Source organism: Sediminibacterium goheungense (genome assembly GCF_004361915.1).
Classification (GTDB): Bacteria; Bacteroidota; Bacteroidia; order Chitinophagales; family Chitinophagaceae; genus Sediminibacterium; species Sediminibacterium goheungense.
Genome location: NZ_SNWP01000013.1, coordinates 173,014 through 229,775 on the forward strand (window position 1 = coordinate 173,014; position 56,762 = coordinate 229,775).

Annotated in this window: 64 protein-coding genes (2 of these 64 only partly in view); 12 read left to right on the forward strand and 52 right to left on the reverse strand. The window is 40.9% G+C overall.

The features are described 5' to 3' along the window. Positions 1 to 169, forward strand: the end of a protein-coding gene (locus tag BC659_RS14530; protein ID WP_133475541.1) for a sodium:solute symporter. The gene continues 1,280 nt to the left of window position 1, outside the view; only the last 169 of its 1,449 coding nucleotides appear in the window; its start codon lies off the left edge, out of view; it ends in the stop codon at positions 167 to 169. A 17-nt stretch (positions 170 to 186) separates the two neighbouring features. Here the strand turns inward: BC659_RS14530 and BC659_RS14535 are convergent, their stop codons facing one another. From BC659_RS14535 to BC659_RS14545, 3 genes are read right to left on the reverse strand one after another with little or no spacing between them, the layout of a single operon-like run. Beyond that, on the reverse strand, positions 187 to 540 hold the full coding sequence (locus BC659_RS14535; RefSeq protein WP_133475542.1) for a hypothetical protein: 354 nt from the start codon (positions 538 to 540) through the stop codon (positions 187 to 189). A 10-nt stretch (positions 541 to 550) separates the two neighbouring features. Further along, positions 551 to 796: a hypothetical protein gene (locus tag BC659_RS14540; protein ID WP_133475543.1), complete on the reverse strand. Its 246-nt coding sequence runs from the start codon at positions 794 to 796 to the stop codon at positions 551 to 553. Positions 797 to 807: 11 nt separating this feature from the next. Continuing rightward, positions 808 to 2,244, reverse strand: coding sequence for an NADP-dependent isocitrate dehydrogenase (locus tag BC659_RS14545; RefSeq protein ID WP_133475544.1), 1,437 nt, complete (start codon positions 2,242 to 2,244; stop codon positions 808 to 810). Between the two features lie 92 nt (positions 2,245 to 2,336). Here BC659_RS14545 and BC659_RS14550 point away from each other — a divergent pair, with 92 nt between their 5' ends. Then, positions 2,337 to 3,254: a LysR family transcriptional regulator gene (locus BC659_RS14550; protein WP_133475545.1), complete on the forward strand. Its 918-nt coding sequence runs from the start codon at positions 2,337 to 2,339 to the stop codon at positions 3,252 to 3,254. 54 nt (positions 3,255 to 3,308) lie between these two features. Here the strand turns inward: BC659_RS14550 and BC659_RS14555 are convergent, their stop codons facing one another. Beyond that, a complete protein-coding gene (locus BC659_RS14555; RefSeq protein WP_133475546.1) occupies positions 3,309 to 3,587 on the reverse strand; it encodes a hypothetical protein in 279 nt (92 codons plus the stop codon). Positions 3,588 to 3,837: 250 nt separating this feature from the next. On the opposite strand from BC659_RS14555, the gene BC659_RS14560 reads away from it, so the two are divergent. The 4 genes from BC659_RS14560 to BC659_RS14575 all read left to right on the forward strand — a co-directional run bounded on the left by BC659_RS14560 (position 3,838) and on the right by BC659_RS14575 (position 8,053). Further along, complete coding sequence (locus BC659_RS14560; protein WP_133475547.1) at positions 3,838 to 4,491, forward strand: O-methyltransferase; 654 nt, start codon at positions 3,838 to 3,840, stop codon at positions 4,489 to 4,491. After that, positions 4,488 to 5,666 carry a glucosaminidase domain-containing protein gene (locus tag BC659_RS14565; RefSeq protein ID WP_133475548.1) on the forward strand — a complete coding sequence of 393 codons (1,179 nt, stop codon included), beginning with the start codon at positions 4,488 to 4,490 and terminating at the stop codon, positions 5,664 to 5,666. The genes BC659_RS14560 and BC659_RS14565 overlap by 4 nt, the downstream gene beginning before the upstream one ends. A 6-nt stretch (positions 5,667 to 5,672) precedes the next feature. Continuing rightward, the gene (hpt, locus tag BC659_RS14570) at positions 5,673 to 6,215 is read left to right on the forward strand and encodes a hypoxanthine phosphoribosyltransferase (protein WP_133475549.1); all 543 of its coding nucleotides are present in this window, start codon (positions 5,673 to 5,675) and stop codon (positions 6,213 to 6,215) included. 74 nt (positions 6,216 to 6,289) lie between these two features. Next, complete coding sequence (locus tag BC659_RS14575) at positions 6,290 to 8,053, forward strand: vWA domain-containing protein (protein ID WP_133475550.1); 1,764 nt, start codon at positions 6,290 to 6,292, stop codon at positions 8,051 to 8,053. Between the two features lie 89 nt (positions 8,054 to 8,142). On the opposite strand, the gene dnaJ is transcribed toward BC659_RS14575, so the two are convergent. Further along, complete coding sequence (gene dnaJ, locus BC659_RS14580) at positions 8,143 to 9,306, reverse strand: molecular chaperone DnaJ (RefSeq protein ID WP_133475551.1); 1,164 nt, start codon at positions 9,304 to 9,306, stop codon at positions 8,143 to 8,145. Positions 9,307 to 9,384: 78 nt separating this feature from the next. Continuing rightward, positions 9,385 to 9,954 (reverse strand): nucleotide exchange factor GrpE, encoded by a 570-nt coding sequence (locus BC659_RS14585; protein ID WP_133475552.1) that lies wholly within the window; start codon positions 9,952 to 9,954, stop codon positions 9,385 to 9,387. A 184-nt stretch (positions 9,955 to 10,138) separates the two neighbouring features. Between BC659_RS14585 and BC659_RS14590 the strand changes: the two genes are divergently transcribed. Next, a complete protein-coding gene (locus tag BC659_RS14590; RefSeq protein ID WP_133475553.1) occupies positions 10,139 to 11,314 on the forward strand; it encodes a class I SAM-dependent rRNA methyltransferase in 1,176 nt (391 codons plus the stop codon). Between the two features lie 277 nt (positions 11,315 to 11,591). Here BC659_RS14590 and BC659_RS14595 read toward each other — a convergent pair whose 3' ends face one another. The 10 genes from BC659_RS14595 to rpsA all read right to left on the reverse strand — a co-directional run bounded on the left by BC659_RS14595 (position 11,592) and on the right by rpsA (position 20,364). After that, positions 11,592 to 11,954: a T9SS type A sorting domain-containing protein gene (locus BC659_RS14595; protein ID WP_133475554.1), complete on the reverse strand. Its 363-nt coding sequence runs from the start codon at positions 11,952 to 11,954 to the stop codon at positions 11,592 to 11,594. Between the two features lie 388 nt (positions 11,955 to 12,342). Next, complete coding sequence (locus BC659_RS14600) at positions 12,343 to 12,813, reverse strand: redoxin domain-containing protein (RefSeq protein ID WP_133475555.1); 471 nt, start codon at positions 12,811 to 12,813, stop codon at positions 12,343 to 12,345. Positions 12,814 to 12,872: 59 nt separating this feature from the next. Beyond that, positions 12,873 to 13,529, reverse strand: coding sequence for a 3-oxoacid CoA-transferase subunit B (locus BC659_RS14605; RefSeq protein ID WP_133475556.1), 657 nt, complete (start codon positions 13,527 to 13,529; stop codon positions 12,873 to 12,875). Positions 13,530 to 13,624: 95 nt separating this feature from the next. Beyond that, positions 13,625 to 14,329, reverse strand: coding sequence for a CoA transferase subunit A (locus BC659_RS14610; protein ID WP_133475557.1), 705 nt, complete (start codon positions 14,327 to 14,329; stop codon positions 13,625 to 13,627). 10 nt (positions 14,330 to 14,339) lie between these two features. Next, positions 14,340 to 14,726, reverse strand: coding sequence for a DUF4296 domain-containing protein (locus BC659_RS14615; protein WP_133475558.1), 387 nt, complete (start codon positions 14,724 to 14,726; stop codon positions 14,340 to 14,342). Continuing rightward, positions 14,723 to 15,643 carry a type IX secretion system protein PorD gene (porD, locus tag BC659_RS14620; protein WP_133475559.1) on the reverse strand — a complete coding sequence of 307 codons (921 nt, stop codon included), beginning with the start codon at positions 15,641 to 15,643 and terminating at the stop codon, positions 14,723 to 14,725. Before porD ends, BC659_RS14615 begins: the two co-directional genes overlap by 4 nt. Further along, positions 15,636 to 16,832, reverse strand: a complete 1,197-nt coding sequence (coaBC, locus tag BC659_RS14625; RefSeq protein WP_133475560.1) for a bifunctional phosphopantothenoylcysteine decarboxylase/phosphopantothenate--cysteine ligase CoaBC — start codon at positions 16,830 to 16,832, stop codon at positions 15,636 to 15,638. The genes porD and coaBC overlap by 8 nt, the downstream gene beginning before the upstream one ends. A gap of 230 nt (positions 16,833 to 17,062) precedes the next feature. Then, entirely contained in the window at positions 17,063 to 17,407 is a 345-nt protein-coding gene (locus tag BC659_RS14630; protein ID WP_133475561.1) for a DNA-directed RNA polymerase subunit omega, read from the reverse strand. Beyond that, complete coding sequence (locus BC659_RS14635) at positions 17,376 to 18,200, reverse strand: outer membrane protein assembly factor BamD (RefSeq protein ID WP_133475562.1); 825 nt, start codon at positions 18,198 to 18,200, stop codon at positions 17,376 to 17,378. Before BC659_RS14635 ends, BC659_RS14630 begins: the two co-directional genes overlap by 32 nt. Before the next feature lie 250 nt (positions 18,201 to 18,450). Next, the gene (gene rpsA, locus BC659_RS14640; protein WP_133475563.1) at positions 18,451 to 20,364 is read right to left on the reverse strand and encodes a 30S ribosomal protein S1; all 1,914 of its coding nucleotides are present in this window, start codon (positions 20,362 to 20,364) and stop codon (positions 18,451 to 18,453) included. A 237-nt stretch (positions 20,365 to 20,601) separates the two neighbouring features. Here rpsA and BC659_RS14645 point away from each other — a divergent pair, with 237 nt between their 5' ends. From BC659_RS14645 to BC659_RS14665, 3 genes are all read left to right on the forward strand, one after another. Beyond that, positions 20,602 to 21,312 (forward strand): endonuclease/exonuclease/phosphatase family protein, encoded by a 711-nt coding sequence (locus BC659_RS14645; RefSeq protein WP_133475564.1) that lies wholly within the window; start codon positions 20,602 to 20,604, stop codon positions 21,310 to 21,312. Positions 21,313 to 21,992: 680 nt separating this feature from the next. Continuing rightward, complete coding sequence (locus tag BC659_RS14655) at positions 21,993 to 22,433, forward strand: DUF6326 family protein (RefSeq protein ID WP_133475565.1); 441 nt, start codon at positions 21,993 to 21,995, stop codon at positions 22,431 to 22,433. A gap of 517 nt (positions 22,434 to 22,950) precedes the next feature. Then, positions 22,951 to 23,325, forward strand: a complete 375-nt coding sequence (locus tag BC659_RS14665) for a hypothetical protein (protein WP_133475566.1) — start codon at positions 22,951 to 22,953, stop codon at positions 23,323 to 23,325. A gap of 31 nt (positions 23,326 to 23,356) precedes the next feature. Here BC659_RS14665 and BC659_RS14670 read toward each other — a convergent pair whose 3' ends face one another. The 3 genes from BC659_RS14670 to BC659_RS14680 form a co-directional block, all read right to left on the reverse strand. Continuing rightward, the gene (locus BC659_RS14670; RefSeq protein ID WP_133475567.1) at positions 23,357 to 24,454 is read right to left on the reverse strand and encodes an alpha/beta fold hydrolase; all 1,098 of its coding nucleotides are present in this window, start codon (positions 24,452 to 24,454) and stop codon (positions 23,357 to 23,359) included. Positions 24,455 to 24,511: 57 nt separating this feature from the next. Then, complete coding sequence (locus BC659_RS14675) at positions 24,512 to 24,940, reverse strand: CBS domain-containing protein (protein ID WP_133475568.1); 429 nt, start codon at positions 24,938 to 24,940, stop codon at positions 24,512 to 24,514. A 159-nt stretch (positions 24,941 to 25,099) separates the two neighbouring features. Beyond that, positions 25,100 to 27,679 carry a zinc-dependent metalloprotease gene (locus BC659_RS14680; RefSeq protein WP_133475569.1) on the reverse strand — a complete coding sequence of 860 codons (2,580 nt, stop codon included), beginning with the start codon at positions 27,677 to 27,679 and terminating at the stop codon, positions 25,100 to 25,102. Positions 27,680 to 27,868: 189 nt separating this feature from the next. On the opposite strand from BC659_RS14680, the gene BC659_RS14685 reads away from it, so the two are divergent. Continuing rightward, a complete protein-coding gene (locus BC659_RS14685) occupies positions 27,869 to 29,131 on the forward strand; it encodes a thioredoxin family protein (protein ID WP_133475570.1) in 1,263 nt (420 codons plus the stop codon). A 4-nt stretch (positions 29,132 to 29,135) separates the two neighbouring features. On the opposite strand, the gene BC659_RS14690 is transcribed toward BC659_RS14685, so the two are convergent. The 25 genes from BC659_RS14690 to rpsJ all read right to left on the reverse strand — a co-directional run bounded on the left by BC659_RS14690 (position 29,136) and on the right by rpsJ (position 45,618). After that, complete coding sequence (locus BC659_RS14690; protein WP_133475571.1) at positions 29,136 to 30,962, reverse strand: M61 family metallopeptidase; 1,827 nt, start codon at positions 30,960 to 30,962, stop codon at positions 29,136 to 29,138. 79 nt (positions 30,963 to 31,041) lie between these two features. After that, positions 31,042 to 32,274: a BaiN/RdsA family NAD(P)/FAD-dependent oxidoreductase gene (locus tag BC659_RS14695; RefSeq protein ID WP_133475572.1), complete on the reverse strand. Its 1,233-nt coding sequence runs from the start codon at positions 32,272 to 32,274 to the stop codon at positions 31,042 to 31,044. A gap of 53 nt (positions 32,275 to 32,327) precedes the next feature. Beyond that, complete coding sequence (gene map, locus BC659_RS14700) at positions 32,328 to 33,134, reverse strand: type I methionyl aminopeptidase (RefSeq protein ID WP_133475573.1); 807 nt, start codon at positions 33,132 to 33,134, stop codon at positions 32,328 to 32,330. Between the two features lie 125 nt (positions 33,135 to 33,259). Further along, entirely contained in the window at positions 33,260 to 34,609 is a 1,350-nt protein-coding gene (gene secY, locus BC659_RS14705) for a preprotein translocase subunit SecY (protein WP_133475574.1), read from the reverse strand. Positions 34,610 to 34,686: 77 nt separating this feature from the next. Beyond that, positions 34,687 to 35,136 carry a 50S ribosomal protein L15 gene (gene rplO / locus BC659_RS14710; protein WP_133475575.1) on the reverse strand — a complete coding sequence of 150 codons (450 nt, stop codon included), beginning with the start codon at positions 35,134 to 35,136 and terminating at the stop codon, positions 34,687 to 34,689. 170 nt (positions 35,137 to 35,306) lie between these two features. Then, on the reverse strand, positions 35,307 to 35,489 hold the full coding sequence (rpmD, locus tag BC659_RS14715; RefSeq protein ID WP_133475576.1) for a 50S ribosomal protein L30: 183 nt from the start codon (positions 35,487 to 35,489) through the stop codon (positions 35,307 to 35,309). Positions 35,490 to 35,566: 77 nt separating this feature from the next. Next, positions 35,567 to 36,088 (reverse strand): 30S ribosomal protein S5, encoded by a 522-nt coding sequence (gene rpsE / locus BC659_RS14720; RefSeq protein WP_133475577.1) that lies wholly within the window; start codon positions 36,086 to 36,088, stop codon positions 35,567 to 35,569. Positions 36,089 to 36,116: 28 nt separating this feature from the next. Next, the gene (gene rplR / locus BC659_RS14725; protein WP_133475578.1) at positions 36,117 to 36,467 is read right to left on the reverse strand and encodes a 50S ribosomal protein L18; all 351 of its coding nucleotides are present in this window, start codon (positions 36,465 to 36,467) and stop codon (positions 36,117 to 36,119) included. Between the two features lie 100 nt (positions 36,468 to 36,567). Further along, positions 36,568 to 37,122, reverse strand: coding sequence for a 50S ribosomal protein L6 (gene rplF, locus BC659_RS14730; protein ID WP_133475579.1), 555 nt, complete (start codon positions 37,120 to 37,122; stop codon positions 36,568 to 36,570). Positions 37,123 to 37,215: 93 nt separating this feature from the next. Next, positions 37,216 to 37,614 (reverse strand): 30S ribosomal protein S8, encoded by a 399-nt coding sequence (rpsH, locus tag BC659_RS14735; RefSeq protein ID WP_133475580.1) that lies wholly within the window; start codon positions 37,612 to 37,614, stop codon positions 37,216 to 37,218. A gap of 66 nt (positions 37,615 to 37,680) precedes the next feature. Beyond that, a complete protein-coding gene (rpsN, locus tag BC659_RS14740; protein WP_026770706.1) occupies positions 37,681 to 37,950 on the reverse strand; it encodes a 30S ribosomal protein S14 in 270 nt (89 codons plus the stop codon). A 68-nt stretch (positions 37,951 to 38,018) separates the two neighbouring features. Continuing rightward, on the reverse strand, positions 38,019 to 38,594 hold the full coding sequence (rplE, locus tag BC659_RS14745) for a 50S ribosomal protein L5 (protein WP_133475581.1): 576 nt from the start codon (positions 38,592 to 38,594) through the stop codon (positions 38,019 to 38,021). Next, positions 38,594 to 38,932 (reverse strand): 50S ribosomal protein L24, encoded by a 339-nt coding sequence (gene rplX, locus BC659_RS14750; RefSeq protein ID WP_133475582.1) that lies wholly within the window; start codon positions 38,930 to 38,932, stop codon positions 38,594 to 38,596. The genes rplE and rplX overlap by 1 nt, the downstream gene beginning before the upstream one ends. A 101-nt stretch (positions 38,933 to 39,033) precedes the next feature. Further along, positions 39,034 to 39,402: a 50S ribosomal protein L14 gene (gene rplN / locus BC659_RS14755; protein ID WP_133475583.1), complete on the reverse strand. Its 369-nt coding sequence runs from the start codon at positions 39,400 to 39,402 to the stop codon at positions 39,034 to 39,036. 117 nt (positions 39,403 to 39,519) lie between these two features. Next, positions 39,520 to 39,780 carry a 30S ribosomal protein S17 gene (rpsQ, locus tag BC659_RS14760; protein WP_133475584.1) on the reverse strand — a complete coding sequence of 87 codons (261 nt, stop codon included), beginning with the start codon at positions 39,778 to 39,780 and terminating at the stop codon, positions 39,520 to 39,522. A 98-nt stretch (positions 39,781 to 39,878) separates the two neighbouring features. Beyond that, the gene (gene rpmC, locus BC659_RS14765) at positions 39,879 to 40,091 is read right to left on the reverse strand and encodes a 50S ribosomal protein L29 (RefSeq protein ID WP_133475585.1); all 213 of its coding nucleotides are present in this window, start codon (positions 40,089 to 40,091) and stop codon (positions 39,879 to 39,881) included. 121 nt (positions 40,092 to 40,212) lie between these two features. Continuing rightward, positions 40,213 to 40,632, reverse strand: a complete 420-nt coding sequence (gene rplP, locus BC659_RS14770) for a 50S ribosomal protein L16 (RefSeq protein WP_133475586.1) — start codon at positions 40,630 to 40,632, stop codon at positions 40,213 to 40,215. 133 nt (positions 40,633 to 40,765) lie between these two features. After that, on the reverse strand, positions 40,766 to 41,560 hold the full coding sequence (gene rpsC / locus BC659_RS14775) for a 30S ribosomal protein S3 (RefSeq protein ID WP_133475587.1): 795 nt from the start codon (positions 41,558 to 41,560) through the stop codon (positions 40,766 to 40,768). Between the two features lie 15 nt (positions 41,561 to 41,575). Beyond that, positions 41,576 to 41,920 (reverse strand): 50S ribosomal protein L22, encoded by a 345-nt coding sequence (rplV, locus tag BC659_RS14780; RefSeq protein ID WP_133475588.1) that lies wholly within the window; start codon positions 41,918 to 41,920, stop codon positions 41,576 to 41,578. Positions 41,921 to 41,991: 71 nt separating this feature from the next. Further along, positions 41,992 to 42,261, reverse strand: coding sequence for a 30S ribosomal protein S19 (rpsS, locus tag BC659_RS14785; RefSeq protein ID WP_133475589.1), 270 nt, complete (start codon positions 42,259 to 42,261; stop codon positions 41,992 to 41,994). Positions 42,262 to 42,373: 112 nt separating this feature from the next. Beyond that, a complete protein-coding gene (gene rplB, locus BC659_RS14790) occupies positions 42,374 to 43,213 on the reverse strand; it encodes a 50S ribosomal protein L2 (protein WP_133475590.1) in 840 nt (279 codons plus the stop codon). 124 nt (positions 43,214 to 43,337) lie between these two features. Next, entirely contained in the window at positions 43,338 to 43,637 is a 300-nt protein-coding gene (gene rplW / locus BC659_RS14795; RefSeq protein ID WP_133475591.1) for a 50S ribosomal protein L23, read from the reverse strand. A gap of 29 nt (positions 43,638 to 43,666) precedes the next feature. Then, on the reverse strand, positions 43,667 to 44,299 hold the full coding sequence (rplD, locus tag BC659_RS14800; protein ID WP_133475592.1) for a 50S ribosomal protein L4: 633 nt from the start codon (positions 44,297 to 44,299) through the stop codon (positions 43,667 to 43,669). A gap of 21 nt (positions 44,300 to 44,320) precedes the next feature. Further along, complete coding sequence (rplC, locus tag BC659_RS14805) at positions 44,321 to 44,938, reverse strand: 50S ribosomal protein L3 (RefSeq protein ID WP_133475593.1); 618 nt, start codon at positions 44,936 to 44,938, stop codon at positions 44,321 to 44,323. 374 nt (positions 44,939 to 45,312) lie between these two features. Further along, positions 45,313 to 45,618 (reverse strand): 30S ribosomal protein S10, encoded by a 306-nt coding sequence (gene rpsJ / locus BC659_RS14810; RefSeq protein WP_026770720.1) that lies wholly within the window; start codon positions 45,616 to 45,618, stop codon positions 45,313 to 45,315. Between the two features lie 302 nt (positions 45,619 to 45,920). On the opposite strand from rpsJ, the gene BC659_RS14815 reads away from it, so the two are divergent. Beyond that, positions 45,921 to 48,401 carry an O-antigen ligase family protein gene (locus BC659_RS14815; protein ID WP_133475594.1) on the forward strand — a complete coding sequence of 827 codons (2,481 nt, stop codon included), beginning with the start codon at positions 45,921 to 45,923 and terminating at the stop codon, positions 48,399 to 48,401. Positions 48,402 to 48,586: 185 nt separating this feature from the next. On the opposite strand, the gene fusA is transcribed toward BC659_RS14815, so the two are convergent. The 8 genes from fusA to BC659_RS16885 form a co-directional block, all read right to left on the reverse strand. Continuing rightward, a complete protein-coding gene (fusA, locus tag BC659_RS14820; protein WP_133475595.1) occupies positions 48,587 to 50,737 on the reverse strand; it encodes an elongation factor G in 2,151 nt (716 codons plus the stop codon). 228 nt (positions 50,738 to 50,965) lie between these two features. After that, complete coding sequence (locus tag BC659_RS14825) at positions 50,966 to 51,652, reverse strand: FKBP-type peptidyl-prolyl cis-trans isomerase (protein ID WP_162847445.1); 687 nt, start codon at positions 51,650 to 51,652, stop codon at positions 50,966 to 50,968. 73 nt (positions 51,653 to 51,725) lie between these two features. Then, positions 51,726 to 52,448: an FKBP-type peptidyl-prolyl cis-trans isomerase gene (locus BC659_RS14830; protein WP_133475597.1), complete on the reverse strand. Its 723-nt coding sequence runs from the start codon at positions 52,446 to 52,448 to the stop codon at positions 51,726 to 51,728. 85 nt (positions 52,449 to 52,533) lie between these two features. Continuing rightward, positions 52,534 to 53,286: a hypothetical protein gene (locus BC659_RS14835; RefSeq protein ID WP_133475598.1), complete on the reverse strand. Its 753-nt coding sequence runs from the start codon at positions 53,284 to 53,286 to the stop codon at positions 52,534 to 52,536. Positions 53,287 to 53,488: 202 nt separating this feature from the next. Beyond that, entirely contained in the window at positions 53,489 to 54,253 is a 765-nt protein-coding gene (locus BC659_RS14840; RefSeq protein ID WP_133475599.1) for a hypothetical protein, read from the reverse strand. 64 nt (positions 54,254 to 54,317) lie between these two features. Beyond that, positions 54,318 to 55,043 carry a hypothetical protein gene (locus tag BC659_RS14845; protein ID WP_133475600.1) on the reverse strand — a complete coding sequence of 242 codons (726 nt, stop codon included), beginning with the start codon at positions 55,041 to 55,043 and terminating at the stop codon, positions 54,318 to 54,320. A 178-nt stretch (positions 55,044 to 55,221) separates the two neighbouring features. Next, a complete protein-coding gene (locus tag BC659_RS14850; RefSeq protein WP_133475601.1) occupies positions 55,222 to 55,944 on the reverse strand; it encodes a hypothetical protein in 723 nt (240 codons plus the stop codon). 296 nt (positions 55,945 to 56,240) lie between these two features. After that, positions 56,241 to 56,762 carry part of the coding region annotated (locus BC659_RS16885; RefSeq protein WP_162847446.1) for a beta strand repeat-containing protein on the reverse strand (this coding region is incomplete at its 5' end). 3,641 nt of the annotated region lie beyond the right edge of the window, so 522 of the 4,163 annotated nt are shown.

The following is a 56,762-nucleotide window of genomic DNA, read 5'->3' on the forward strand; positions in this document are numbered from 1 at the left end:
CAAGCTCGTACCATTTGTATGTATTGCTTCCCCGTTATTGTGCCTGCTCGTAGATAAATTTCAAAAACAACTGTTTGGTTCTTTTGAAATTGGCTTAGAGCTATTGATCATTAACGGCCTCATTACTTTCCTGGGGTTATTACTGATCTCACGGAGAAGCAATACATAGTAAGTTTTATACAATCACTACCATAACTGTACGATTTCCTGGCTTGCTGTTTGTTCTGCGGGAGTGGGTAATGCCTCTACCGGGACTTCCATTTTCTCTCCTTTTTTGATGTTTACCAGTGATTCGATTTCCAGTTTATATCCTTCAGACGCAGCTTCTTCCAGCAGACGCAGTACCTGTTTGCGACTCTCATATAATTCTTCGAGCCTTTTAGTAGATACCGGATCCGGTTTTCCAAAGCGTTCCTCTGCACTGAAATTTCGCATACAGTGAAAGTTGATCTTGTGGTTAAGCAGCGTAAGTAACACTTCTTTTGCTTCATCAGGCGTAAAAACACCATTGATCAGCGTAACATTTTCATTTGTATTCATGCTATTTTTTTTAAGCTATTACAATTCCTGATTCAATATTTACAGCCTGTTCATTTGATAAAATCCGGCTTTTAAACTCATGCAATTCCCTCTGCAATTCTTTGATACGGTTTTCCCGCATTTTGATATCTTCTTCTTTTTCAGCGTCTCTGATTTTATCCTCATGATACTTGATTTTGATATTCACCATTTGTGAAACCAAATCAAATGCTTCTGTTTTACTGAACCTGCCTTTAATAAGCTGTAGTTGTAACATAATGTTGATTTTTATTGTCCCTGCCCGAGTGAATAAGCTTGTTTTCCGTTAAACGTGTAGAGGTTTTCTGTTTTAATGGTATCGATGCCATGTGCTTCTGCCTTATCCAGCAATTCAATAATCTGTTGTTTGGTAACACCCGAACCATTACTTGGCTTAAAGCGGCAACGCCAATGATCGGTACAGAAAGTTTCCTCAAAACCTTCCGGCCATACTTTAATACCACGGTTGGTAATCATCGATAATTCCACACCCAAAACATCCACTTCTTTCAGTTTCGTGGCCAGTTCATCTGCTTTGTAGCCATCCCAGTGAACAAAAAGGTCAACACCGACCAGTTCCTTTTTAGAAGCTTTTCTGCGTGTATACTTAGGTAAGTTCAACACCGCCTGTTCATTATACTGTACCGCTTTAAGCTGTACCGGTTTTTGTCCGAGATTGGCAATCACCGCCTGTGCAAATTCTTTGGTACCGACCTGCTGCTTACTTACTCCCTCTTTGTAGATATCGTAAGTATGTATACCGTCTTCAATTGTTTTCAGCCAGGCATTCTGCACTTTTTCGGCTACTCCTGACTGTCCGATATGGTTCAGCATCATGATAGCGCCCTGTAAAAGACCTGATGGGTTGGCCAGATTCTGGCCAGCTCTTCTGGGGGCCGAGCCATGAATGGCTTCAAACATGGCACATGATTCACCGATATTGGCCGAACCTGCCAGACCTACCGATCCGGTAATCTGCGCTGCCACATCCGATAATACATCTCCGTATAAATTGGGCATTACGATTACATCAAAATATTCCGGTGTATCGGCCATTTTTGCCGCTCCTATATCAATGATCCAGTGCTCATTCTCAATTTCAGGATATTCTTTTGCAATCTCATCGAACACCTGATGAAACAAACCATCTGTCTGTTTCATGATATTATCTTTGGTAAAACAGGTTACTTTTTTACGTCCATACTGCTTTGCATATTCAAAAGCGTAACGTACAATTTTTTCGCAGCCGGGCCTGCTGATCAGTTTTAAACACTGCACCACTTCGTCGGTCTGCTGGTGCTCAATACCCGCGTACAAGTCTTCTTCATTCTCACGAATGATTACAATATCCATTTTCGGATGTTTTGTTTTCACATAAGGATGAAGGCTTATACAGGGACGTACATTGGAATAGAGACCCAAAAACTTACGGGTGGTTACATTCAGACTCTTGTAGCCACCGCCCTGAGGTGTGGTGATCGGCGCTTTCAGGAATATCTTGTTTTTACGGATCGTATCCCAGGATTCTTTGGCAATACCTGCATTATTACCTGCCAGATATACTTTTTCGCCCACTTCAATTTCGTCGATTTCAATCTGAGCGCCAGCTGCCATGATAATGTCGAGGGTAGCGTCCATAATCTCCGGACCGATGCCATCTCCTTTCGCAATGGTAATTCTTGTCATACTGTATTGATTTTTGTTTGGTGATGCAAAAATGCTTGTAGCTAACCATATATTTTTATTTATCTTTACTATAATATCCATAAATATTATTTATGAATTATACTTTAAACCAGTTACAGATTTTCCTGAAAGTGTCGCAAACACAGAGCGTAACAAAAGCGGCAGAAGAATTATACCTCACGCAACCAGCCGTTTCCATTCAACTAAAAAATTTTCAGGACCAGTTCGACATACCCCTTACTGAAGTGGTGGGAAGAAAGTTGTACATCACCGAATTTGGACAGGAAATTGCCATGGCTGCCGAAGCCATATTGAATGAAGTGAATGCCATCAATTATAAAACACAGGCTTACAGAGGGCAACTATCGGGCAGACTTAAACTTTCAGTAGTATCGACAGGTAAATATGTGATGCCCTATTTCCTCACCGGTTTTATGAAACAACATCCAGGTGTGGACCTTATGATGGATGTAACGAATAAAGCCAAAGTAATCGAGAGCCTCGACAGAAATGAAGTTGATTTCTCTCTGGTATCGATCATACCTGATACATCACAGGTGAACCGGATTGAGCTGCTACCTAATAAACTCTATCTGGTTGGCACGCGTGGCGCCAGAATAACAGCACAGGGATCTGTGAAAAAAATATTTGAAGAACTGCCACTGATTTTCCGTGAAAACGGTTCCGGCACCCGACAAACCATGGAAAAATTCATCGAGAAACACCACCTCACTTTTCGCAAGAAAATGGAGCTTACTTCCAATGAAGCCGTGAAACAGGCCGTACTGGCAGGTTTGGGCTACTCAATCATGCCCCTGATCGGTATTAAAAATGAGTTGAAAAACGGTGATATGAAAATCATACCGGTAAAAGGGTTGCCTATTAAAACAGCCTGGCAACTGATCTGGTTAAAAGGCAAAAAACTGTCGCCGGTAGCAACTGCTTTTCTCGAGTATATAAACAAAGAGAAAGCTGCCATTTCCAAGCAGTTTTTTCCGCAGGTTGATTAGAAAATCCGGAAAATATACCGTACCCCAACCACTCAGGGGCAGGGGCATCGGCAACTATACTTTTTCTTTTTTCACCTCAGACCATACAAATTCCTCAATCTCATCAAAAAGACTGCGGGCTCTGTCTTTCACCTTCGACAGGGCTTCATATTTATTTGTAAGACTCAATGCCAGTTGGTACATTTCTTCAGTAGCTGTCTGGTCAACCATTTCAGCAAAGCTTTTGGGTCGCTCACTTTCTTCCAGTGAACGGATATAACACAAGACTTCCACTACTTCAAAATGTGTTTTTTGCCATGAATCAAATCCATTCGGAAAATCCGGTACTGACATGTTGTACATATTTTAGTTAGGAGAATATCATCTTCAAACTACTCATTTTCCCTGAAAGAAAAAAGCAAAGAAGTAACGAAAAAAGTTTTGACTGTTCAGAAAGAAATAACCGACGGCTATACTTTTCAGCGATGGTTCCACTCCTGATGTTATAAGGTAAAATTTCCCAATGGAATGCCCGTTTTCAATTTTAACAGCCTGTCCCCCTTCCCTTTCAAGCCCTTCAAAGAGGTTTTCGTATCTTTACAGGATGAATACCCCCCTGATTATTTCCCCCGGAGCAGAGGCTTATGCACAGTCCTTTACAGCTCCGGAAGCGGGTCTTTTACAGGAGATTGCCAGATTTACCCAGACAGCACACCCACACGCACACATGCTCAGTGGACAGGTACAGGGTAAATTTTTATCATTTATAAGCACTATTCAGCGCCCCAGATACGTTTTAGAGATAGGTACTTTTACGGGCTACAGCGCATTATGCCTTGCAGATGGCCTTAGCCCCGAAGGAGAACTGCATACCATTGAATGCCGGGAAGAAGACGCCACAACAGCAAGGAACTATTTTAGCAAAAGCAAAAGAAATCATCAGATACATTTGCACATCGGCAATGCAGCAGAAATAATACCCACATTATCACACCAGTGGGACCTGGTTTTTATGGACGCTGACAAAACGGGTTATATCGGATATTATGAACAGATTGTTCCGAAACTGAGTAAGAATGGCATCATTCTGGCAGACAATGTATTGTTTCATGGACAGGTAATGGAAGACCCGATTACGGGTAAAAATGCTAAAGCCATACATGCATTCAATGAACATGTAAAAAAAGACCCAAGAACAGAACAAGTATTATTAACCATCAGGGATGGTTTATTAATGATTAAAAAGAGAGCAGAATGAAGAAATGGATATTACTAATACTGGTTTATGTTTCTGTGCAAACAGCAGGCTTTGCGCAGAACCTTTCTGTAAAAGAAAAAACAGAAGCCTATATCAATAGTTATAAAGAAATCGCCATTGAAGAAATGCTGCGTACAGGCGTACCTGCCTCCATTAAACTGGCACAGGGTATTTTGGAATCGCAGTTTGGAGAGAGCCCACTGGCCAAAAATGCCAACAACCATTTTGGTATTAAATGCAAGACAGAATGGACGGGTGAAAAAACTTATCAGGATGATGATGCCAAAGGAGAATGTTTCAGAGTATACCCATCTGCTGAACAATCATACCGTGACCATTCTGATTTTTTAAAAACCAGACCCCACTACTCTTTTTTATTTAAACTGGAGCCTACTGATATTACCGGATGGGCCTATGGGCTTAAAAGAGCAGGTTATGCAACCAGTTCTACTTATCCGGAAAAATTGTTACGGGTTATTGAAGACTATAAACTGCATCAATATACCATGTTGGCACTGGCCATTAAGGAAAACAGAAATGCACCGGTTCCGGTTACCACATCACCGCCCATTACAACCACTACAGCTGTGAAAGCCGAAGTACTTAATAAGGAGGAAGAAGCAGGAAACAAGCAAAATAAGACACAAGAAATAGTAAAAGTGAGGGAGGAAGAAGTAAAAACAGCTCCAATACAGGCTGTAAAAGAAGAAATGGCTGATAAGTCCGAAGACACCGTTGTTCCTGAAAAGAAAGCTGAACCGACACCGGAAAAAAAACCATCGCCTTATCCTGAAGGTGTTTTTACCATCAATCATACAAAAGCTATTTATGCAAGAGAAGGCACTTCCCTGCTGGCACTGGCGCACAGATATGATATCAGCCTGAGTAAATTATTCGACTTTAACGAATTACCCGAGAGCGATATCCTGGATGCGGATCATTTGTTATTTATAGAAAAAAAGCAAAAAAGAGGAGCTTCCGATCTGCATGAAGTAACAGCCGGTGAAACCCTGCATGAAATAAGCCAGAAAGAAGGTATCCGTTTGGAAAGTCTGCTGGAATATAATAAACTCAAAAAAGACAGCCAGCTTTCTGCCGGACAAAAACTCTACCTTCGCTCACCTGCCGAAATCAAGAATGGAGTAGTGAAAGCCAAAACAAAAAACACAAAATGATTTAACATGAATGTGATCAAGGTTCACGATAAAGAATTTGTTCCCTATTTACCGGAAGACCTGATTCGTGAAAAGGTGAAAGAACTGGCCCAGCAGCTCGACAAAGATTATGCAGGTAAAAAACCTTTGTTCATAGCCATCCTCAATGGCTCATTTATGTTTGCCGCAGACCTTTTTAAAGAACTCAGCATAGAAGCAGAAATCTGCTTTATTAAACTGGCTTCTTATAAAGGAACGAAATCTACTGGTCAGGTTATTACAGCTATCGGACTTGATATGGAAATCAACAACCGCCACGTCATCATCCTTGAAGACATTATTGATACTGGTAAAACCATGAGTGAATTTTTACCACAACTGATCAACCAGCAACCCTTGTCACTCAAAGTAGCCGTTTTGTTACACAAGCCTGATGCTATGAAATATCCCATCCAGATGGATTACTGCTGTTTTACCATCCCCAATCGTTTTGTACTGGGTTACGGACTGGATTATGATGGTTTTGGCAGGAATATCAAAGAGATCTACCAGCTTAAAACCGAAGCATAACAAGGCTTTAACAGCCCAGCACATACCAGTCTCAGCCTATTTATCGTTATCTTGTAGCTGAAACCCCTAACCAAATGAAGAAAGGCATTTGGATATTATTTTGCTGTCTTTTATGCTACCTATTCACCTCTGCGCAATATTATATACGTGGAGAGGTAAGAAATGAACATGGGGTATTGCTGGAAGGTGTTAAAATCAGACTGAAATCTAAACCACAGCAGGTTTTTACAACCGGCAATACTGGTGCTTTTGGCATTTCACTCACAAAAATTACAGATTCTCTTTCGCTTGAACTGGATGGTTATGAAAAGACCTGTTTGCCGGCAGACAGCAGACAATTTAACCGGCTATTACTGAAAACACTTCCCGGCACTTTAAAACTATACAAAAACAACAGAGCCTCCATTGTTTCCAATGCCAGAAACAATTTGTTTCTACCTGCTCCCAATCAGGGTGAAAGTTATAGTAGCTTAATAGAAAATGATTTTATTCATGCGACTGAGTTTCCTGAAACGGGTTTCTCCCTGAATATAGACAATGCTGCATACAGTAATATCAGGCGCTTTATTACCAACCAGATGTTTGTTCCCGAAGATGCTGTACGAATTGAAGAAATGCTGAATTATTTCAGCCTGCCAATCATCAGAAAAAGTAAATCGGTTCATTATTCTGACTCATTCAACTTCAGTTATCAACATACCAGTAATCCCTGGAAAGCTGGGCACCAGTTATTGTTTCTGCAAATAGAAGCACCAGCTTTATCTTTAGATAAAGTTCCTCCTTCTAACCTTGTATTCCTGATTGATGTATCCGGCTCAATGGATAAACCCAATCGATTGCCCCTACTCCAGTCTGCCTTTAAAATGCTGGTAAATACACTCAGAGACTGTGATACCATCACCATTGCTACTTATGGAGGCGGTGTGGGCATCGTTCTTCCGCCAACCGGTGGTGCGCATAAACAAAGTATTAAAAATGTAATCGACTCATTGTCTGCCGGGGGCGATACACCTGGTGCCGGGGCCATTCAGCTTGCTTATCAGCTGGCAAAAGATAAATTTATACCGGGCGGTAATAACAGGGTTATTCTTGCTACTGACGGGGATTTTAATGTAGGGCAGTCCTCTGAAAAAGAGCTGGAAGAATTGATCCTGCGTTATCAGCAAACAGGTATTTATTTAACCTGTTTGGGTGTAGGTATGGGCAATTATAAAGACAGTAAACTCGAATCCTTATCAAAAAAAGGAAATGGCAATTTTGCCTATTTGGACCAGATCAGGGAAGCGGAGAAAGTTTTGGTAAAGGAATTCACCAAAACCATTTTTTCGGTAGCGGATGATGCCGCTATCACGGTGAGCTTTAATCCTGCTACTGTTGCTGAATACAGACTGATTGGTTTTGACAATAAGAAATCTGCACTGGACGACAGTAACAGTGTATTAGAAGGTGGCGAAATCGGCAGTGGTCATACAATTACTGCGATATTTGAAATCAATCCGGCTAAAGACAGTGTAAGTGCTGTTCAGCAACCCTTGGCAGTACTGGATCTCCGGTATAAAAAACCCGGAAGTAATGATATACTGCATCAGACATTTCATTGCGAATACCAGGGCCTTCCGATTCAAAGCGCAGACAGCATGTATCGTTTTGCGGCATCTGTTGCCATGTTTGGTTCTGTACTCCGCAAATCGAAATTTACCAGAGACTACCAATTTGAAGACGTCCTTACACTTGCCAGATCGGGTATTAGAAAGAATGATGTACTACAAAACGAATTCGGGAAATTGGTAGAACAGGCAATGTTTCTATACAATCCATCAAAGAAAAAAAGAAAGTAAGCCCTGCCTACCCTTTCATTGCCAGAGTGATCTTAGAAAACGCACAGCAGAGAAATGAGGACGCAGGGCTTACGCAGAGATTGACGCTATTAACTAAAAGCTTCTTTTACTCGTTCGAAGAAACTCTTATCACTTTTATTGGGATTGGGTTTGAAATTAGCACTCTCATTCATTTTCTCCAACATACGTTTTTCTTCGTCGCTGATGTTCTGGGGAGTCCATACATTCACATAAATCAACTGATCACCTTTGCTATATCCCTGTACTTCAGGAAACCCTTTTCCTTTGAGTCTGAATATTTTTCCGCTCTGTGTACCGGCAGGTATTTTAATTTTTGCACGGCCATCAATCGTGGGTACTTCTACCTGTGTTCCAAATACAGCATCCGGAAATGACAGATGAAGGTCATAGGCCACATTCAATCCATCTCGTTGTAACTCAGGATGCGCTTCCTCCTCAATCTGGATAATCAGATCTCCGGCAAAACCACCACGTTCACCGGCATTCCCTTTTCCACTCATGCTCAGCTGCATGCCTTCCTGTACGCCGGCTGGTATATCAATACTAATGGTTTCTTCACCATATACTCTTCCTTCACCTTTACAACTACCACATTTTGCAGTTACAGTAGACCCTTCACCATTACAGGTTGGACAGGTACTCACGGTCTGCATTTGTCCGAGAAAGGTATTCGTTACTCTTCTTACCTGACCCGTACCTCCACAAGTTCCACAGTTCTGTACACTGTTTTTATCTTTTGCACCGTTGCCTCCACAGGTATTACACAATACATGCTTTTTTACCTTTACATTCTTGGTAACACCTTTTGCAATCTCTTCAAAATTCAGCTTGAGTTTGATACGAAGATTACTTCCTCTTTGTCCGCGTGTACGGCCGCTTCCACCGCCGTTGCTTCTTCTGCCACCACCAAAGAAACTACCAAACATATCATCGCCGAAAATATCGCCGAACTGACTGAAGATATCATCCATATTGCTGTAGCCACCGCCACCACCACCTGTGCCCGGACCAAAAGCAGCATGACCATAACGGTCGTATTTGGCTTTTTTATCTGCATCACTGAGCACTTCATACGCTTCAGCAGCTTCCTTAAATTTCTCTTCCGCTTCTTTATCGCCGGGATTGCGATCCGGATGAAACTGCATAGCTACTTTGCGATAAGCTTTTTTAATCTCATCGGCAGAAGCAGACTTACTCACGCCCAATATTTCGTAAAAATCTCTTTTAGCCATCTTTATAAATTTGATGATCTCAGATGGCAGATATCAGATTTATTTTTATATCTGATATCTGCCGTCTGACATCTGACATTATTTTCCAACCACCACTTTTGCGAAGCGGATAATTTTATCGTTGAGGTAATAACCTTTCATTACTTCATCTATCACTTTCCCTTTGAGTTCTTCCTTGGGTGCTGGTATTTCAGTAATGGCTTCATGTTTTTCCACGTCGAAGTCGGCATGGATGCTTTCCATCGCTTTTACACCTTTTGATTGAAGGCTGGAGCGAAGTTTATTAAAGACCAGTTGAATTCCTTCTTTCTGCAAAGCAATATCATCACTACCCTGCAATTGTTTTTCTGCACGATCACAGTCATCCAGCACATCCAGTAAGGATACAATTACATCTTTACCGGCTGTTTGTATCAGTTCAATACGCTCTTTAGCAGTTCTACGTCTGAAATTATCGAACTCGGCCATGAGGCGGAGGTATTTATCTTTCTGCTCCTGTAATTCGGACTGCAGTTTCTCTAACTGGTTATCTTCAGCCACGGGTTCATTCAGGTGTGAGGTACCCGCTGCATTTTCATCTGCATTGATATCAATACCCTGATTCAGTTCTTCATTTACGTTTGATGTAGTAGTTGCCTGCTCTTCCATAATTATTTTACTTAATACTTGATACTGCTATATCTGTCAAAAATTTTGCCGATGCAAAGAAACGGGAAAAAATGGCAGTTTCAGAAGCGAAAAAGCCCTGCCTGTCAGTTGAAATACAGCCATTTCCGGCTTTCCACGCCTCTTTAACAGCAGGGCTCTGCGGGCTTTGAGTTATCTTCGCGCCATGACAAACGTGTATCTCAGGAAAAAGATAGCCCCAAGGATTGCCAATGGCCATCCCTGGATCTTTGGAAATGAAGTAGAAAGGGTATCCGGCCCAGTTGAAGCCGGTGATATTGTGGACGTATTTTTTGCAGATGGAAAGCTGGCAGGAAGGGGTTATGTAAATCCAAAATCCCAGATCATGGTACGCCTGCTTACCCGCAAGCAGGAAGAAATCAACGACCAGTTCTTTTTCAACAGAATTGCAGGAGCATGGAGCTATCGCCAGAATTTAGGTTATACAGAAAACTGCCGTCTCATTTTTGGAGAAGCCGATTATATGCCAGCATTGATCATCGATAAATTCAATGACTATTTCGTTTTACAAACCCTTTCACTGGGTATGGACAAATGGAAACCTGCCATTGTAAAAGCCCTTGAAACCATTTTTTCGCCCAAAGGCATTTATGAACGCAACGATGTGCCTGTTCGCGAACTGGAAGGATTGACCCAGCATAAAGGATTTTTATCGGCACCTTTTGATACCAATATCATCATTAATGAAAACGGACTCAGGTTTCATGTGGATATTGAAAATGGCCAGAAAACAGGCTATTTTCTTGACCAGCAGGATAACCGTCGCGCCATTCAGCATATTGTAAAAGATGCAGAGGTATTAGGTGCTTTTACCTATACCGGTACTTTCGAAATACATGCCGCCTATTATGGTGCGAAATCTGTTTTAGGTTTAGATATTTCTGAAAATGCGGTTGCACAGGCCAACCGAAATGCAGCACTCAATGGTCTTGAAAATATCTGCCGCTTTGAGGCCATGAATGCCTTTGATGTGCTCAAACAATGGGGTAAAGATGGCAGACAATACGATGTAGTAATGCTGGACCCTCCTGCATTTACCAAGAGCCGCGAAAACATACAGAAAGCCATTACGGGGTATAAAGAAATCAACCTGAGAGGTATGAAGCTCATCCGTAACGGGGGCTTCCTCGTTACCTCCAGCTGTACCAATCTGGTACAACCCGATCTCTTCCTGCAGACCATTGAAATGGCCGCTAAAGATGCGCGTAAAAAAATACGTCAGGTCACTTTCCAGGCACAGGCCAGCGATCACCCGATTATCTGGGGTATGGAGAATACCAATTATCTGAAGTTTCTGATTGTGGAAGTTACAGATAGATAGCAGGATGGCAGATATCAGATGTCAGCTTAAAAAAAACTATACTATGCGCTGCCTAACTCTGTAGTTTTATTAATTTAGACTTCTACCAAAACGTTAGGCAGCTTTTTACTTAACTACCATATTTCTATTCATAACCGTCGCCTATCTATCATTAATAAAATACACTTCCTTTCTCCCCTTCTCCCTGCAAAAAATACTTACCGCACATTTAGGGTTAGAAATGCTTTATGAATTGAAAAGTATTTACCGGAAAGAAAAAGAAGAATATGAGAATTGGTTATTTAACGACCTGAAACTTACCCGATTCTACAATACGGTTACTCTGATCACGGAGCTGGTAAACATACAAACCTCGGTAATACTGATCGTCCAGATTGATGACTACTTTAGATTCAGTAATACGTACTTCTGTCATACGCTTACCCAGAAAATTACAGATGAGAAGGCTATAACTTTTATCAACAGACTTATCAAATTCAAAATTAATGACAGTGGTAGCAGGGTTGGGATAAAAACGGCTTACTTTGGTTGGCAGCTCTGGAAACTCCGTTACCTTACCCACATTAAAAACCGGGTCGGGCGCAAAACTGCTACCGAAGGCCATAAATACCAGTAAAAGTATTGTGTACCTTTTTCCCATGGGTCTGTTTCTACTATAAAAATAGTTAATTCAGCTGATTTTTGCAAAACAAGAGCAGAAATTACGAATACCGAATCTAGAATAATGAATTTAGAAGCTTGGTTTTGGGGTAGTTCCAGACCGGTACAGCTTATACTAACATCACCCTGAAAGGCATTTTTAACCCGGAAAAATTGAATATAAAGGCTAAAACCGGATAATTTCCAGCGACCAGGCTCAGTTTGCCCACTGCTCCCTGCGAAGAAAGCACTTTAAGCCAACGATGTATACAGTTAGTTATTCGGCAGGAGAAAAGAGACCCCCGATTTCTATGGTAAAGGATAGTATAAAAAATGTCGAATAGCCAATTTTGAAGTTCAATATTGGCTATTCGACATTCATCTGTTTCTTACAGACTGTTCAGTGTTTGCTGAATGGCTTCGAAATTTGGCAGGTCACCGGGGGTTGGGCATACTTCTGCATATCTTACCACACCTTCGGCATCAATTACAAATGCAGCACGTTTACTTACACCCTGCATCTCGAAAGCGGGAAATGTATCGTACAATACGTCAAATGCCTTGGCAGCATCCTTATTAAAATCGCTCAGCAACTGGAAGTTCAGTTTTTGTTCTTCGCGGAATTTTCCCAGAGAAAATAACGAGTCTACAGAAACACCAAATACAACAGCGTTGGTGTTATTGTACAAAGTTATGTTATCACGCACATTGCATAATTCTGCTGTACAAACGCCGGTGAAGGCCAGCGGAAAAAACAGAACCACTACATTTTTACCTTTTTGTTCTGATAAGGTTACTTTGTTTTTGTCTGTGTCGAACAAAGAAAAATCAGGAGCTACGGTGCCTGTCTGAATACTCATACGATATATTTTAGTTTGATTTGATTAAATTGTTAAAACAAAGCTATGCTGAAAAGGTTTTATAACTGCATTTCAGGAACATGATTGGGAATAATGAGCTTTCCTGCTGTTTTATTTTTTATTTCTTCTACTGATACACCCGGCGCACGCTCCAGTAACAGAAAACCATCAGTCGTAATTTCCAATGCCGCCAGTTCAGTTACCACCTTTTTGACACAACCCACTCCTGTTAACGGAAGACTGCATTTCGGCAACAGCTTACTCTCACCTTTCGGATTGGTATGCATCATGGCTACAATAATATTTCTGGCACTGGCTACCAGATCCATGGCACCACCCATTCCCTTTACCATTTTACCGGGTATTTTCCAGTTGGCAATATCTCCTGTCTCACTCACTTCCATGGCACCCAGAACGGTAAGGTCTATTTTTCCGGCCCTGATCATCCCAAAACTTTCTGCACTGTCGAAAAAAGCACCGCCGGGAATCACCGTTACGGTTTCTTTTCCTGCATTGATCAGATCGGCATCTATTTCTTCTTCTGATGGATAGGGCCCCATTCCCAGTATACCATTCTCACTCTGAAAAATAACTGTCATCCCTTCCGGAATAAAATTAGATACCAGTGTAGGTATACCAATACCCAGGTTTACATACATACCATCCCGCAGTTCCTGTGCAATTCGTTTTGCAATGCCAAATTTATCGAGTGCCATTTTTTTTTGTTTTGCTGATGAAAGATGATGTGAATGGTCAATGGTGAATAATATTGTGGAGCGTGAGTATCGGTGAATCATTCATTGACCATTCACTATTCACCATTCACCAATTTCACTGTCTTCCTTTCAATTCTTTTTACATAATTCTTTCCTTCAAATATGCGGTGAACGTACACACCTGCCACCTGTATTTCGTCAGGGTCGAGTTCTCCGGGTTGTACAAGATGTTCTACCTCTGCAATGGTAATATTACCCGCTTTGGCCATAGATGTAGAGAAATTTCGTGTGGTTTTTCTGAAAACCAGATTACCCAGCGTATCACCTTTCCATGCTTTTACAATGGCAAAGTCGGCATGCAGCGCCATTTCCATAAGATGTGGCTTGCCATTGAATACACGCACTTCTTTACCTTCTGCAATCTCTGTTCCATAACCCGCAGGTGTAAAGAAGGCCGGAATACCCATACCAGCCATTTGAATGCGTGTGGCCAGTGTACCCTGTGGTATCAGGTCTACTTCGAGTTCTCCACTCAGCAACTGTCTTTCAAACTCTGCATTTTCGCCCACATAGCTGCTGATCATTTTTTTGATTTGTCTTGTCTTCAGCAAAAGGCCTAATCCGAAATCGTCTACACCTGCATTGTTCGAGATACAGGTAAGACCTTTCACGCCTTTTGCTACCAACGCGGCAATACTGTTTTCCGGTATACCATTTAAACCAAAACCACCTAACATCAATATGCTGTTATCGGGGATATCGGATATGGCTTCCGCTGCATTTTTATACACTTTATTCATAACCTGGCAATCATTTATTGGGTGCGGGTGCATTGGGGTTACCTCTTTCCATTTGGTATCTTTTGATACGCTCGCGGTTCGACAATGCTTCTATCGAATCGAGCAATCGTTTAAAAGATAGAGGGCGCCCTTCATAATAGCGGTAACTATTATAATATCTTTCACGGGTTATACCATGCACTTTAAATACCATTTCATACAACTTTACATCTTCCTTATTACGAATAGCATGGGTATCCTGTACAATTTTTCGGTTGAACCATTCATCGGCTTTCATCATATCCCACATAATCAGCTTCATACTATCTACAGGTATGATGGCAGGCCTGGTTTCATTGCGGCAACCAGACTGCACAAGTAAACATAACAGTAAACAGCAACCAGCTACTATCTTCATCGTAATTCTTCTTTATATTTTGATGCATTAATCACATCAAGTTCTGAAAGCAGTTCCAGCGCTTTGGCTTTTTCACCGGCAGGTGCTTTTTTAAAAATACCTACCAGTTCCTGGTATTTACCCTGCATAAAAAACTGCTGTATCATGGTATTCGGATTTTCTTTTCCGAACGATTGCAACTGAATCAATGCATTGATAACACCTGCCCTTGCTTCTGCATCTTTATCATACAAATTATCGAGTCCCTTCCGGTAATAGCCATAAATAATATCGTGTATGTTATTGTAACGGGTATTGATCAGGTTTTCATTGAGCCAGTACCTGTTTCTTAACCCATCGAATATTCGCCAGCCTGATATACCCCTGCCTTCAGGTGCATTGTTTACAATATTCTGCGCCTTCCTGAAATAGGGCTCACCTGCCTTGGGTGCAAAAGAATCATAATCCAGTCCGAGTATGGTATAGGCATAATAGGCAAATACAGCAGTAAGATTGGCCGCTGTTGCATCTGTTCCCTGTACCCTGTTTTCGTTAAATTCTACAGGTTGAAATTCTACATATTTAAAGGCTACATCCGGATCCTGGAAATTGATCATGGCAGCCTGATAAGATGAATGATACACGGGCCTTGCCGCCTGAATATTTAAAGATGCTTTGTAAATATTGGTCTCTAATACACTTTCAATATTGAGTATAAAACTGCATTCTATTTTTTCATTCTGCTTATAACTGTCATTGGTCCACTTTCTGTTGTTCAACAGATTGGTGAGCTGGTTTTGCAGGGTATTAAAAATTTTACGATCGATATTTGTTGTTACCCTATTCGACAACACAGTTACCCTTGCCTGCAACTCCTGTGCTTCTGCACCGGTCACAGTAAGGATAAATAGCAGTATGTAAATAATTTTTTTATACATGCAGGTGCTTTATAATAAATGAAACAATATCTGAAGCCACTTCTTTCTTGGGTTTCAGCGATACCTTGGTTTCGTTACCCGACTGGTGAAAGATGGTTACGGTATTGGTATCCACACCAAAGCCGGCATCTTTATCGTTGAGTGAATTCAGGACAATGGCATCTGCATTTTTGGTTTTGAGCTTAGCCAGTGCATTTTCTTTCTCATTATGGGTTTCCAATGCAAAGCCCATCAGAAACTGCCCTGCTTTTTTCTGCTGACCTAATTGCAGCAGAATGTCTTTATTCTTAACCATATCAATGGACCACGCTTCCTGCTTCTTCTTGATTTTTTCCACTGCAGCCTGTACAGGTTTGTAATCTGCCACTGCAGCCGACATTACAGCAATGGCGGCACCATCAAACGCATGCACAGCCGCATCATACATTTCATCTGCGGATACCACATGTTTTACTTGAATCCCTTTATAAGCTACCTGCTGACTTGTTGGTCCTGTAATCAATATTACATCGGCTCCACGCAGATACAGTTCCTCGGCTATGGCAAAACCCATTTTGCCGGAGGAATGGTTACCGATAAAACGAACGGGGTCTATGGCTTCATAAGTAGGCCCTGCGGTTACGATGGCTTTCTTCCCTTTCAGATCTTCCGACCTGAAAAAATGTTCAACCAGATATAGGCAGATATCTTCCGGCTCGGCCATTCTGCCATCGCCAAATAAACCACTGGCCAGTTCACCTTTGCCTACTTCTATCAGATGATTACCATCCTGCTCCAGTTGAGCAAGATTTCTTTGGGTTGAAGGGTGGTGCCACATATCTTCATCCATGGCAGGTGCCATAACAACCGGACAGGTCGCAGAGAGGTACACGGCAAGTAATACATTATCGCACAAGCCATTCGCCATTTTAGCCAGCGTATTACAACTTAATGGCGCGATCAGCATTACATCGGCCCAGCGACCCAGCATTACATGGTTCGACCATGCATCGCCTTCCACCAGATCATGTATAACGGTATTTTTAGAAAGGGTAGAAAGTACTACAGGTGATACAAATTCTTTCGCAGCAGGCGTCATCACCACTTTTACTTCCGCACCTGCTTTTATAAGCAAGCGCACCAGCGTAATGGTTTTATACGCTGCAATGCTGGCCGTGATGCCGATGAGTATTTTTTTTCCTTTAAGCATAATCGTCAATGGTGAATGGTCAATGGTGAATGAAGAATCAGTTGTTTACAGTGATGGAGACGATACAAAAATCGAATCCTTATCATTTATACCTACTTTTTCTACAGTCAATATCCAAACAGCTCATTCACCATTCACCATTGACCATTCACATTACAGAACCAAAGTAACAAAAAACGACAGTTATAATAACTGTCGTTTTCATAAAATTATCTTACAGATGAACCACCTTATCTGAACAAGTCGTTATCGTTGTTTCTTCTGTGGTAGATTTTGCCTTCCATAAATTCCTGTGTGGCGAGGATGGCGGGATTGGGCATTTTCTCGTAAGCACGTGAAATTTCAATCTGTTCTTTGTTTTCATGGATTTCTTCCAGACTATCAGTATGGCTGGCAAACTCTTCCAGTTTGTTGTGCAGCTCTTCTCTCAGCGACACATTGATCTGGTTAGCTCTGCGCGCAATGATAGCGATGGATTCATACAGGTTACCTGTTTTCTCTTTTATAGAGATCAGGCTTTTGGTTTCAACCACACTAGCGGTATTAGCGCTCATTTGCCTTCTTAGCTTGCTCATTTTTCTGGTTTTTAATATAATTTGTTGATTGTAATTTCAATTTATTCACTTCTTCCAGGTATTTGCTGTCTGCAAAACGATCCTGAAAGTCGACACATTCTGTGATCACTTTCTGAAAACGCTCTTTCTGCTTTTCTTCATAGCTCATTTCCGCATAACGGAAATAAGATTTAATTACCTGCAACTTGTACTCATCCGCTTTTTTAGAATCGGGAAAATTATCCGATACATTACCAAAAGCAATGGCTGCAGCTTTATAGAACCCAAGGTTATAATACAGTTCCGCTCCTTTATATTCCTTGGCTTCCAGTTTTTCCCTGCATTTGTCGATGATATCTGTAGCATCCTGTACTCTTTTGGAAGTAGGGTGCGTATTGATAAACACCTGCATCAACTGCATGGTTTTATTGGTATTGGTCTGATCGAGATCAACCTTGGGCGATTGTTTATAATAACAATAAGCACGCATATAATCGCACTCCTCTCCTTTGGTACTGTTCGGGAAATTTTCGACAAAAGTCTTGAACAGATTCTCTGCATTCATGAAATCGTTCTGGTAATAATAAGAATACGCAAACTTGTAATACATATCCTCATACCGCGACGTTCCTTTCACATAGGGAAAAATGTCTTCAAAGAGCACCTGGGCTTTGGTATAATCCTTTTTGGCATAATACTGTTCTGCCATTTTGTATTTATACTCATAGTCTTTGCTCTTTAAGATCTTTGAATACTTATTCGAGCAGGACGCCAGTGTAACCGTAACCAATAAAATGAGTACAATCCGATTCATACAAGTTGGCAAAATTAGTTAATTACCGGCAATTTAGAAACTTGAATTGGAGAATTGATTATCAGTGAGTTAAGAAAAAGGTAAAAAACAGAAGAACAGAGAAACAGAGAAATGTCCAATTTCCAACCTTTAGAAGGACTGATACTCCATCATTCCTCTGTTTCTCTGTTATTCTGTTCCTCTGTTAAAAGAAAAAGCTGCCCTGCAATGCAGAACAGCCTTATTCTTTACCTATTCTAAATGAAGACGATTATTGATTCTCGCCTTCTCCTTCCTTCAGTTTGGCCTTGATTTCGGCTAAAGCACCAAGGTCGCCCAGGGTGGCTTTTTCTACTTTCGCCTGGATGTTTTTCACTGCTTTCTTGGTATTGTCAGACTCAGCTTTCGCTTCTTTCTTGGCAATTTCCTTTTCTTCAGCTACTACTTTCTCCCAGATACGTGCATGGCTCAGAACGATACGCTTTTCGTTGCGATCGAACTCGATTACCAGGAACTGAGCAGTTTCATCGGCTTTCACCTGTGAACCATCTTCCTTGTTCAGGTGACGGTTAGGCGCAAAACCCTCTAAACCGTAAGGCAGTTGTACGAGGGCACCTTTATCGTCTTTACGGGTAACGGTACCTTCATGCAGGGTTCCAACAGCGAAAGTGTCTTCCAGGGCATTCCAGGGATCTTCTTCCAGTTGCTTGTGACCCAGTTGCAGTTTACGGTTTTCTTTATCAATGCTCAGGATGATGATATCGATTTGTTCGCCCACTTTGGTGTAATCACTTGGGTGGTTGAAACGCTTGAGCCAGCTCAGGTCGCTGATATGGATCATACCGCCGATACCTGGTTCCAGTTCAACAAATACACCGTATGGAGTGATGTTTTTCACCAGTCCTTTGTGTTTGCTGTTCTCAGGGAACTTGTTCTCGATGGTGCTCCAGGGATCATCGCTCATTTGCTTGATACTCAGGCTCATCTTACGGGCATCTTTATCGAGGGTAACCACTTTTGCTTCATACTCATCCCCCAGTTTGAAGAACTCCTTCGCATTGATCGGAGTATTGGCCCATGTAATTTCTGATACGTGTACCAGACCTTCAACACCAGGTTGAATTTCCAGGAAAGCACCGTAATCTTCAATATTTACCACTTTACCTTTTACTACTGAACCTTCGGCCAGGCCTTCAGGCAGCACATCCCACGGGTGTGGAGTCAGTTGCTTCAGACCTAAGCTGATACGTTTTTTGTCGTCGTCGAAGTCCAGTACTACCACCTGTAGTTTCTGATCCATCTTCACCACTTCGCTTGGGTGAGAGATACGGCCCCATGAAATATCGGTGATGTACAACAGACCATCCAGACCGCCCAGATCCATGAAAGCTCCGAAATCTGTGATGTTTTTCACCACACCTTCCAGTACCTGGCCCTTTTCGAGCTTGCTCATGATCTCTGCACGCTGTGCTTCGATATCGCTTTCGATCAATGCCTTGTGTGATACAACGGCATTCTTGATCGCTTCATTAATCTTCACCACTTTAAACTCCATGGTCTTACCTACAAACTGATCGTAATCAGTTACAGGCTTCACATCGATCTGAGAACCTGGCAGGAAGGTTTCCATACCAAATACATCAACGATCAATCCACCTTTGGTTTTGCTGGTAACAGTACCGGTAATCACTTCACCTGTTTTGTGAACCTCTACGATACGCTCCCATGCACGGAAGATGCGGGCAGACTTACGGCTGAGGTGCAGATTACCCTGACGGTCTTCTTTCTCAACAACCATAACTTCTACTTCATCACCAATTTTCAGACCCTGAACATCGCGGAATTCGTTCAGTGATACCAGACCATCACTTTTAAAACCGATGTTTACAACCACATCTGTTTTAGTAAGGGCCACAACACCACCTCTTACGATTTCACCATCTTCAATCTGAACAAAAGTGTTATCATACACTTTGTCATACTTAACTCTTTCGGCTTCTGCATAATGACTCACATTACGTTTGTCGATGCTCCAGTCGAAATCATCATGCGCAGTTTCTATCTCGACCTTAGGCGAGAGCGCTGCTTCAGGTGCATTTGTTGTCGCAGTAGCAACTTCTGCTGCCTCTGGGGCACCAGCGTTCTCCTGAGCATCTGCGTTTAATTGTTTACGGAAAATATTCATAAAATAGTCCCGATGGTTTAATAAATCGGGGGTGCAAAAGTAGGGAAAAAGTCCGGAAGTCCGGTAGTCGGAAAGACCGAAAGTTATGGATTTCGGAGAAAATAAGAGGTTTTTGAGCGAGTTTCGGGTAGATATGACGCATTTTTTGTATATTTACAGGTATTACTCCTCAGGGAGCTTGTGAACTGGTCACCACAAAACAAGAATTATTGACCCCCATGTTACACAGCTAGCTATATGAAAATTATTACCTGGAACTGCAATATGGCGTTTAGAAAAAAGGCTGATGTTATTTTACCACACCATCCAGACATCCTTATTGTACCGGAATGTGAACATCCTGACAAAATAATTTTTTCAAACACATACGCCACGCCGACTAATACATACTGGTATGGACAAAATAAAAACAAAGGTTTTGCAATTTTTTCATTCGGAGATTTAAAAATTAAACTTCTCAACCACAATCCGGACTTTAAATATATTTTACCACTCAACATTTACAACGACAAAATCAGTTTGACAGTTTTGGCGATTTGGGCACAGAAGCCAGATAATCATGACTGTTATACAGAACAGATATGGAATGCCATACATTTCTACCACATCTTATTACACCATGAGAATATAATTCTCGCAGGCGATTTCAACAGCAATTCTATTTGGGACAAACCAAAGCGCATTTATAATCATACAAACCTTGTAGAGTTATTAAAGACTAAAAACATTTTAAGCAGTTATCATCATTTCCATAATCAGATACAGGGCAAAGAAAAACACAGTACACTTTTCATGCATAGAAAAATTGAAAGGCCATATCACATCGACTATTGCTTTGTATCGAAAAACTTGATTAACAAAATAAAACAAGTAGAAGTGGGTGCTTACGAACCATGGACAAAATATAGCGATCATACACCTTTAATTGTCGACTTCGACCTTAATTGATATTTCCCAGATAAAAAGTACTATTCACTGAATTATCGCGAATAGGTCCATAAACTACTTTGGAAACTCAGCGCCGACCGCACTGTTATAGCACAACAATTAGTCTCACTTCTACCTTACTCATCTAGATCTCATCGTCCCTCATTTTACAAAACAAAAAAAATCATTGGTGCCTTTGATAAAAAAGATTTTAGAACAGTCCCTCAGCCGCAGATAAAAACCTGTGTTTTTTTATGTTCCTCAGGATGATGTGTCGTGTATGGATTCTCAAAAGACATAAAAAGGACAGGTTATTACTTAACTTAAGTGAATGTGTAATTGGATTCCCCAAACCTACTTTTGCTGTATTAATTATTAATAGAAAGATAAATGCAAAAGAAAATATCATGCATAAGTCTTGCCCTCGTGCTAGTAAACAGTCTGCATGTAAATGCTCAAGATACGAAACCAGACAGTAGTCAGAAAAAGTGGTTTATGGATACACGCTTTACCTGGATTTCTATTTGGGCTACCAGTTTAAGTTTTTTAAAAATCGATTCTTCTTTAACCCGCTATCGGAATCAGTTATTGGCCCATAAGAACGAATGTTCCCGGTTCTTTTAAAGCCGTAGAAAATAAATGGTCTAACTACTTTATTCAACCTGGTCTTGACTTCGGATTTAACTTTTAGATGATACTTTATGAATACAGAAATAAAAACGAAAAAAGTATTACAGGATAACACCGTAAGTGTGAAACTGAAGATAGGCTCAATATGGGTAAGTTTTATGTTTCTCTACGTGTATGTAGATTATTTTCAACTGTATATGCCGAATAAGATAGAAGAAATACAGCGGGGAAAGGTATTTTTATTTGACATTACGCAAGGATTTATTTTTACGGCTCTTTCGCTCGCTACCATTCCTATTCTTATGATTTTTCTTTCTGTTACCCTCAAAGCAAAAGCCAACCGTTTAATCAATTTAATTATTGCCACCACTCTCATTCCTTATATGTTGTTGAATCTGGCTGGAGAAGCCTGGCCACACATGATTTTTGCAGCTGTTGTAGAAATCACTCTTCTTTGCTTAATCATCTATTTTGCATGGAAGTGGCCAAGCGATAAAACAGTAAGAGCTTGAAAAAAATAAAAAATACGCGATACTATTATTCTATCCGTACATTGACCAAAAAGATTTGGCAATTCTTACAACTGATAAATACAATTATAGAATCCCGCTTTTGAAAAAGAGAAAAAACCAGCAAGAATAGCTTATGAGGTAGCTTCCTTATCAGATGGAGTTAAAATTATAGTGATGGCAGTAGCCATACAAACAGCGTAAACATTAAATATATGTCAAGTACCCAAGTCCTTCATCGCAGATGACAACCTAAGGTAATGAATACTCCTCAGTATGATGCTTACCATATAGTGGATTACTATCATTATTTTGCATTGCTGCTGGACTAAAATGTCATTATTATCCTGCTTAGTTCATCCTTTATAAGCTATGGGATAACACTACATTTCTGTGTTTCCCATTTTATACGTAACTTGATCAACAGCTCTCAAATCGAAACTTGTAGAAGGAAGATAACATTCATCGTCGTCTTTTCTACAGATTTTTTGAAGCATTGGCAACCTATATAGTTGATAACATGATTTTACGGCATTTCATCAAAAACAGGAGCAAGCGAAAAAAAATTGCACATATCGGAGCTGGTATCGTGATTTTGATTCACGCTTATGAAAAATATGACAGCGGCCATGGCTCCTACCTCTTATTTGCTATAGCCGGACTTGTATTTTTAACCATCGCCTTATTACACCAGACTATTGAAAAAAGAGCACCCTGGATTGATGGGGTGTTTTTTTGTATCGAAGGACTCTTATCCATCATGGTGGCAGTGGATTTTTTTCATGCAGGCAAGAAAGCATTACCGATCACCTATTTATTGCTGGCTATTTTTCAGTTTTATATGGCTTTCAGAAAATCAAAAAAGAGCATTGAAGTTCATAAATCAACACATTGATACAGCGTAAGCAAACTTCGGTTCTGTTTTATTACTGCTTTGTTTTCTCCAATAATTCCTTCAGGTAATTACCCCATACCAGCGGATTGGAATGTGTTCCATGGCCGGAAGTCTGATCTGTTATTGGGAGTAAGACATATTTAGCGTTCTTTACTCTTTTGATCTCTTTTTCCATCAATCCCAGTTCAGGTGGGTTTACTTCATCATCGGCAGAATTAATGGCTACCAATGGTGCTTTTATTTTTTCCAGATGTGGGGCAGGATTATAATACCGGGATGCATCAAATGCATAAATGAAATCATTGGCATCCAGCGATGTAAGATAGGATGAACGGGTTCGCGCATAAGCAGCTTCAGCCTGCTCACGGGTGGGCGCATTTTTTTGCAGTTGTAATGGACTGCTCCCCATAAAAAAAAGTGACGAAATGGCCCCAGTCAACCCTACTTTAGGCTGTTCAGTATACTCACCTCCCTTCCATGCAGGATCCATTTTAATCAAATCAATCGCCATGATACGGGTCATTCTGTTTCTGCCGGCTATCTCAACAGGTAAGCTGGCGAGCGGCATCAGCGCGTCCATAAAATCAGGATAAGTATATCCCCATACCCATGTATGCATACCTCCCATGGATGTACCCATTACCAAACGCAGATGATCTAATTGCAGGTGTTCGGTTACCAGCAGGTATTGCGCCTTCACCATATCATCATAGGTATATTTTGGAAAACGCATATGCAAACCATTACTGGGCTTACTCGATTTACCATGTCCGATACCATCCACCAGAATAATATAATATTTTGTAGCATCCAGTAATTGTCCGGAGCCAAATAAATGACCCGCGAAACGCTGGTTCAAAAATCCTGCTCCATTACCTGTTGTGCCATGCATAATAAGAACAGCATTGTTTACTTTACCATCCTTCCCCTTTGTGGGTTGACCGATAGTTGTATAATGCAGGTTCATTTCGGGCAACTGTTCCTGACTCTGAAAGGTAAAATTTTTTACCTGATAATCACCCTCTACAGGTGTAGGATAATTCGGGGTCCAACGTTGGGTGCTCGCATTTTGTGCATATAGGGAATGCACTGTAAATAATATCAGCAGTAGTAAGCAATACTTTTTCATACATGAATGTAATAAAATCAGAGCAACTACTCTTTACGACCATTTCATATTATACAATCAGGATTGTATATAACTCTGTAACTGATGAATCGTTTCGGCCTGCGTTAATATCGTTTCTGTTACCAGGTCATTAATAGAAATAATACCTACCAGCTGCTCATCTTCTATCACCGGCAGATAGCGAAGGCGGTGCGATGTCATTAACTGCATACAGGCATCCACGCCATCGTTCATACCCACATACGGAAAATCGGTACTCATAATATCCCCTACCGGCGTATCACTGGAATGCCGGCCCCTCAATATTACTTTCCTTGAATAATCTCTTTCGGTCATGATACCAGCGAACTTTCCATCTTTCATCACTACCACAGAACCAATATTCTGTTCAGACATAATACGGAGTGCATCTATAACGGTCATTTCAGGGGCTACAATGGTTACACGGTTCCCTTTACGGGCAAGAACATTACTTACGTTTCGCATGGCAGGTGTTTTACACCCTTAATATAATATGCAAAATTGGAATTTGCAAGCCCGCGGGAAAATAAGGAATATGAAATAAGGAATATGAAATCAGAAAGTGGTTAGCAAATTTGCTTACTTTCTGATTTCATATTCCTTATTACTTATTTATCTGTTCTACTAATCTGTCTTCAGCGCCTTATCAATCAAAAACACCAGATTGGCCCTGTGTGCTTTGGTTTCTTCATTCGTAGAAACGGCAGCTGTAAGTTTGGTACGCAGCTTTCTTAATGTATATAAGGTAGCGGCTTTTGATACATCATCAATCGGCGCCTGTGGAGTCAGGAAGCTGCTGGCACCTTTTACAAAAGATGTTTGCAGGTACTGACGGTACAGGTTTACATTACCATTGATATCGGCATCGAAAATACCTTTTACCAGATCGTTCATCACATCGGCAACACTGTACTGGTTACCATACAGGCGTGTATTGTTGATACGCTGTAAAGTAGCCGGGTTCAGAATATGTGCCAGTGTACCACCTACCTGAATAGCGTTGATATTGTTTACGATTTTATAATCCTCTCCATTACCTGGCTGATTAAAACCGCGGCGCTGTATCTGGAGGTATGGGAATACCTGCGCATCTGCATCAAAAGCATTGGGTGCAAACACATATTTGGTCAGCACTTCCATAGCTTTTTTCTGGGTAGCCAGAGGTGTAGGGGTATAGGGTTTATTGGGTGAATTCTGTTCAGGATAGCTCCTGTCTATATATACACCACCAATATAACGGCTCACCGCATTGATCATGCTGCTACGTTGACCCAATAAAGCACCATAACGTGAACGAAGTTCTGCATAAGACTGTCCGGGCTTGCTGTACTTCTGTACCAGTTTACCCATCAGGGTATTTACCAGTTTGAAACGTTCTTCAGCATACGCTACTGCATCGCTGGTAAGATCATTTACGTTTACACGTGGATCCATGGCTTTACCGGGTGAACGCATATCATCACCATCATTTCCGAATGCCAGTTTAGGATCGGTGCTGCGAGATAAGATTTTGGTAATGCCTGCTTCTTCACCAGCTGCAGAGAAAGGTGTGTAACCAAATTCAATTGCCCATAAATCATACGGACCTGCTTTGGTTGTATAATAATCTCCCTGCTTACTTCTGTCTAATGACACGTTGATGGCAGGATAATCCATCACAGAACCAATCAAACCGATCTGACGGGTGATAGAAGTATTATGGATATCAGCAGGTGACAACATCTGACTGGCTTTCATATTATGGTTCAGGCCCAGAGTATGTCCCATTTCATGCATGATCAGGTAAGTTAAAAACTGCTTGTGCATTTCTTTGATTTCAGCTTCAGGAGCATCCATCGCCTGCAAAGTGGTTTGTCCGGTCATAAACTGAGCTTTCAGTTCTCCAGCCAGTGTACAGGTTGCATGATGCTGTGTATTCATTCCAGACTGACTGAATGCACCCATAGATGGACCATTGTATAATTCATCTGAAATAGGTGTGGCACTACCAGAGAACCATTCTACGGTGATATCAGCACCTAGGATTTGTCCGGTACGGGGATTCACGAAGCTGGGTCCTATGGCACCATAAGGTGGTTGTGCAGATGAAACCCAACGGATCACATTATAACGGATATCCGCTGGATCCCAGGTAGCGTCATCTGGCATAATTTTCATCTGTACAGCATTTTTAAAGCCTGCTTTTTCGAATGCTTCGTTCCATTTTAATCCGGCTTCCATAATGGTCTGGCGGTATTCGAGCGGCGTGGTATTCTCAATCCAGTATACCAATGGTTCAACAGGCTCACTCAGTGCCGCAGAAGGATCTTTTTTTACGAGTCCCCAACGGTTAATCATGTCTTTATAAGGTGTTGCACTGATACTGGTTTGGTCATTCCTCTCCTGGGTGAAATAGCCAACACGGGGGTCATCTCTTCTCGGGCGAAAATCATTTTTTGGCATTTCAATAAAGCTATGTTGCATTCTTACCCGCACATAACGTGCATCTGTAATATCCGGACCAGTAGATGCAATGGTACTAGGATTATCATATGATAGATCCACCACTACATCCGTATTATTGGGAAATGAACGGATATTGGCATATTTTGATTTGGTAGGATTGAGTCCACCCAGGTTAAATGTAAAAGGTGTAGCCTGCCCCGGACCGAAAATAGGTTTCACTGGATCCATCTTTTCACTCAGGAAAAGTTGATCTACACTCACCAGATAACCCAATGAATCTTCAATACTGAATTTATCATTGTAAAAAACAGCCTCAGGCTTATCTACATCTTCGGTTTTGCTGACAGGATTTGATTTGTCGTAAAAGAAGCCGGTATTCATTACCAGGAACTCAATCTTATCAAAGGCCCTGCGCATGGTAAATACCGCTGTATTCCTGTGCATACTCTGGTGCAGAAACAATGAAGTGGGTCCGTTAATAGAGAAACTTTGGTAAATGAACTCTTTGTTCAACTGATCTTTCTTGATATACATCTGAACACTACCTGTTACCGTATCCTGATAAAGGGTAAATAAACCATCAATCTTTTTCTGTCCCTTTGTTCTATCGGCAACAGTTGGTTTTTTAGGGGCTGCAGGAGCTTTGGAGGTATCTCCAGCAGGCTTTGCTCCCTGTGGAGTAATTGGGGGCGTTTGCGCATTTGCGTGTAAGCCCAATATGCCCGCACATACCAGTGCGGTTATCAAAGGTCTTCTCATAGCGAGTATTTTAGTTCGCAATCAAAATAAGTAAACCCTACCAAATTTTATGTAAGCTTAGGATAAGTGGTAAAATTTAACAATTACGCTTATGATTAGGAGGATCGATCTGTAGCTATTTGTTAAACTTTTATCGCCCCCGCTTTTTTTTTCATTAAATACATATATTAGATATTATTTATTTATGAAATGAGAAAGCTATTGCTTGTTGCATATGCATTTACCGGCCTAGTCTACAAGGATCTGAAGGCTCAGGAAACGATCAAATTCGATCACATAAATTATGATCAGCTCATTGCCCGATCAAAACAGGAAAAGAAACCAGTGCTGATCTATTTTACCGGCACAGGCTGTTTCCTCTGTGTAAAAATGGAAAAAAACGTATTTCCCAAACCTGAAATAGCGGGCTTTTACAACACGAATTTTATTAATGTAGAATCTTTCGACGATACTAGAAAACCAGATTCTGCCACCACACAGTTGAGAAAAAAATTCGGCATTATTTCAAATCCTACTTTTATTTTCACAGACAGTACCGGAGAAATTATTCATAAATCAGGATATAAGGAAACAGAAGCTTTTCTGCGAACTGCCCATCAGGCATTAAGCAAAGAAGATAATTACAGAAGCTGGAAACAACAATTAAAAGCAGGTAAACCCAATGCTTCGCTGATGCTGAAATACCTTTCAGCCGAACAAAAACCTGTACTATATGCCGAATCTGATTTTGTTTGTGAGGCACAATCTCAACTGGATCTTTATTTCGATGCTATAGCACCCAAAGAATACACGCAACCCGGTAACTGGGAAATTATCCGTCAATATGTAGCGAACCCCTATTCGCAGGTATTTACCTACCTGCTCAATCATGATAAAGAATTCAGTAATTTATATGGAGAACAAGCGGTAAATGAAGTGATCTTTACCGTATTGAAAGATGCCTGGTCGGGAGGTTCAGATACTGAAGCATATAAAAAAGCTGAGGTTTTTATCAGGTCTGCCAAACATTCTTTAGCTAAACTCAGGGTTCTGCAAATAGATTATTTGTACAAAAATGAAACCAATCTGAAAAAAATATTTACCAACCCAACTGAAACTGAAAAATTCATATCGCTCTATGATATAAACATCAACAAGTATCCATATTTATTTAATAAAAATGATGTAAATACAGCTGTAAATAGCATACTCAAAAATAGCAGTCTGAAAACAGATCATTATATAAAAGCAAAAAAATGGATGCAATTAATGCTCGCTATTCCAGAAAATGAGGACTATGAATTGTATGCCACACTTGCGCTTGCCAGTTTCTATACAAAAGACTATACCGAAGCCGTAAAGGCACAGACAAAAGCCGTTCAGCTTGCGATAAAAGAGGAACTTGAAAAAGAAGAACTGGACCTTTATCAGAAAAAATTAATGGAGTATAAACAGGCAGCTGGCACTCAATAAAAAATCATTTATCTGTTTGCCCCAAAAGCCAGCCTTTTCTTACACGGGTTGCTCTTTCACTTGCAGATGGATCGATTGTAATAGCATAAGATTTCTCTTCTTTTTCTCCCAGCACATACTTCAATTGCAGGCTTTCATTTCCGCTGATAACATGCAAGCTTATTTCGTCGCCTGTTTGTTTCCCGCTGATAGCGCTGGTATACTCTGCCAGGGTTTTAACTGGTTGATTGTTGACAGCTAAAATTTTAGCCTGTCTCCTTAACCCTGCATCCCATGCAGGTGATTGCCAGTCAACATTATTTACCACCACTGTATCTCTTCTGTCACCTGCTACAATACCAGAATAAGCCGGTATTTTTTTGGGTGTTTCATTCACTAATAATCCTGCATAAGCAAAATAACGTTTGTAATCCAATGGCTTAACCGTATAGATGTATTCAAAAAAATCATCCATCTTTTCGCCACTCACTTTTTCTATTTCTTCTTTCAGCTCAGCCTCAGTAAATCCCCTACCCTTTTTCTTATAATACGCATAATATAATTTACGCATTACATCGTCCAGTGATTTTTTATTATTGGTAACATAACGAATCCTGAAATCAAGCATTACGCCCACCACTGGTCCTTTATCGTAATAGGAAATGGTTTTATTAACTTCGTCACCCGTTCTGCCAAAGGGTCCGTCAGACCATGTTTCATAACTCGACTGTGCCAGTGTTTGAAATAACCTGCCCGGCTTGGTCTCATAAGACGCTACCTGTTGCTGAACGGTAGCCAATGCTTCCTCATCTGTTTTTAATCCTGCTCTTCTGAGAATAAGGTTTTCATAATATACATTCAATCCTTCCGATACCCATAAGGAATGGGTACGGCTTCCTTTATTGTAATCAAATGGTCCCAATTCTATGGGGCGAATTCTTTTTACGTTATAATGATGAAAATATTCGTGGGCCAGAAAATGATACATACGTATACGGGCAGCCTTATTGGTAGTTAGCCCCTGTCCGCTGAAAGCAATAGAAGTTGAATTCAGGTGCTCAATACCACCACCACCCGGACCAATCGCCAGAAAGCTATAATGGTCATAAGGTATATCGCCGATAATACCTGATGCGGTACCTACAATTTTCTGAAGATCATTCATAAAAGCAGTTTTATCGAAATCACCTGCTTTATAGGCTACAAAATAGTGTGGCTTATTATTTACCTGAAAAGAAGGCAGATCTTCCAATTTACTTCCCAGTAAAAAAGGGCTGTCATACAGAATATCAAAATCAGGAGAGAAATAGGTGTTGCTTTTGTCTTTAACAATATTTAATCCTGTGGCTACTTTGTTCCAGTTTTTGTAGGGATGTATTTCAATGGTTGATGGATAGGCTATCCCTCCTGTTGGATGCAGGAATATGCCCGCTGGTGACAGATAGGCAAATTCTTCATCGATATAATTAGATGCTACAAAGCGTCTGTTTCCAAAAATTCGATAGCTTACCATAAAAGGTTTGCCATCACCCGATACCTGCCAACCATTATCTTTTGTATGCTTCCATGCCAATGTATCTTTGGTATTTCGAACTGCAAAGTTTTTCAGGTCCTTCGAAAAATACATCAGCTGGTAATACCCGGTTGTCCAGTTAGGCAATTCAAAATCAACTATTTTCTTTCCTTTCGGATCATAGTTCATTTCTACCTGTACAAAATGTTCCGTTGCCTGTGGAAATGACAGACTAAAATGAATGGCAGGTGTTTGTGCAAGTGTAATGAGCGCTCCAAACAAACTCAAAAACAACATATACCATTTTCGTACTGAATAAACAGTGATCTGTGGTTGCATAGAAGGGCGTTTGAAGTATACAAGTTATATACTTGTACCGAGATACTGCTCCATTGAATTAACCTGAACTTCTTGCATTTTAGCTCTGACCGGCCTCTGCTATTGTTTTGGCTGCTAAAAATCCACTGGTCCATGCATTCTGAAAATTAAATCCACCTGTAATACCATCAATATCCATTACCTCTCCGGCAAAGAACAACCCTTCTGTTTTTCGGCTTTGCATGGTATTCGGATCAATCTCAGTTAATGTAATACCCCCACAGGTTACAAACTCTTCTTTAAAAGTGGTTTTACCTTTAACGGGGAACGTATGCGTAGTAAGTAACTGGATCAATTTATTCTGCAATTTAGACGAGAGATCTGCCCAACGTGTGTCAGGTGGTATACCAGATTCATCCAACAGGTACTGCCATAAGCGATTGGGTAAATGAAAAGGATTTTTATTACCAATTTTTTGAGCAGCATTCATTTCTCTGATCTCAAGCCATCTGTCTCGTAGTTGATTTTCTGTTTCTGTACCCAGCCAGTTAACTAGTAGGGTAAATGTATACTGTTGTGCTGCCAGTAATCTTGCCCCCCAAGCAGATAGTCTGAGTATAACAGGACCGCTCATCCCCCAATGTGTTATCAGCAATGGACCTGTTTCAACCAATCGGGTGCCGGTTATTTTTACGGTTGCATTGGGTACGCTCACCCCCATCAGTGAGGTAATACTGTTTCCTGGCATATTAAAGGTAAACAATGAAGGAACCGGCTCTTCAATACTATGACCCGTTTGTTTCAGCCATTCAAACATGGCAGACTTTGGATAACCACCTGTTGCCACACAGATATAATCCGTTGCAATGGTTGTATGATCGGATAAAGACACAATAAATTCTGTGCCATTTTTTTCAATCTTTTTTACTTCGCTATGAAGTCTTACATCTACCTTATACCTATCTGCTTCACGCAACAGGCAATCGACGATGGTTTGTGAACGATCTGTTACAGGAAACATTCTGCCGTCAGACTCTGTTTTCAGCGCCACACCTCTTTCTGCAAACCAGGTAATGGTATCATTTGTATTGAACCAATGAAATGCTTTTTTCAAAAAGTTTTGCCCGCGCGGATATCGTTTCGATAGTTCAGGAATTTCAAAGCAGGCATGTGTGGTATTACATCTTCCACCACCACTAATTTTTACTTTTGAAAGTAATTTACCCGTCTTCTCCAATAATATCACCTGCAGATTCGGGTTCATTCTTGCTGCATTTACGGCGCAAAAAAATCCGGCTGCGCCACCTCCTATCACGATTAGCTTTTGCTGCATTTGCTGATAAACAAAAGACCTTTTGCAAGGTCTTTCTATTTTTATTACATCAATCAGGCATAATAACCTGTATTCAGATTTGGATTTGCCTTCTCCGCAGCTTCAATAATACTATAATCTGAAAGTATCAGTGCCTCCCCTCTTTTAACACATACATCATGCTCAAAGTGACAGGAAACTTTTCCATCCTGTGTACGGATGGTCCAGCCATCATCATCTGTATACACATCTTTGGTACCCAGATTAATCATGGGCTCAATTGCCAGTACCAGGTTCTCTTTCATTTTAGGTCCGTTTCCTCTCTTACCATAATTAGGAACCTGAGGGTCTTCATGCAGACTGCGTCCCAAACCATGGCCTACCAGTTCTCTCACTACACCATAACCATATTTCTTCTCCGCATGTTCCTGAATAGCAAACGATATATCACCTACCCTGTTATTAACGGTTGCTTTTTCAATACCCTTGTATAGAGATTCTTTGGTTACTTTTATCAACTGCATCACTGCTGCATCAACTTCCCCTAAAATAAAAGTATAGGCATGATCACCATGCCATCCGTTCAGGATAACCCCCATATCAACCGTAATAATATCTCCTTCCTGTAAAGCAGTATCATTCGGAAATCCATGCACAACTACGTCATTAACGGAAGTACATACATTATGCGGATAACCACGATAATTATAAAAAGAAGGAACGGCTTTATGGTCTTTTACAAAATCACCGCAGAGTTTATCAATCTGCATGGTAGTCATGCCAGGCTTTAATACTTTGGCCACTTCTGTGAGTGTTTTACTAACCAGTAGTGCCGCTTCTTTCATCAGGGCTATTTCCGCTTCAGTTTTATAAATGATCATATTTATTCGTCTCGACATGATAAAAAAACAAACCTGTCGTTCCGCCTTGAGGGGGAAGACAGGTTTGCAAATATCGTATTTTCCGACCATAGTCCATGGGACCATAGTCGATAGATTAATTAATACTAGATTGTTGTAGTAGATACAGTTTGTCTGCCCTGTACACGACCGCCTTTCATTAAGCCATCGTATTGACGCATTAACAGATATGTTTCAATCTGTTGTAAAGTATCCAATACCACACCCACCATAATCAGTAAAGAAGTTCCACCAAAGAAAGTGCTGAATCCTTGTGTAACACCCAAACGTTGCGCAAAACCAGGCATAATACCTACCAGTGCGAGAAAAATGGCACCAGGCAAAGTGATTTTATCCATTACAGATCCGATATAATCGGCTGTAGGCTGACCAGGTTTTACACCAGGGATGAAACCATTATTGCGTTTCAGGTCTTCTGCAATTTGCTTGGGATTAAAGATCAATGCAGTGTACAGGAAAGTAAAACCAATTACCATGACAGAATATACCAACATGTACCATGTGTTACTATGGTCATTGAATATTTTCACAATACCCTGAGCAGAATCCAGATTGGTAAACGAAACGAGTGTAGGCAGGAACATAATCGCCTGGGCGAAAATGATTGGCATAACACCGGCACTGTTTACTTTAATAGGAAGGAACTGACGGGCACCGCCAAACTGACGGTTTCCGATAATTTGTTTTGCATAGTTTACAGGTATCTTGCGAACGCCCTGTACCAGTACAATCAATCCTAGAATGATGGCAATCAGAATAGCTATCTCAATCAGGAAGATCAATAAACCACCACCGGCTCTTTCACCTTTGGCGCTGAACTCCTGTATAAGAGACTGCGGCAAACGTGCAAGAATACCCACCATGATGATGATAGAAGTACCGTTACCCAAACCTTTGTCCTGAATTTTCTCACCCAACCACATTACAAACATGGTACCTGCAGTCAAGGTAATAACAGTAGAGAACCAGAAATAAGGTGAATAGGCAGGTATAATGGCTTCAGCATAACCGGGGCTATTGAGGTAAGCTACATAGGCACCAGCCTGAAATGCAGTTACGATAACAGTCAGGTAACGTGTCCATTGATTGATCTTCTTGCGGCCACTATCTCCTTCTTTCTGTACTTTTTGCAATTGAGGAACCAGGATGGTCATTAACTGCATAAAGATAGATGCTGAGATATAAGGCATGATACCCAATGCGAGGATAGATGCCTGAGAAAAGGCCCCACCGGCAAACATATCAAAGATACCTAGCAGGCCTCCATTGCTTCTTGCAGATGCCTGTGCTGCTTCAATTTTAGAAGGATCAAGGCCGGGTAATACAATTTGTGTACCGATACGATAAGTAAGAACCAGCGCAAGTGTTACAATAATCTTGTTACGAAGCTCCTCTATCGTCCAAATATTCCTTAATGTCTGAACTAATTTTTTCACTTGAATGCAATTGTAAGCGTTAATAGTCTTAAACCAAAAAAAGACGCACTTTGTGCGTCTGGCAAGTTACGATAAAATTACTTGATAATTTCAACGCTACCACCTGCAGTTTCGATAGCAGATTTTGCTTTTTCGCTGACTGCATTCACTTTGAAACTTACTTTGGCTTTCAGTTCACCGTTGGCCAGTACTTTTACTTTATCGGTACGGCTGATCAAACCATTGATATAAAGGTTTTCCAGACTAAACTCTGTGAAACCGTATTTTTCAACCAATTGATCAATCTGACCCAGGTTAAATACTACGAATTCGATACGGTTATTATTTTTAAAGCCACGTTTTGGTACACGACGCTGAATGGGCATCTGACCACCTTCGTGAGCCATTTTACTTTTATAACCAGCACGGCTCTGACCACCTTTGTTACCTTTTGTAGATGTACCACCCTTACCGGATGCTTCACCACGACCTAAACGTTTTTCTTTGTGTGTAGAACCTGCTGCAGGTTTGAGATTGTGTAATTTCATGTTTTATCGATTTTGAACTTTCGGGGAATCACCCCTCGCGTGTTAATTTGAAAATTTGTAAATGTGCTAATTTGAAAATGAAAGATTCAGAGTAATATAAATGGAAAATGAATCAAATACTTGACTCATTTCCTCCGCCTTAGGCGGATCCAAATCTTCAAATTTTCAAATTAATTTAACTCCTCAACCTTCACCAGGTGGCTTACTTTATTTACCATACCCAGGATCTGAGGGGTAGCTTCTACTTCTTTTGAAGCATTGAGTTTCTTCAAACCTAATGCTATCAGTGTTTGCTTCTGACGCTCTGGTCTGTCGATACCACTTTTAATCTGTGTGATCTTAATTTTTTTCATAACGAGTTATTGAGATAGCCGATGGCTTATGGTTGATGGCATATGGCTATACGCTATCAACCATTCGCTATAAGCTATTATCCATTAAATACTTTACTCAACTTAACAGTACGTGTTTTAGCAACCTGTACAGGCTCACGCAACAGGCTCAACGCCTTAATGGTAGCTTTCACCACATTATGTGGATTGGCTGAACCCAGACTTTTAGCCAGAACGTCTGTTACACCCGCACTTTCCAGTACAGCACGCATGCTGCCTCCGGCGATCACACCCGCACCATGAGCGGCTGGTTTGATCAACACTTTAGCGGCACCATCTTTTGCCCACTGATCGTGAGGAATCGTTCCATGCATTACGGGAACCTTTACCAGGTTTTTCTTGGCATCTTCGATACCCTTGGTAATAGCTTCCTGAACTTCTTTCGCTTTACCCAGACCCTGTCCTACAACACCACTTTCATTACCAACTACTACCAGTGCTGAGAAGCTGAAGGTACGACCACCTTTAGTGGTTTTCACCACACGGTTAATGGCAACTACTTTTTCTTTCAGTTCCATGTCGCCACCGGCTTTTACCTTATTTACGTTTACTTTAGACATTTATCTAACGATTATTTGTGTTAGCAGATTAGAATTGAAGACCACCTTCTCTTGCGCCATCGGCTACGGATTTAACGCGGCCATGGTACAGATTACCACCACGATCGAATACAACTGTATTTAATCCCAGTTCAGTGGCTTTGCGAGCGATTGCTGCTCCTACCAGTTTCGATTTTTCAATCTTGGTCACTTTCTGTGCAGCAATATCCTTATCACGTGATGAAGCAGCAGCAAGTGTCAGACCATTTACGTCATCGATCAACTGAGCATATATATCAGCATTGCTTCTGAATACAGATAAGCGGGGCTTTACAGCCGTACCCTGCACTTTCTTACGAATGCGGTACCTGATTTTTTGCCTTTGAATTAATTTACCCATTTTGCTTTATTTGTTACTTCCGATTCGGCCGGAAGCATGTTTTACATTTTATTTTAGTTCATTGACCCTGGTCCATGAACCATCAACTGATTACTGATTACTATTTACCAGCTGCTTTACCTGCTTTTCTTCTCAGGATTTCACCAGCGTATTTCACACCCTTACCTTTGTATGGTTCTGGTTTACGTAAGCTTCTCAGTTTAGCAGCTACCTGACCAATCAGTTGCTTATCGATACCTTCTAACAGGATTTTGGGGTTCTGGCCTTTTTCAGTAACGGTAGTCACTTTCAATTCACTGGGAACTTCGAAAATGATATTGTGAGAATAACCTAAAGCAAGATCCAGCAGGTTTCCGGTATTAGCAGCTTTAAAACCCACACCCACCAGTTCCAGTTCTCTCTTAATGCCTTCAGTTACACCTTTTACCATGTTGCTAACCAATGCACGGTATAAACCATGCATAGCGCGGTGACGGATCTGATCCGTAGGACGGCTGAATATTACTTCATTGTCTTTCACTTCCACAATGATATCTCTATCGATCAATTGCTTCAGTTCGCCCTTAGGGCCTTTTACAGTTATCTCATTTTCCTTACTTACGGTGATGGTTACACCGGCAGGAACAGTTACGGGCTTTTTTCCAATACGTGACATAGTCGTTTCTGTTTTTATTGTTCAACTAATATCCTGACCGTGTTCAGCTCCGACTAAAAGCTTAATTGTCAGACAGGACAATATCAAATTCAATTAAGAAATATAGCAAAGTACCTCACCACCTACATTCTGGGCTTTCGCCTGCTTATCGGTCAATACACCTTTAGATGTACTGAGGATAGCCACACCTAAACCATTAATCACTCTTTTGATCTCAGCAGGTTTAGCATATTGACGCAGACCCGGACGGCTTACCCTTTCCAGAGAGCGGATCGCAGGTTGTTTAGTAGAAGGATCATATTTCAGCGCGATCTTGATCAGACCTTGCTTATTGTCATCTTCAAATTTGTATTTCAGGATATAACCCTGATCATACAGGATCTCTGTCATACGTTTTTTCAGATTAGAAGCAGGAATTTCCACCAGTCTGTGACCAGCCATCTGTGCATTACGGATTCTGGTTAAAAAGTCTGCTATTGGATCAGTTACCATTTTTATTAGAATTAATTCGTGTTCAAAATTTTGTACCAATTTCCCGATTTGATCGGGATAGGGCTATTACCAGCTTGCTTTTTTAACACCTGGAATTTTACCATTCAGGGCCATATCACGGAAGATTACCCTTGAGAGACCGAAGTATCTCATATAACCTTTCGGACGTCCTGTAAGCTGACAACGGTTCTTTAAACGAACAGGTGAAGCGTTTTTAGGCAGTTTGTCCAAGGCTGCATAGTCACCGGCTGCTTTGAGGGCTGCACGTTTTTCTGCATATTGGGCCACTAATGCCTCACGCTTTCTTTGTCTGGCTTTTACTGATTCTTTTGCCATTTTTTTATGTTTAGATTTGAGTAGGTTCCGGATTTGCGTTTTACAAACCGGCTGCTACCAGTTACTTTTTAGTTATTTTCTTTTTTTGCTCCTTTGAAAGGCATGCCCAGTTCTTTCAGTAACTCATACGCTTCTTCATTGGTTTGAGCAGTAGTTACAAAAGTGATATCCATACCAGTGATCTTATTCACTTTATCGATATCGATTTCAGGGAAAATGATTTGTTCAGTAACACCCAGTGTGTAGTTACCACGGCCATCAAATGCCTTATCGCTGATACCTTTGAAGTCACGTACACGTGGCAATGCAACAGAAACCAGACGATCCAGGAATTCATACATCTTCTCACCTCTCAGCGTAACACGAGCACCAATTGGCATACCCTTACGCAGTTTGAAGTTTGAGATATCTTTCTTAGACATGGTAGGGACAGCTTTCTGACCAGTGATCATATTCAGCTCTTCTACTGCAATGTCAACCAGTTTCTTATCTGTAACCGCACCATTTACGCCACGGTTGATACAGATTTTTTCCAGTTTAGGAGCCTGCATTACAGTTTTGTATGCAAACTTTTTCATTAAAGCAGGTACAACTTCTTTGCTGTACTTATCTGCTAATCTCGGAGTGTATTTTGTAGTACTCATTACTTGATTACCTCCCCTGACTTTTTAGATATACGAACTAATTTTCCGTTTTCGCGGGTACGTTTTGCTTTGGTAGCAGCACCTGCTTTAGCATCCCATAACATTACATTGCTGATGTTAATCGGAGCTTCAACTTTTACGATACCACCCTTTGTATTCTGTGCAGAAGGTTTGGTATGTTTTGTTACGATATTCACGCCTTCTACTACCACACGGCCTTTATCCACAATTACTTCCAACACCTTACGGGGCTTTTTCAAGTCCTTGTCATCACCGGCAATAACCACAACGGTATCGCCTTTTTTGATGTTGAATTTGGGTTTAAATCTTGTACTCATTTTTTGAGCTTTTTAGCTTTTAGGGGTTAGCAATTAGCTAACCAGAAATTATTATATCAATCGCTAATAGCTTATGGCTAATAGCTAATGGCTTGTTTATTTTAAAGAACCTCAGGAGCCAGTGAAATAATTTTCATGTACCCTTTATCACGCAGTTCTCTCGCTACTGGCCCGAAGATACGTGTACCACGAGGCTCATCAGAGTTGTTCAGTAATACTACTGCATTGTCATCAAAGCGGATATATGAACCATCCTTACGACGCAGTTTATTTTTGGTACGAACGATTACTGCTTTTGATACAGTACCTTTTTTGATACCACCGGCAGGTATAGCATCTTTAACAGTTACTACAATCTTATCACCGATCTTAGCGTAGTCTTGCCCGCTGTTACCAAGTACTTTGATACAAAGTACTTCTTTGGCACCACTGTTATCAGCTACATTCAATCTACTTTCTTGCTGAATCATTGTTTTAGCTTTTAGCTTCTGGTCTGGAAATTTCCTCGCCAGATTTTTTATCAATTTGTCAGAGGCTACAGCTCAAATTCTTGCAGCTTGCAGCTTGAATCCACCTGAGGCGGACAATTATTTTGCTTTCTCAACTATTTCAACCAGTCTCCAACGCTTTGTTTTACTCAGCGGACGGGTTTCCATAATTTTTACTACGTCTCCAATACCACACTCGCTTTTCTCGTCGTGTGCATGGAACTTAGTGGTTTTCTTTACGAACTTTCCGTAGATAGGGTGTTTTACTTTTCTTTCAACCGCAACTGTAATGGTTTTATCCATTTTATCGCTGGTTACAACCCCGATCCTTGTTTTGCGTAAATTTCTTACTTCAGCCATTGTGTATTTTTTTAAGCTTTGAGCTCTGAGCTTCGAGCCGCGAGCATTTTTTAATTCTAACAAGCTCGTAGCTCGTAGCTAGCAGCTCGTAGCTGTTTTTAGATGCCTAATTCTTTTTTCTTCAATTCAGTCTTCAGACGTGCAATATCTCTGCGTAAACCTCGAACTGTCATCGGGTTTTCTAATGGAGAAATTGCATGAGCGAATTCCAATTTTTTCAGACGGAGCTGATCTTCCTGGATTCTCGCTTTCAGATCTGCAGCGTTCATATCTTTCAGACCTTTATTGAATTCAACTTTTTTATTTGCCATTTTGGTCAATTTGAAAATTTGAAAATTTGAAAATTTGGAAATTTGGAAATTACTTTCTCTATTTAGCAATCTGAAAACATTCTCATCTGCCTTAGGCATATCAAATTGCCTCATTTTCAAATTAAGCTTGTAAGTCTCTTCTTACAATGAATTTGGTTTTAATCGGCAGTTTCTGAGCAGCCAGTTCCATGGCTTCCTGAGCAACCTGCGCCGTAACACCATCGCACTCAAAAATGATGCGTCCTGGTTCTACAACAGCAGCCCAGAATTCAGGGTTACCTTTACCTTTACCCATCCTTACCTCAAGAGGCTTACGGGTAATGATTTTATCAGGGAACACACGGATCCAAACATTACCCTCACGTTTCATAGCACGGGTCATAGCCTGACGTGCAGATTCGATCTGGCGGTTGGTTAACCAAATTGGCTCTAGCGCTTTCAGGGCAAATGAACCAAATGAAATGGAAGTACCACGCTTAGCCACTTCACGAATGCGGCCTTTCTGCTGTTTCCTGTGTTTACTTCTTTTAGGCTGTAACATTTATTACAATTTGAAAATTTGAAAATTTGAATAACTGAATTTGAAAATTTGAGAATTTGAGAATTTGAAAATGAATGATCAGCATATGTTGTACTAACCATTATTCAAATTTTCAAATTGAATAATTTTCAAATTATCTTCTTTCTCTTCCGCCTCCGCGGTTATCTCTCCTGTCACCACCGCGGCCTCCACGATCATCTCTTCTGTCACCACCACGGCCTCCACTTCTTTCCTCACCACCTCTTCTTTCACTCATATCATTCTTGCCGCCAACGAAGTTTGGATTCAATTCGCGCTTTCCAAGTACTTCTCCTTTACAGATCCATACCTTGATACCTATTTTACCATATACAGTCTGTGCATATACATTGGCATAGTCGATGTCCATACGGAAAGTATGCAAAGGCACACGACCCTGTTTGAATTCTTCGCTACGGGCAATCTCAGCACCACCCAGACGACCACTCAATTTGATCTTGATACCTTCAGCACCCATACGGAGTGTAGAGGCAATCGCCATCTTGGTAGCACGTTTGAAGTTGATACGGTTTTCGATCTGACGAGCGATGGTATCTCCAACAATATTTGCATCCAGTTCAGGACGACGGATCTCAAGAATATTGATCTGCACGTCTTCCTTACCTGTTAATTTTTTCAGCTCTTCTTTGATACGGTCTACTTCTCCGCCACCTTTACCAATGATGATACCTGGTTTAGATGTGTGGATTGTAACGATCAGCTTACCCAGGGTACGCTCTATTACAATTTTGGCAATACCGCCCTTGTTGATACGGGCGTTCAGGTAGGTACGGATCTTATGATCCTCAATTAACTTGGTAGCATAATCTTTCTTACTACCATACCAGTTACTCTCCCATCCGCGGATGATACCTAACCTGTTACCAATTGGATTTGCTTTCTGACCCATATAGTGGTTTTACAATTAGTTTTTAGAATCTACGATTAATGTTACATGGTTACTGCGCTTACGTACCCTGTAGCCACGGCCCTGGGGTGCAGGACGCATACGCTTAAGTACACGACCTCCGTCAACGAATACAGTTTTTACCACCAGGCTGCTGTCTGCCGCACTGGCGCCATTGTTTTTCTGCTCCCAGTTGCTGATAGCACTCTTCAGCAATTTTGCCAGAGGCACAGCATTGTGCTGAGGATGGTGTTCAAGAATAGCCAATGCCTTCTCTACTTCCATTCCACGGATCACATCAGCCAGCAAACGCATTTTGCGCGGCCCTGTAGGATAATTGTTCAGTTTAGCTACTGCTTCCATTTCTTTATTTGTTTAGGGTATGCATCTGATTTCAGCTATCTGCTATGAACCATCTGCCATACGCCAAGTGATTACTTTTTAGTTCCTGCGTGTCCTCTGAAGTTGCGGGTAGGCGCAAATTCACCTAATTTATGTCCAACCATGAACTCGGTAACATAAACCGGGATGAACTTATTTCCATTGTGCACTGCAAATGTGTGCCCAACGAAATCTGGCGTAATGGTACTGCGACGGCTCCATGTTTTGATAACACCCTTCTTGGTCTTACCATCATTCATACCTTCTACTTTGCCTTCTAAGTTGGCATCTACGTAAGGACCTTTTTTAATCGAACGACCCATAGTAATGAGTTAATTTGAAAATTTGAAAATTTGAAAATTGAGAGTGTTTGTTTTGACATTTTGAGAATCTGAGTTTTTCATTTTCAAACTTTCAAACTGCCACACTTTCAAATTATTTTGCTATTTTTTTTCCGTCTCTACGCTGGATAATCAGTTTATCACTTGACTTTCCTTTGGTACGTGTTTTTTCACCTTTTGCGTACTTACCGGTTCTGCTGCGTGGGTGACCACCTGAAGCTCTACCTTCACCACCACCCATCGGGTGATCTACCGGGTTCATCGCAACACCACGTACACGTGGGCGGATACCCTTCCAACGGTTCTTACCAGCTTTACCTGCAGTTTCCAGGTTATGGTCGCTATTAGATACCACACCTACTGTAGCATAACAGTTGATCAATACTTTACGCAATTCGCCAGAAGGCATTTTCAATACTGCGTATTTCTCTTCCTTATTCGCTAACTGAGCAGATGCACCAGCACTTCTTACCATTTTACCACCCTGACCAGGCTGTAATTCGATGTTGTGAATCATGGTACCCAGTGGCATATTTTTCATAGCCAGTGCGTTACCAATTTCAGGAGCCACTTCATCACCAGATATTACGGTGGCACCCACCTGTAAACCCTGCGGAGCGATAATATAACGCTTCTCACCATCGGTGTACTGAACCAGTGCAATAAATGCAGTACGGTTTGGATCGTATTCGATAGATACTACGGTTGCAGCAATATCTTTCTTACTTCTTTTGAAATCGATGATACGGTAGTGTTGTTTGCTACCACCACCCATATAACGCATTGCACGACGTCCCTGAAAGTTACGTCCGGCAGTTTTTTTCTGAGGCTCCAATAAGCTCTTTTCGGGCTTGTTCGTAGTGATCTCAGCATAAGCGTTTCCGATTCTCCAGCGTGTGCCGGCTGTCATCGGTTTGTACTTCTTAAGTGCCATTTTCTTTTCTTTTGACCCTAACCCTAAAGGGGATTAAGATTTTAATTTATTAATCAACTTTTGCGGTAGTTGAACTACCATACTTTATCATTCTATCTCCTCCAGCCCCTTCGGGGCAGGGTGATTAAATGTTTGCGTACAGATCAATTGCTTCACCTTCAGCAACGGTAACGAATGCTTTTTTATAAGCAGGTTTCGCACCCTGAATAAAGCCGGCTTTGGTATAGCGGGTTTTATTTTTGCCTGGAGCAACAGCAGTGTTCACATCAATAACATTTACACCATAAAATTCTTCTACTGCTTTTTTGATCTCGAGTTTGTTCGCCTTACGGTTTACTTTAAAAGCATATCTTCTCAGCTTTTCCTGCTGCGCATTGGCTTTCTCAGTTAAAATAGGCTTTACTAATACTTCACTCAGTTTCATTGTATTTCGGTTGAAACGTTTCTAATTTATTAAGCTACTGCCTCTTCTTCTGCGAAGATCTTGGCGGTATTTTCGGTGATTACCAGTACATCAGCATTCATGATTTCATAAGTGTTGATATCGGCTAACAATGTACTTGCAACATTGGGCACATTACGGGTGCTCAGGTACAGGTTATCATTGTATTCTGGTAATACAACCAGTGTTTTTTTGTCTGCAATATTCAGATTCTTCATCACCTCAACCAGTTGTTTGGTCTTAGGTGCTTCCATCTGAATATCTTCTATCACTACAATGGCACTTTCTTTTGCTTTGTAGCTCAGTGCAGAAATTTTAGCAAGATCCTTCACCTTACGGTTCAATTTGAAATCGTAAGCATGAGGCTTAGGTCCGAATATGGTACCACCACCCTTGTATAAAGGGTTACGTATATTACCCTTACGTGAACCACCGGTACCTTTTTGCTTATGCAGCTTACGGCTGGCACCCTGAACCTCAGCACGGGTTTTCACTTTGTGTGTACCCTGACGGCCTGCAGCCAGGTATTGTTTTACAGCCAGGTAGATCACGTGATCGTTTGGCTCGATGCCGAAAACCTCAGCTGGTAATTCTACCGTTCTGCCGGTCTTCTGTCCTTTTATATTTAATACATCTACTTGCATGTCAATTCAATTAAGTTGTGATTACTTCTGGATTAAAACGATTGAACCGTTATGACCAGGTACAGATCCGCTGATCAGGATATAGTTCTTTTCAGGGAAAATCTTCACGACTTTCAGACCCTTCATTTTCACCCTGTCACCACCCATACGACCAGCCATTCTCATGCCTTTAAATACACGTGAAGGGTAAGATGAACCACCGATAGAACCCGGTGCACGCTGACGATCGTGCTGACCGTGCGACTGTTCACCCACACCAGAGAAACCATGGCGCTTTACAACACCCTGGAAACCTTTACCCTTGGTAGTACCAACTACTTCAACGCTTTCGCCTTCAGCGAAAATGTCAACAGTAACAGTTTCTCCCAATGCTTTTTCTATGGAATAATTGCGGAATTCTTTTACAAACTTTTTGGCGGCTGTCTGAGCTTTTGCGTAGTGATTGAGCTCTGCTTTAGTGGAGTGCTTTTCTTTTTTGTCGCCAAATGCTAACTGAAGAGCGGTGTAACCATCAGTATCCTGGGTTTTCACCTGAGTTACGGTACATGGACCAGCTTCAATGATGGTGCAAGCGGTTTGCTTACCATCGGCCGAGAAGATGCTGGTCATCCCGATTTTTTTACCAATAATACCTTTCATCGTTTTTGCGGTTTATGCCCCGCAAGGTTAAAGAGGACATCCCACCGATGAAGCGGGATTCAATCCTTGTTCGCTGCCGACCTTTTCCCTTTTCTATCCACCGAAGCCTTGGCGAAGGTGGATGCTTTCTCTAAGCTGGATCACCGTCGCTGAAGCTATGGTGATCGAGGAAGTACCGGAAGTAAACAAACCTCGAAGGGCCTGTTTATATGTATGATCTCGGATGGCTGATGTCTGATTTGAAACCAGTATCCTTGACCGTTTATTTATTCAGAGCTGCTTTCTTCTACGCTTAAATCGGAGAGTTGGCAGATGACTAATTTTTTGTAAGAACTAATGCTCATGGCTCGAAGCCCGTAGCTCAAAGCCTATTATCAGGCTTTAATCTCAACTTCAACACCTGAAGGCAAATCAAGCTTACTCAGGGCATCTACAGTTCTTGAAGAAGAAGTATAGATGTCTAATAAACGCTTGTGAGTAGCCAGTTGAAACTGCTCACGGCTCTTCTTATTCACGTGTGGTGAACGCAGAACGGTAAAAATTCTCTTGTGGGTCGGCAAGGGAATGGGACCAGTTACTACGGCACCTGTACTGCGTACAGTTTTTACGATTTTCTCAGCAGATTTATCTACCAGATTATGATCGTAAGATTGTAATTTGATTCTGATTCGTTGAGACATAGTCGAAACCCAATTTTCGTATTGGGGTTGCAAAGGTAGGGGTCTCAATTGGAATGGGCAAGAATTTTGGAACTATTTTTAGAAAAAATGCCTGATTTTCCAGGTTTAGTTATCACCATCGCACCTAAAGACCCTAATATTACACAAAAATACAAAAAAGCCCCCCTTATCAAGTCCACTCCCCCACTAAGGGGGATGTATTAGAAATTCATTTTCATTGAAAAGCACCCAAGACCTAACCAACCTCACCTGATTATTGCAGACTATGCTAAAATGATTAATTTCACGGCAATCATTTATATATGGCCCGAAAAAAACCTGTTCACCCTAATCAGGTACAACAAACAACTGATAAGTCGGTTGATACACATGTTAAAAATGCTACTAAGATTGCCTGGATCCCCTTTCTGATCCTAGTTTTATACATGGCCGTTCATTTCATCCCGAATATGGAAGCCATAGATGTATTGGGACCGCAATGGTTGTACCTAAGTATTTTGGATACAGGCATTTTACTCTTTCTGCTAATCCATTTTCAAAACAAACACATCAAGATATCTATTCTGATAAAACCTGTCTTTAGTAAAATTTTACTTCTCCTGCTAATTCTTGCCGGAATATCGATTTCATTCTCAATAAATATAATCGAATCTATAGTCTGCTTTTCGAGATTCACAACAACAGTATTAGCATATTTTAACATTCTGCTTTTTCTTCTCCTCTATGATTTAAAAAATGCATTCATTAATCTCGCTAAAGCACTGTCGATTATTACAATTATTGAATCATGCATTGGCATTCATACCCTCTTAACTGATGGCACGATTAAAGATCTTGATAAAGTTGTTGTAAGCATTACCAGCAACACGGGAAATAAAAACATCTTTGCAGCAAGTATTGTCATTAAGATTCCCTTCATTTTATACGCAATCATTTATTCAAAAACAGGCCAGAAAATCTTCTATTCTTTCGCATTAGCAATTGGAATCACTCAACTACTTTTACTAGGTGCAAGATCATCTTACCTTAGCCTTGCTGCATGTACGAGTCTATATACTATATATATACTATTGATTAAAAAAGACAATCATAGGATTAAAAAAGTCAAGTTATTATCTTATTTGTGGACACCTCTCATTTTAGGTTTTTTTGCATCATTATCCTTACAATCTTATGTCAACAACTTTCAAAGTGGCCGTGGTGTTTTCAGTAACGTTGCAAACAGGCTCACTGACATTTCTGTCACTAATGAGTCATCAAGTTATCGCTTGATGTTGTGGAAACATGCACTTTCATATATATCAGAACACCCTTTTATCGGATGTGGCTATGGCAACTGGAAACTCGCATCAATTCCATATGAAAAGGAATACATAAACGATCTAACAGTACCGGCACATGCGCATAACGATTTTCTCGAACATGCAACTGAATTAGGTTTACTCGGAGGTGTCTTATACGCTTTATTATTTGTAAGTCTTTTTTGGGGTACAATATCAAGTTTGAGATCAAATACTTCAGAAGAAATTAAATCGATTTCAGTATTTTCTTTTTTGGGAATTGTAGTATACGGAATTGACGCCTTATTTAATTTTCCGATAGAAAGACCCATAATGCAAGTATTATTTGCATTACTAGCTGCTGTAAATGTTAGTGCATTAATATTATCCAGGGATAAGCAAGTAGATATTATTTCCAAACAAACCCCGATCATTTCTGAGAAAAAAATACTGACTAGATCTATATTAATCTGTCTACTCATCATTACACCAAGCTTATATATAAATAACCTTACTTATATCTCTTTACGCGCTCAAATGAAAGTTATCCCCGATCTAAAAAATGAGCCGATGACTCTGCCACTCGCTGAAGTAACAAATATTTTTCCACCAATTCCCAATCTCACATCTTCATCACAACCTATAGATGCTATTATTGGGAGATATTACTCTGAAAACAAACAATACGATGAAGCATTGCGGCTTTTAAGAAAAGCAATGCCCTATAATCCTTACATATATTACAGTCATTTTTTAATTGCCAATGTATATTTTCTGACTGACAAATTAGACAGTGCGAAGTATTACGCTGAAACAGCCTATTATAACCGCCCCCGTGCCAATACCTATTACCAGACATTAATTGCTGTGGAAGCTAAAAGAAAAGATACTGCTGCGCTTGGCAAAGCATTCCGAACCTATACCCATTACAGAAACGAGGTCTTCCCATGGCAGTTATACATATTAGGTATGCTGAATGCCTTACAGCGAGGCACGCCTGAATTACTCAAACTCACAGACAGTGCACTGAATATGTTTAAACCTGCGCCGAATACTGCACCCAGTACAGATTACCAGCAGTTGTTAAAAAGAAAAGAAGAAGTAGAAAAAAACATGAATGTAACCGTTACAAATACGGCTACACAGGAAGATATCAAGAGGGCGACCGCTGTTTACAATGAAGCGGTTGAGGCATTTGGCAAAGGCGACTTTGCCTCAGCAGCCAGAAAATTTGTAGCGGCCATCAATATCAGCCCCTTCAGTTACAGCATGTATGAAAATGCAGGTATCTGTTATTACAACCTCAAAGAATATAAAAAAGCCATCTACTATTTCGACAAGGTCATTGCTATGAAAATAACCAATGATGGTAAATCAGAATTCTTTAAAGGTGCCAGCTATGTAAATTCCGGCAACCGGGAAGAAGGCTGTAAATCTTTACAGATTGCAGCAGCAAAAAATTATCCGGGCACAGCTGAGATATTGAAACAGTTTTGTAAATAGTCAATGGTCAATGGTCAATGGTCAATGGTCAATGGTCAATGGTCAATGGTCAATAAATGAAACTTGACCCCGACGATCATTATTGTGCACGCACAATATTTCTCATTGACAATTCACCATTGACCATTCACAAAAAAGCCCCGGCAAAATACATGGCCGGGGCTTTTTATTATATTGAACAAGGATTACTCCTCGATCTTTACTTTTCCTTTGTTCTTCGCCATCACTTCTTCTGCAATATTATTTGGCGCAGGAGAATAATGAGAGAACTCCATGGTTGAGGTTGCACGGCCAGATGACAGTGAACGCAGTTGGGTTACATAACCAAACATTTCGCTCAATGGCACTTTCGCTTTGATTACCTGCAGGTTGGCACGGCTGTCCATACCTTCCAGCATACCACGACGACGATTGAGGTCACCGGTTACATCACCCATGTACTGGTCTGGGGTTAACACCTCCACTTTCATGATGGGCTCAAGCAGTGTTGGTTTAGCCTTACGTCCTGCTTCACGGAAACCAGATTTGGCACACAATTCAAATGACATGGAATCAGAATCCACATCGTGGTAGCTACCGTCGAAAATGCGCACCTTCATGTTGTTAACAGGATAACCTGCCAATACACCTGTCGTCATCGCAGTTTCAAAACCTTTCTGGATAGCAGGGATAAATTCTTTAGGGATAGATCCACCAAAGATATCGTTCACAAACTGGAAGTGTTTGCCTTCATTTTCTTTCAACCACTCTTCATCAGCAGGACCGATAGAGAATTGGATATCGGCAAATTTACCACGACCACCCGACTGCTTCTTCAGCACTTCTCGGTGTTCGATAGTGTTACCAAATGCTTCTTTATAGGCAACCTGAGGCGCACCCTGGTTTACTTCTACTTTAAATTCACGACGCATACGGTCCACAATGATCTCAAGGTGCAATTCACCCATACCACGAAGGATGGTCTGGCCTGTATCTTCATCTGTATTAACACGCAGAGTAGGATCTTCTTCTACCAGTTTAGCAATTGCCATACCCATTTTATCTACGTCGGCCTGTGTTTTAGGCTCAACAGCGATAGCGATTACAGGCTCAGGAATGAACATGTTCTCCAATGTAATCGGATGGTTCTCATCACAAAGGGTATCACCGGTTTTAATTTCTTTGAAACCAACTGCAGCCGCAATATCTCCCGCTTCGATGAAATCGATAGGGTTTTGTTTGTTGGCGAACATTTTCATGATACGGCTGATACGTTCTTTTTTACCACTTCTTACGTTTAATACATAAGAACCAGCATCGAGGTGTCCGCTATAACAACGGAAGAACGCCAAACGACCTACGAATGGATCGGTCATGATTTTGAAAGCCAATGCAGCAAATGGTTCTTTGGCATTGGGCTTACGGGTAATGGTTTCGCCAGTATCAGGATCAGTACCTACTGTATCTTCAATATCAACTGGAGAAGGCAGATAACGACATACTGCATCAAGTGCGGTTTGTACACCTTTATTTTTGAATGAAGAACCACACATCATGGGAACAATGCTAAGATCGATACATGCTTTACGGATAGCTTCATGTACTTCGTCTTCAGAAATACTGTTCGGATCATCGAAGAATTTCTCCATGAGCGTATCATCATATTCCGCTACTGCTTCAATCAGGTTCTGTCTCCAGAACTCTACATCTTCTTTCATATCAGCAGGTACATCAACCTCATCGAAAGTCATACCTTCTGTTTCCATGTGCCAGATGATTCCTTTCATTTTGATCAGATCCACCACACCTTTAAAGTTATCTTCTGCACCAATCGGTAATTGCAGGGGCACCGCCTTGGCACCCAGCATTTCTTTTACCTGGTTTACCACATTCAGAAAGTCGGCTCCTGAACGGTCCATTTTGTTAACGAAACCTATACGAGGTACTTTATAACGGTTTGCCTGGCGCCATACGGTCTCAGACTGGGGCTCAACACCATCTACTGCTGAGAAAAGGGCGATCAAACCATCCAATACACGCATAGAACGCTCCACCTCTACGGTAAAGTCAACGTGACCCGGAGTATCGATGATATTAAAATAGTAGCTTTTGGTATTCGCATCAGCCTTACCTTTTACGGTAGGGAAGTTCCACTGACAGCTAACAGCAGCTGAAGTAATGGTGATACCTCTTTCTTTCTCCTGTTCCATCCAGTCTGTGGTAGCGGCACCATCATGTACCTCACCAATTTTGTGAATCATACCTGTATAGCGCAGGATACGCTCGGTAGTGGTGGTTTTACCGGCATCAATGTGAGCGGCAATACCGAAGTTGCGTTGAAATTTCAAGTCAGCCATAAAAGTGCTTGTTTAAATATTTTTTTAACGGGAACACAGGCTCCCATTTTCAAGGCGGCAAAGGTAGTAATAATACCAATTCGCTGAATCGCTGTCCCAGATTAAATTATCCCCTTAAAAAAAGCTCCGGAATACATTCCGGAGCTTTCAATTTTAATTGATAATCAATGAATTGCGATTTTCAACTCATGATCTCAGTTTTTAGCTGTGTAATATGTGAATATCAGTTTACTTTTTAGCCGCCCTCACAGATACCAATGCAATATCATATACAAGTGGTGTATTGGGGGGAACTGTGGTGCCATTTCCTCTCTCACCAAAACCAAGGTTTGCCGGTACAAAAACCCTCCAGATAGATCCTGCCTTCATTCTCAAAACAGCATCCTGAAGACCTGGAACCAATTGACCTACAGTTAGAAGGAAAGACTCCTGCTTGTCCTGAGAATTTACAAAAACAGTACCATCAGGTGTAGTACCGGTTACATTAATAACCACTGAATCTTCAGGTTCAGGTGTTGTACCGGTTCCACGTGTAATTACAGCGTAACGTACACCACTTGGCATGGTTATTACGTCTTTTCTTTTCGCTAACTCAGCAAAAAGTTGTTGTTCCATCATTTTACCTTTTACACCTGCCACATCCGCATCTAGTACATTGATCATCTTTTCAGCATTCGCTTCACTGATCATCAGTTTCTTTTTGGTGATCACATCATCAATGGCTTTCTGAAACATAGCTCCTTTGATCAATACACCCTTTTTTTCCAGCGTTTTCAGCATATATACACCCAATGCATATTGAAGTGAGTCTTCAGTAGCTTTTTCTTTAGCTATCTGAGCGGCAGTTTTAGTCTGAGCACTTACAGAACCCATAATAAAAGCACCTAACAAGAGGGTAAAGAGTATTTTTTTCATGTTTGAATAGTTTATAATATCGAAAATATAAAGAATTAGCTCAATATAACTGAAATCCAGCTTAAAATTTACTTTACTTCTTAACTGGTTTGATTTCCAGCAATTCCAGTTCATAAATCAGTGCACTACCAGGCGGTATAATAAAAATTCCATTAGCTGGATTTTTCACCCCTTTTTCACCATGTGCCAACGCAGACGGTATATAAATCTGCCATTTTGAACCAACCGGCATTTGTTGAATGGCTTCAGCTAATCCTGGTATTAACTGACCTGGCAGAATGGTTTGCGGAATTTTATTACTGTAAGTATCCTCAAAAACAGTTCCATCAGCCAATGCTCCTTTTAAGTTTACCAAAACGGAATCTGTTCCATTTGGTCTGCCCCCTTGCCCCGATTTTAAGATAAAATAGTGAACACCGTTGGGAAAAATGCCAAGCCCCGGTCTTTGTTTGATATTTGTAAACAGTTGCTGTTCCAGCTTGAATGCCCTGTCTTTTTGAGTAGCTTGTTGATAAGCTGTAATCAATGGCGAAATGATTGAATCCGCCACTAATCTTGTTTTATTCTGAAATACATCATCCATTCCTTTGATAAACAAGGCCGGATTATCGATCAGAAAACCCTGATTATTGACCCACTGGGCTAGAAATGAACCAATAGCATATTGTAGTGAATCTTTAATATTGGAAAGCTTCACTGCAGGAGCTGCAGAATTCGGAGTGGGTTTATTAGTGTTTTTCTGCGCGTAACCAATAGCCATCATTACGCAAAACACAGATGTAATTATAAGTTTCATCCTATATATAAATAATAAGATGACAAGATAAGAAATCCATTGAAGATATCTAAAACCGCATACTTAAATTAACAGTTTGTCGCCCTTAAAACATATACAAAGGCATATTGGTACGAAAGCAATAAAAACTTACAATAGCCGTACGTGTGGCATCATTACCGAACTGCGTTTGTTGTTTTGAAACATCTCCGGTATTGCCTGCTGTAGTTCTTATCAGATGGGCAAATGTGGCACTTTGGTCTGTCCCCTGTCTGTTCCGATATTGTGGATCACCGGTAACAACCCAACCTGTTCCGCTCAGATCATTCAAATTACCCCAGGAATTATCGTCTGCAGTAAACCATGCTGCCAAAGTAACCGTATTCGCATTATCCGTTGTTACACCAGTGCGTGTAATTACAGCAGCTGCACTCGACCCGGTTTGCACCTGATCCACATCGAGCTTCCAGGTGTAAGCCCTGCTCGGAGGACGGAAAACATGCATTACAATCGTATTCCCCCCCGTTCCACTCATACTTATAGAAGGGTTTGCCGTCCATTCACCATTAAAACGACACCAAAACATTCTTGCTGAAACATTACCGGTTCCTGTCAATGCAGGCAACTCATTCCAATCTTGCCCACCCGTAGCACTTATACTAAAAGTTATGTTTGAAGCCCTTCGCTGTCCGATTAACAATACCAGATCGCCATCTTCCATATTAGCTGGAGGTGCAACTGCAGGAGTTGCACTATTAAGCGACCCATTATCAGCTGGGTTTGAATTACTATCGAAATATTCTATCTGACCAAACCCGAAAAAAGGAAGAACCAAGAAAAGAAATATTGTTTTTTTCATGCAGTAGTTTTAAATCTTACGACTACATGCACAGGGTAATAATTTTTAGTAAAACTTATATCATGCTCATGATGATAAAGGAGATTGAATTTTTATAAACACTAACAACGAAAGTATAGTCAACCGATTAGAGGATCGTTAGTAATAAATTAAAATTGCATTAGGAATAAATAACGTTAAAAACATTAAATCCATGCAAACTTTACTCGAGAAGAAATGCAGACATATTGGTGCGAAAGGGATAAAAACTCATGATGGCTGTTCTGGAGTTATCGGTCTGATTGGTTGCTTGCCGCTTGGAAACATTTCCTGTACTACCACTTACTGTAAAAATACGATAGGCAAACGTACAACTCATATCGGGGTCAATAGGATTTCTATACTGCGAAGAACCGGGTGTTGACCAGCCGGCGGTTAACTGATCCCAGGTATTATCATCCGCCGTAAACCATGCAGCAAATACAAGTGTAGTGTTTTGGGTATTTGTGATTGCATTAATTGTTGCGGTACGGGTAGTAGGTGCTCCGATTGTCTGCCCTACATCCATTGCCCATGAGTAGGTTCTGGCAGAAGGCCTGAAGACATGCATAACAGCGGTGTTGATTGATGCACCGCCCATTTCAATCGATGGGTCGCCTGTCCATGTGCCATTAAACCTGCACCAGAATATCCTTGGTGATATATCTGCCACACCTGTAAGAACAGGCAATGAATTCCAGTTTTGTCCACCGGTATTACTAATTGTCAGTGTTTGGTTACTTATTCTTCTTACTCCTGTAAATATAACCAGATCCCCATCGCGCATATTGGCAGGTGGAGTTACTGCTGCGGGGTTATTGGCTGCATTCGTATTGCTATTATCAGCGTGAACCGATGCACTGGCGAAATAGGTGATTTGTGCTTTTGTTGCAAGTGGGAAAAAAATAAATATAAAAATAAACGCTCTGATAAGGAATAATTTTAGCACCTGCAAGGTGCTATCATACCATTAGAGCATGATTAGAATAAAATTATTTTCAGATTAGATTCAATTATTCCAACACGTATGCAGACATATTCGTACGATAAGGATAAAAAGTTACAATAGCAGATCGGGTTGGATCGGGGCCACTAGAAGTTTGGGTCTTCGAAACATCACCGGTTGCTCCTGCAGTGGTACGAATCTGATGGGCGAAAGTACAACTCTGAGAATTACCTGCTTGTGTATTCCGGTACTGACCACTTCCGGTTGTGGTCCACCCTGCCGAAGGAGTGCCCCACTGATTAACATCAGCGGTAAACCATGCAGCCAAGGTTACAGTAGAACCATTAGTAGTGGTAACACCCGTTCGGGTAATGGTGGCTGCAGATGCATGTGCAGTAGTAGCCTGAGCTACATCTACGGCCCAGGAGTAGTTTCGGCCTGGCGGTCGAAAAACATGCATAACAACTGTATTAGCTGACGCTGCAGTCATTGCTACGGAAGGGTTTGCAGTCCATGTTCCATTAAACCTACACCAGAATATTCTCGGCGAAACATTTGTTGTACCAGTCAATACCGGCAATGCATTCCATGTTTGCCCCCCTGTTGCACTTATGGTAAGTGTAATATTTGATGCCCTCCTCTGCCCCACCAAAATCACTAAATCTCCTTGCAGCATTGATCCCGGAGGAGTAACAGTAACAGTAGCTGATGCAAGAGCTGCATTGTCTGCAGGATTTGATGAACTATTGAAATAAGTTATTTGTCCACTTGCTGAATTGGATAAAAAAAACATTGTGCAGGTTATATATATGCACAATGATTTGGGAGACAATAGTAGTTTCACTTTTGCCAGGTTTAGTCAATGTAATATTGACGCACAGACATTAAATGGACATTAGACTCAGATTAGAATAAGATTAGATTTTAATTAGTGATGTGAAGTGAAAATTATCTACTGAATTGAATACTCCTTAATTCTCCAGTAACGAAGGGGGCATATCTCGTTTTACCCAGTCAACTTCTGCACCCATCACGACCCAGGTTGTACTCGCATTGGTAAAAGTGATAGGACCTGCTGTAGTTAATCCACCATTCCGTGTTGCTGCAGAAAAGTTTCTGGCGGGGGCGTTTCTGCCAAGATCACCCACTTCAGTAAATCCTGTCGGTGGTGTTGAGTTAGTATTACCTGTAAACAATCCCGCCCAGGCAACAATATAACCACTTCGCGGACGCAAAACATTATCGAAAGTTATAGTAGCATTGGCAGAGGTTGTACCAGTTGTTGATATTTTTGTCTGAATCAATGGGTCACTGCTAAATCTATTTGTATTGGCACAAGAAAAAATGGACATATTAATACCATCCGGTCCATCAGTAGTACAGTTAAAAGTTACTATTGACGCGCTAACTGTAGCAGGTACCCTTGCCCAGAAAATATAATAGCCTGCCCCGGAAACAATCTGAGCAGCATCTAAGGTCCAGGTAAGTGTAGTACCTGTATTGGTAATGGTCGGATTGGTTTGCACAGTTCCTGTAGCCACCACAAATACTACCAATATTGAACCAGCAGTGGGGGTAAATGAACCGAAGCTATATGTAGTACCATCTGTATTACTGTTGACACTGGTTGCTGGACTGGTTATTGTCACCTGACTAACAGCTTGTTTAGAAACAAGGAAAAACAGGCTGAGCATAATCCATATTATCTTTATTTGCCCTACCCTTTTTAAAAAAAACATCGCGCCATTAGGTTTTATATACTGAAAATTTACCTGAACAAAAAATGATAGAAAAAGATGATGTTATCAGCAACCAATCATCTCATTCATCAAATCGTCTGATTAGAATAAAATTAGAATAAAATTAGAATAAGATTAAAATAAGATTAGAATTTAATCAGGATTTAACGTAGCGGCTATATAGAATATTAAACAAAAAGACCCTCATATTATTGTTATGAGGGCCTATACGTATATGAAAATTATTCTTCTTAGTTCACATTATCTGTTCTGGAAACCAGATCCCAACGGCTATCATTTGTATTATAAATAAAGCCAAGATACATAGTTGAGTTCACTACAGTGGTAGTAGGGAAAGGTATATCTGTACTAGCCCGGAAACCACCTGCAGCATTGGTAAATGTGAGCGCCCTTGCTGTACCATTATCCTGTATTCTGATAATCAGCGTTTGTCCCTGTGTAGGTGTACCAGATGGAACAGCAAATGTTAATGCACCAGTTGCGCCTTCCACAATGTAGATATCCGTATTATCACTCGCTATGGTCAAAGATCCGGTAACACCTCCGGTAACAGCTCTTTTGGTGATTCGTTTATTGGTAAAGGTTTCTGTACCTGCCAGTGTAGCTACTGTACCGGTTGTGGGCAATGTGATATCGGTAGCAGCGGTTGTATTTAAAATCACAGCATCTCCCCCTACTGTAGAGAATGCACCTGATAAATTCACATTACCGGCTACCGTAATGGTATTCGATCCGTTATTCACACCTGTACC

What these genes read in the sequence shown, in the direction of transcription:
- BC659_RS14535 (WP_133475542.1), bottom strand. Translation starts at nt 540, where the DNA reads ATGAATACAAATGAAAATGTTACGCTGATCAATGGTGTTTTTACGCCT.
- BC659_RS14540 (WP_133475543.1), bottom strand. Translation starts at nt 796, where the DNA reads ATGTTACAACTACAGCTTATTAAAGGCAGGTTCAGTAAAACAGAAGCA.
- BC659_RS14545 (WP_133475544.1), bottom strand. Translation starts at nt 2,244, where the DNA reads ATGACAAGAATTACCATTGCGAAAGGAGATGGCATCGGTCCGGAGATT.
- BC659_RS14550 (WP_133475545.1), top strand. Translation starts at nt 2,337, where the DNA reads ATGAATTATACTTTAAACCAGTTACAGATTTTCCTGAAAGTGTCGCAA.
- BC659_RS14555 (WP_133475546.1), bottom strand. Translation starts at nt 3,587, where the DNA reads ATGTCAGTACCGGATTTTCCGAATGGATTTGATTCATGGCAAAAAACA.
- BC659_RS14560 (WP_133475547.1), top strand. Translation starts at nt 3,838, where the DNA reads ATGAATACCCCCCTGATTATTTCCCCCGGAGCAGAGGCTTATGCACAG.
- BC659_RS14565 (WP_133475548.1), top strand. Translation starts at nt 4,488, where the DNA reads ATGAAGAAATGGATATTACTAATACTGGTTTATGTTTCTGTGCAAACA.
- hpt (WP_133475549.1), top strand. Translation starts at nt 5,673, where the DNA reads ATGAATGTGATCAAGGTTCACGATAAAGAATTTGTTCCCTATTTACCG.
- BC659_RS14575 (WP_133475550.1), top strand. Translation starts at nt 6,290, where the DNA reads ATGAAGAAAGGCATTTGGATATTATTTTGCTGTCTTTTATGCTACCTA.
- dnaJ (WP_133475551.1), bottom strand. Translation starts at nt 9,306, where the DNA reads ATGGCTAAAAGAGATTTTTACGAAATATTGGGCGTGAGTAAGTCTGCT.
- BC659_RS14585 (WP_133475552.1), bottom strand. Translation starts at nt 9,954, where the DNA reads ATGGAAGAGCAGGCAACTACTACATCAAACGTAAATGAAGAACTGAAT.
- BC659_RS14590 (WP_133475553.1), top strand. Translation starts at nt 10,139, where the DNA reads ATGACAAACGTGTATCTCAGGAAAAAGATAGCCCCAAGGATTGCCAAT.
- BC659_RS14595 (WP_133475554.1), bottom strand. Translation starts at nt 11,954, where the DNA reads ATGGGAAAAAGGTACACAATACTTTTACTGGTATTTATGGCCTTCGGT.
- BC659_RS14600 (WP_133475555.1), bottom strand. Translation starts at nt 12,813, where the DNA reads ATGAGTATTCAGACAGGCACCGTAGCTCCTGATTTTTCTTTGTTCGAC.
- BC659_RS14605 (WP_133475556.1), bottom strand. Translation starts at nt 13,529, where the DNA reads ATGGCACTCGATAAATTTGGCATTGCAAAACGAATTGCACAGGAACTG.
- BC659_RS14610 (WP_133475557.1), bottom strand. Translation starts at nt 14,329, where the DNA reads ATGAATAAAGTGTATAAAAATGCAGCGGAAGCCATATCCGATATCCCC.
- BC659_RS14615 (WP_133475558.1), bottom strand. Translation starts at nt 14,726, where the DNA reads ATGAAGATAGTAGCTGGTTGCTGTTTACTGTTATGTTTACTTGTGCAG.
- porD (WP_133475559.1), bottom strand. Translation starts at nt 15,643, where the DNA reads ATGTATAAAAAAATTATTTACATACTGCTATTTATCCTTACTGTGACC.
- coaBC (WP_133475560.1), bottom strand. Translation starts at nt 16,832, where the DNA reads ATGCTTAAAGGAAAAAAAATACTCATCGGCATCACGGCCAGCATTGCA.
- BC659_RS14630 (WP_133475561.1), bottom strand. Translation starts at nt 17,407, where the DNA reads ATGAGCAAGCTAAGAAGGCAAATGAGCGCTAATACCGCTAGTGTGGTT.
- BC659_RS14635 (WP_133475562.1), bottom strand. Translation starts at nt 18,200, where the DNA reads ATGAATCGGATTGTACTCATTTTATTGGTTACGGTTACACTGGCGTCC.
- rpsA (WP_133475563.1), bottom strand. Translation starts at nt 20,364, where the DNA reads ATGAATATTTTCCGTAAACAATTAAACGCAGATGCTCAGGAGAACGCT.
- BC659_RS14645 (WP_133475564.1), top strand. Translation starts at nt 20,602, where the DNA reads ATGAAAATTATTACCTGGAACTGCAATATGGCGTTTAGAAAAAAGGCT.
- BC659_RS14655 (WP_133475565.1), top strand. Translation starts at nt 21,993, where the DNA reads ATGAATACAGAAATAAAAACGAAAAAAGTATTACAGGATAACACCGTA.
- BC659_RS14665 (WP_133475566.1), top strand. Translation starts at nt 22,951, where the DNA reads ATGATTTTACGGCATTTCATCAAAAACAGGAGCAAGCGAAAAAAAATT.
- BC659_RS14670 (WP_133475567.1), bottom strand. Translation starts at nt 24,454, where the DNA reads ATGAAAAAGTATTGCTTACTACTGCTGATATTATTTACAGTGCATTCC.
- BC659_RS14675 (WP_133475568.1), bottom strand. Translation starts at nt 24,940, where the DNA reads ATGCGAAACGTAAGTAATGTTCTTGCCCGTAAAGGGAACCGTGTAACC.
- BC659_RS14680 (WP_133475569.1), bottom strand. Translation starts at nt 27,679, where the DNA reads ATGAGAAGACCTTTGATAACCGCACTGGTATGTGCGGGCATATTGGGC.
- BC659_RS14685 (WP_133475570.1), top strand. Translation starts at nt 27,869, where the DNA reads ATGAGAAAGCTATTGCTTGTTGCATATGCATTTACCGGCCTAGTCTAC.
- BC659_RS14690 (WP_133475571.1), bottom strand. Translation starts at nt 30,962, where the DNA reads ATGCAACCACAGATCACTGTTTATTCAGTACGAAAATGGTATATGTTG.
- BC659_RS14695 (WP_133475572.1), bottom strand. Translation starts at nt 32,274, where the DNA reads ATGCAGCAAAAGCTAATCGTGATAGGAGGTGGCGCAGCCGGATTTTTT.
- map (WP_133475573.1), bottom strand. Translation starts at nt 33,134, where the DNA reads ATGATCATTTATAAAACTGAAGCGGAAATAGCCCTGATGAAAGAAGCG.
- rplO (WP_133475575.1), bottom strand. Translation starts at nt 35,136, where the DNA reads ATGAAATTACACAATCTCAAACCTGCAGCAGGTTCTACACACAAAGAA.
- rpmD (WP_133475576.1), bottom strand. Translation starts at nt 35,489, where the DNA reads ATGAAAAAAATTAAGATCACACAGATTAAAAGTGGTATCGACAGACCA.
- rpsE (WP_133475577.1), bottom strand. Translation starts at nt 36,088, where the DNA reads ATGTCTAAAGTAAACGTAAATAAGGTAAAAGCCGGTGGCGACATGGAA.
- rplR (WP_133475578.1), bottom strand. Translation starts at nt 36,467, where the DNA reads ATGGGTAAATTAATTCAAAGGCAAAAAATCAGGTACCGCATTCGTAAG.
- rplF (WP_133475579.1), bottom strand. Translation starts at nt 37,122, where the DNA reads ATGTCACGTATTGGAAAAAAGCCCGTAACTGTTCCTGCCGGTGTAACC.
- rpsH (WP_133475580.1), bottom strand. Translation starts at nt 37,614, where the DNA reads ATGGTAACTGATCCAATAGCAGACTTTTTAACCAGAATCCGTAATGCA.
- rpsN (WP_026770706.1), bottom strand. Translation starts at nt 37,950, where the DNA reads ATGGCAAAAGAATCAGTAAAAGCCAGACAAAGAAAGCGTGAGGCATTA.
- rplE (WP_133475581.1), bottom strand. Translation starts at nt 38,594, where the DNA reads ATGAGTACTACAAAATACACTCCGAGATTAGCAGATAAGTACAGCAAA.
- rplX (WP_133475582.1), bottom strand. Translation starts at nt 38,932, where the DNA reads ATGAGTACAAGATTTAAACCCAAATTCAACATCAAAAAAGGCGATACC.
- rplN (WP_133475583.1), bottom strand. Translation starts at nt 39,402, where the DNA reads ATGATTCAGCAAGAAAGTAGATTGAATGTAGCTGATAACAGTGGTGCC.
- rpsQ (WP_133475584.1), bottom strand. Translation starts at nt 39,780, where the DNA reads ATGGCTGAAGTAAGAAATTTACGCAAAACAAGGATCGGGGTTGTAACC.
- rpmC (WP_133475585.1), bottom strand. Translation starts at nt 40,091, where the DNA reads ATGGCAAATAAAAAAGTTGAATTCAATAAAGGTCTGAAAGATATGAAC.
- rplP (WP_133475586.1), bottom strand. Translation starts at nt 40,632, where the DNA reads ATGTTACAGCCTAAAAGAAGTAAACACAGGAAACAGCAGAAAGGCCGC.
- rpsC (WP_133475587.1), bottom strand. Translation starts at nt 41,560, where the DNA reads ATGGGTCAGAAAGCAAATCCAATTGGTAACAGGTTAGGTATCATCCGC.
- rplV (WP_133475588.1), bottom strand. Translation starts at nt 41,920, where the DNA reads ATGGAAGCAGTAGCTAAACTGAACAATTATCCTACAGGGCCGCGCAAA.
- rpsS (WP_133475589.1), bottom strand. Translation starts at nt 42,261, where the DNA reads ATGGGTCGTTCGATTAAAAAAGGTCCTTACGTAGATGCCAACTTAGAA.
- rplB (WP_133475590.1), bottom strand. Translation starts at nt 43,213, where the DNA reads ATGGCACTTAAGAAGTACAAACCGATGACAGCCGGCACACGCTGGAGA.
- rplW (WP_133475591.1), bottom strand. Translation starts at nt 43,637, where the DNA reads ATGAAACTGAGTGAAGTATTAGTAAAGCCTATTTTAACTGAGAAAGCC.
- rplD (WP_133475592.1), bottom strand. Translation starts at nt 44,299, where the DNA reads ATGCAAGTAGATGTATTAAATATAAAAGGACAGAAGACCGGCAGAACG.
- rplC (WP_133475593.1), bottom strand. Translation starts at nt 44,938, where the DNA reads ATGAAAGGTATTATTGGTAAAAAAATCGGGATGACCAGCATCTTCTCG.
- rpsJ (WP_026770720.1), bottom strand. Translation starts at nt 45,618, where the DNA reads ATGTCTCAACGAATCAGAATCAAATTACAATCTTACGATCATAATCTG.
- BC659_RS14815 (WP_133475594.1), top strand. Translation starts at nt 45,921, where the DNA reads ATGGCCCGAAAAAAACCTGTTCACCCTAATCAGGTACAACAAACAACT.
- fusA (WP_133475595.1), bottom strand. Translation starts at nt 50,737, where the DNA reads ATGGCTGACTTGAAATTTCAACGCAACTTCGGTATTGCCGCTCACATT.
- BC659_RS14825 (WP_162847445.1), bottom strand. Translation starts at nt 51,652, where the DNA reads ATGAAAAAAATACTCTTTACCCTCTTGTTAGGTGCTTTTATTATGGGT.
- BC659_RS14830 (WP_133475597.1), bottom strand. Translation starts at nt 52,448, where the DNA reads ATGAAACTTATAATTACATCTGTGTTTTGCGTAATGATGGCTATTGGT.
- BC659_RS14835 (WP_133475598.1), bottom strand. Translation starts at nt 53,286, where the DNA reads ATGAAAAAAACAATATTTCTTTTCTTGGTTCTTCCTTTTTTCGGGTTT.
- BC659_RS14845 (WP_133475600.1), bottom strand. Translation starts at nt 55,043, where the DNA reads ATGTTTTTTTTATCCAATTCAGCAAGTGGACAAATAACTTATTTCAAT.
- BC659_RS14850 (WP_133475601.1), bottom strand. Translation starts at nt 55,944, where the DNA reads ATGCTCAGCCTGTTTTTCCTTGTTTCTAAACAAGCTGTTAGTCAGGTG.